Origin of the sequence: Caballeronia zhejiangensis, assembly GCF_022879815.1 — a bacterium.
Classification (GTDB): domain Bacteria; phylum Pseudomonadota; class Gammaproteobacteria; order Burkholderiales; family Burkholderiaceae; genus Caballeronia; species Caballeronia zhejiangensis.
Genome location: NZ_CP084283.1, coordinates 2,656,426 through 2,712,496, shown reverse-complemented (window position 1 = coordinate 2,712,496; position 56,071 = coordinate 2,656,426). Strand labels below are relative to the sequence as shown.

Sequence of the window (56,071 nt, the reverse complement as noted above, 5' to 3'; positions counted from 1 at the left end):
TGGCGCACGTCCGGCGCGCGTCGCAACGGGATGGCGTAGTGCTCGTCGAGCGGCAGCACGAGCATTGCGAGGGTGCGGGCGCGCTGCGATTGCGCGAGTCGATGGAGATTGAACGCATCGATCGGCGATGTTTCCGTCGCGGGCTTCTTCGCCTTGCGCGGTTTGTTGTCGATACGGCGGGCCATCGCCTGCAGCAACTGGCGAGCGTTCTGGAAATCGCCGCGCCAGAGAATCGCGGTGCCTTCGCAGGCGAGCCGGTACGCGTGATCGGCCGTCATCTGATCGTGTCCGATGACGACGCGCTTCGCGGGCGGATTGCCGCTCTCCGATCGCCAGCGGGCTGAGCGGTTTTCGCCGTCTTCATCCCAGACGAGTTGCTGCGGTGCTGAATTTTTCGATTGCATATTTATATTGATGCCCGCTGCGTAAGTCATCGCGCCGGCGAAAAAAGAACTGGCAGCATTGTGAGGCCATTTCACGGGCGTCGCTGCTGCTTGTGCGCGTCGCCGGCGATGTGCGGCGCGAGCTTGATGACACTTCAGGCACAATCGAGCCTTTTCCGAACGCCATCGCCGAATGAAACTCCGAGTTCTCGCCGCGATTTGCGCGGCCGCGTGCGCCGTCCAACTTAATTTCGCGCCAATGGCGTTCGCCGCCGACGCTGCGGAAACGCCCGCCAACGAGCGATGGGTCAGCGCGTGGGGCACTGCGCTGCAGTCGATTCCGCAACTCGCGAACCTGCCGCCGCTCTATCGCGCGCCGGACGTCGCAGGGCGCACCGTCCGTCAGCTGATTTATCCGCAACTCGACGGCAAGCGGATGCGTCTGCGGATCAGCAATCTTTACGGGACCGAACCGCTCGTCGTCGAGTCCATGAGCGTCGCACGGGCGGTCGGCGGTAGCAGTGCAGCGATCCAGGCCGGCAGCGCACGGTCCGTGTCTTTCGGCGGACACAAGAGCGTGACGGTCGCGCCGGGCGCGCAAGCAACAAGCGACGCGGTCGATTTCGACGTCGCCGCGTTTCAGCCGGTCGCCGTCAGCATGTTCATGGGGAAGGATCAAAAGCTCGTCGCGTGGCACCGCGTGTCGAGCCAGGTGAACTACATTTCGACGCCGGGCGACCGCACCGGAGATGGATCGGCAGCCGTGTACCGCACGCGCTTCACGCAATATGCGTGGCTCAGCAACGTCGCGGTGGAAAGCGCGTCGGCGCACGCGATCGTAGCGATCGGCGATTCGATCACCGACGGCATGCGTTCCTCGCTCAATGCGAACCGGCGCTGGCCGGATGCGCTCGCGAAAGAAGTCGCCCGGAAAAGTGGCGGGCAAACCGCGGTCTTGAATGCGGGCATCAGCGGGAATCGTCTGCTCAGCAACTCGCCCTGTTACGGTGAGGCCGTCGTGAGCCGCTTCGAGCGCGACGCGCTGCGTCAACCGGGCGTGCGGGCGGTGATCGTGCTGATCGGCATCAACGACATCAACTTCATGGCGATGCCCGCGCACGCCGGGCTCGATTGCGACGCGCCGCACACGGAAGTCAACGCCGATGCGCTGGTGCGCGGATATCAGCGACTGATTGCGCAGGCGCATCAGCGCGGCGTGAAGATCTACGGTGCGACGCTCACGCCCGCTTCGCTGCCGCCGGAAAGGGAGTCGATCCGAACGGCGGTCAACGAATCGATTCGCGCGAGCCGGGCGTTCGACGGTGTCATCGACTTCGATCAGGCGTTGCGCGATCCGGCGCGCCCGAGCGTGCTCCAGCGCCGGTATGACAGTGGCGATCATATCCATCCGAGCGACGCGGGATACGCGGCGATGGCCGCGGCAGTGCCGATGGAGTTTGTCATCCGAGCGGCGAAGGCGGCACACTGAACAGACGCGAAAAAAATTGCGTTCGTCACCTTGTCATTCGTGTGTGCTTGACCTAATATTCAGCCCCTCGTCGCAAGACGAGAGCCGCCGAGCGAAACGGGCGGTCTCAGAAGTCACCGGATTTGGAAGCGAAAGCGAAAAATAGTGTTGACAAAGAGAAAAAGATTCTTCATAATCTCGTTTCTCTGCTGCTGATGCAGCGACGCAAGACGGAAGTTGAAGTAAGGCTTGTCTTGCGATGTGCTCTTTAAAAACTAACAGCCGATAAGTGTGGGCGCTTGATGGCGAGTGCGGCTGGTTCTTCGGAATCGGTAATAGCAAAAGTATCAAGAGTCTCACACGAAGTATCAGAGGAAGGTTTGTTCATCTTTGGATGGAATAAATCATCGTCAGTACGTTGAGTGAGCGACCTATTCGGAAGAATAGAAAACAGTAACAGGTATTGAACTGAAGAGTTTGATCCTGGCTCAGATTGAACGCTGGCGGCATGCCTTACACATGCAAGTCGAACGGCAGCACGGGGGCAACCCTGGTGGCGAGTGGCGAACGGGTGAGTAATACATCGGAACGTGTCCTGTAGTGGGGGATAGCCCGGCGAAAGCCGGATTAATACCGCATACGACCTAAGGGAGAAAGCGGGGGATCTTCGGACCTCGCGCTATAGGGGCGGCCGATGGCAGATTAGCTAGTTGGTGGGGTAAAGGCCTACCAAGGCGACGATCTGTAGCTGGTCTGAGAGGACGACCAGCCACACTGGGACTGAGACACGGCCCAGACTCCTACGGGAGGCAGCAGTGGGGAATTTTGGACAATGGGGGCAACCCTGATCCAGCAATGCCGCGTGTGTGAAGAAGGCCTTCGGGTTGTAAAGCACTTTTGTCCGGAAAGAAAACTTCGTCCCTAATATGGATGGAGGATGACGGTACCGGAAGAATAAGCACCGGCTAACTACGTGCCAGCAGCCGCGGTAATACGTAGGGTGCGAGCGTTAATCGGAATTACTGGGCGTAAAGCGTGCGCAGGCGGTCTGTTAAGACCGATGTGAAATCCCCGGGCTTAACCTGGGAACTGCATTGGTGACTGGCAGGCTTTGAGTGTGGCAGAGGGAGGTAGAATTCCACGTGTAGCAGTGAAATGCGTAGAGATGTGGAGGAATACCGATGGCGAAGGCAGCCTCCTGGGCCAACACTGACGCTCATGCACGAAAGCGTGGGGAGCAAACAGGATTAGATACCCTGGTAGTCCACGCCCTAAACGATGTCAACTAGTTGTTGGGGATTCATTTCCTTAGTAACGTAGCTAACGCGTGAAGTTGACCGCCTGGGGAGTACGGTCGCAAGATTAAAACTCAAAGGAATTGACGGGGACCCGCACAAGCGGTGGATGATGTGGATTAATTCGATGCAACGCGAAAAACCTTACCTACCCTTGACATGGTCGGAACCCTGCTGAAAGGTGGGGGTGCTCGAAAGAGAACCGGCGCACAGGTGCTGCATGGCTGTCGTCAGCTCGTGTCGTGAGATGTTGGGTTAAGTCCCGCAACGAGCGCAACCCTTGTCCTTAGTTGCTACGCAAGAGCACTCTAAGGAGACTGCCGGTGACAAACCGGAGGAAGGTGGGGATGACGTCAAGTCCTCATGGCCCTTATGGGTAGGGCTTCACACGTCATACAATGGTCGGAACAGAGGGTTGCCAAGCCGCGAGGTGGAGCCAATCCCAGAAAACCGATCGTAGTCCGGATCGCAGTCTGCAACTCGACTGCGTGAAGCTGGAATCGCTAGTAATCGCGGATCAGCATGCCGCGGTGAATACGTTCCCGGGTCTTGTACACACCGCCCGTCACACCATGGGAGTGGGTTTCACCAGAAGTAGGTAGCCTAACCGCAAGGAGGGCGCTTACCACGGTGGGATTCATGACTGGGGTGAAGTCGTAACAAGGTAGCCGTATCGGAAGGTGCGGCTGGATCACCTCCTTTCTCGAGCTTCGCACACGAAGTTAAGCGCTCACGCTTATCGGCTGTTGTTTGAAGACAGGCTTTGGGTCTGTAGCTCAGTCGGTTAGAGCACCGTCTTGATAAGGCGGGGGTCGTTGGTTCGAATCCAACCAGACCCACCACGGTCAAGATGAGTCAGGCAGTCAGTGAGGCTGCAGACGCAAGACGCGGGGGATTAGCTCAGCTGGGAGAGCACCTGCTTTGCAAGCAGGGGGTCGTCGGTTCGATCCCGTCATCCTCCACCAAGTCCTCAATGCGCAGTGTTTCGTGAAGCACTTTGCATTGGCGATTGAAAGCCAGTTGATGTCGCAGGCGAGTGAAGTGAGCTTGTCGGCTAAACGTTCTTTAACAATCTGGAAGAAGTAGTAAAGAGACTATCTAAAAGCACTTAGAGATGGGTGTGAGTCGGGTAGTCAGGGTGTGATTGTATCAAGTATGAAAAGTGATCTTGATGATGACTTGGAATACGGCACAACGCGAATACTCAGCCTATGGCGAGAGTGGCTCGAGAGAGACACACTTGTTATAGGGTCAAGCGAACAAGTGCATGTGGTGGATGCCTTGGCGATCACAGGCGATGAAGGACGCGGTAGCCTGCGAAAAGTTGTGGGGAGCTGGCAAACGAGCTTTGATCCACAAATGTCCGAATGGGGAAACCCACTCCTAATGGAGTACCCACAACTGAATACATAGGTTGTGTGGAGCGAACGCGGTGAACTGAAACATCTAAGTAACCGCAGGAAAAGAAATCAACCGAGATTCCCAAAGTAGTGGCGAGCGAAATGGGATCAGCCTGTACTCTTTATCTTTGTTGTTAGTCGAACGCTCTGGAAAGTGCGGCCATAGCAGGTGATAGCCCTGTAGACGAAAACAGCGAGGAAGAACTAGGGGTACGACAAGTAGGGCGGGACACGTGAAATCCTGTCTGAAGATGGGGGGACCATCCTCCAAGGCTAAATACTCGTGATCGACCGATAGTGAACCAGTACCGTGAGGGAAAGGCGAAAAGAACCCCGGGAGGGGAGTGAAATAGATCCTGAAACCGCATGCATACAAACAGTCGGAGCCTGGAAACGGGTGACGGCGTACCTTTTGTATAATGGGTCAGCGACTTACGTTCAGTAGCGAGCTTAACTGATTAAGGCAGGCGTAGCGAAAGCGAGTCCGAACAGGGCGATCAGTTGCTGGGCGTAGACCCGAAACCAAGTGATCTATCCATGGCCAGGTTGAAGGTGCGGTAACACGTACTGGAGGACCGAACCCACTAACGTTGAAAAGTTAGGGGATGAGCTGTGGATAGGGGTGAAAGGCTAAACAAACTTGGAAATAGCTGGTTCTCTCCGAAAACTATTTAGGTAGTGCCTCGTGTATCACCTTCGGGGGTAGAGCACTGTCATGGTTGTGGGGTCCATTGCGGATTACTACGCCATAGCAAACTCCGAATACCGAAGAGTGCAATCACGGGAGACAGACATCGGGTGCTAACGTCCGGTGTCAAGAGGGAAACAACCCAGACCGCCAGCTAAGGTCCCAAAGATTGGCTAAGTGGGAAACGAAGTGGGAAGGCTAAAACAGTCAGGAGGTTGGCTTAGAAGCAGCCACCCTTTAAAGAAAGCGTAATAGCTCACTGATCGAGTCGTCCTGCGCGGAAGATGTAACGGGGCTCAAGCCAGTCACCGAAGCTGCGGATGCGTACGCAAGTACGTGTGGTAGGAGAGCGTTCCGTAAGCCTGCGAAGGTGCGTTGAAAAGCGTGCTGGAGGTATCGGAAGTGCGAATGCTGACATGAGTAGCGATAAAGGGGGTGAAAAGCCCCCTCGCCGTAAGCCCAAGGTTTCCTACGCAACGTTCATCGGCGTAGGGTGAGTCGGCCCCTAAGGCGAGGCAGAAATGCGTAGCTGATGGGAAGCAGGTCAATATTCCTGCACCATTGTTAGATGCGATGGGGGGACGGATCGCGGAAGGTTGTCCGGGTGTTGGACGTCCCGGTCGCTGCGTTGGAGAAGGCACTTAGGCAAATCCGGGTGCGTAATTCAAGGGCGTGGCGCGAGCTTCTTCGGAAGCGAAGCAATTGGAAGTGGTTCCAAGAAAAGCCTCTAAGCTTCAGTCTAACGATGACCGTACCGCAAACCGACACAGGTGGGCGAGATGAGTATTCTAAGGCGCTTGAGAGAACTCGGGAGAAGGAACTCGGCAAATTGGTACCGTAACTTCGGGATAAGGTACGCCCTTGTAGCTTGACTGGCCTGCGCCAGGAGGGTGAAAGGGTTGCAATAAACTGGTGGCTGCGACTGTTTAATAAAAACACAGCACTCTGCAAACACGAAAGTGGACGTATAGGGTGTGACGCCTGCCCGGTGCCGGAAGATTAAATGATGGGGTGCAAGCTCTTGATTGAAGTCCCGGTAAACGGCGGCCGTAACTATAACGGTCCTAAGGTAGCGAAATTCCTTGTCGGGTAAGTTCCGACCTGCACGAATGGCGTAACGATGGCCACACTGTCTCCTCCCGAGACTCAGCGAAGTTGAAGTGTTTGTGATGATGCAATCTCCCCGCGGCTAGACGGAAAGACCCCATGAACCTTTACTGTAGCTTTGCATTGGACTTTGAACCGATCTGTGTAGGATAGGTGGGAGGCTATGAAACCGGAACGCCAGTTTCGGTGGAGCCGTCCTTGAAATACCACCCTGGTTTGTTTGAGGTTCTAACCTTGGCCCGTGATCCGGGTCGGGGACAGTGCATGGTAGGCAGTTTGACTGGGGCGGTCTCCTCCCAAAGCGTAACGGAGGAGTACGAAGGTACGCTAGGTACGGTCGGAAATCGTGCTGATAGTGCAATGGCATAAGCGTGCTTAACTGCGAGACCGACAAGTCGAGCAGGTGCGAAAGCAGGTCATAGTGATCCGGTGGTTCTGTATGGAAGGGCCATCGCTCAACGGATAAAAGGTACTCTGGGGATAACAGGCTGATACCGCCCAAGAGTTCATATCGACGGCGGTGTTTGGCACCTCGATGTCGGCTCATCTCATCCTGGGGCTGTAGCCGGTCCCAAGGGTATGGCTGTTCGCCATTTAAAGAGGTACGTGAGCTGGGTTTAAAACGTCGTGAGACAGTTTGGTCCCTATCTGCCGTGGGCGTTGGATATTTGAAGGGGGCTGCTCCTAGTACGAGAGGACCGGAGTGGACGAACCTCTGGTGTACCGGTTGTGACGCCAGTCGCATCGCCGGGTAGCTATGTTCGGAAGAGATAACCGCTGAAAGCATCTAAGCGGGAAACTCGCCTTAAGATGAGATATCCCCGGGGCTTCGAGCCCCTTGAAGGGTCGTTCCAGACCAGGACGTTGATAGGTCAGGTGTGTAAGTGCAGTAATGCATTGAGCTAACTGATACTAATTGCCCGTAAGGCTTGATCCTATAACCAGTGTGTTTCACGTACTGACTTGGCGCCACAGCGCTTGGTCAATACCACCCCTGGTTGAGTAGCGTTGTGCGACACTCACTCCCCAAACACTTCTACTTCTTCCCAGATTGGTTGTCGCGCCCACCCAGGCGAGACAACAACAAGTCATGCCTGATGACCATAGCGAGTCGGTCCCACCCCTTCCCATCCCGAACAGGACCGTGAAACGACTCCACGCCGATGATAGTGCGGATACCCGTGTGAAAGTAGGTAATCGTCAGGCTCCTCATGCTGAAAGCAAGCGAAAGCCCCAACTCCAACGAGTTGGGGCTTTTTGCGTTTTTCGTCTCACCTATAAGTGAGAGCCTCGAAATTTTCGGGTCGTAAGAAACGCTTGACAACGGCGTGTTGTTACCCCATAATCGATAGTTCTCTGCGGAGGGGTGCCCGAGTGGCTAAAGGGGGCAGACTGTAAATCTGTTGGCTTACGCCTACGTTGGTTCGAATCCAACCTCCTCCACCAGAATTCAAGCGGTAAGGGAATCCAACCCTCGCGGGTGTAGCTCAATGGTAGAGCAGAAGCCTTCCAAGCTTACGACGAGGGTTCGATTCCCTTCACCCGCTCCAGTGTCGATTTTGTAGTGCCCATGTGGCTCAGTGGTAGAGCACTCCCTTGGTAAGGGAGAGGTCGGCAGTTCGATCCTGCCCATGGGCACCAGCTGTATCAGTCTAGTAAGTTGCGCGCGGCGCAAGGTGCGAAAATCCTGTTAGGAGTCGAAAATGGCCAAAGGTAAATTCGAGCGGACCAAGCCGCACGTGAACGTGGGCACGATCGGTCACGTTGACCACGGCAAGACCACGCTGACGGCAGCGATCACGACGGTTCTCACGCAGAAGTTCGGCGGCGAAGCGAAGGCGTACGACCAGATCGACGCAGCGCCGGAAGAAAAGGCGCGCGGTATTACCATCAACACCGCGCACGTCGAGTACGAAACGGCTAACCGCCACTACGCACACGTCGACTGCCCGGGCCACGCCGACTACGTGAAGAACATGATCACGGGCGCCGCGCAGATGGACGGCGCAATCCTGGTGTGTTCGGCTGCTGATGGCCCGATGCCGCAAACGCGTGAGCACATCCTGCTGGCCCGTCAGGTTGGCGTGCCGTACATCATCGTGTTCCTGAACAAGTGCGACATGGTGGACGACGCCGAGCTGCTCGAGCTCGTCGAAATGGAAGTGCGCGAACTGCTGTCGAAGTACGACTTCCCGGGCGACGACACCCCGATCATCAAGGGTTCGGCCAAGCTGGCGCTGGAAGGCGACAAGGGCGAGCTGGGCGAAGTGGCGATCATGAACCTGGCCGACGCGCTGGATTCGTACATCCCGACGCCGGAGCGTGCAGTTGACGGCGCGTTCCTGATGCCGGTGGAAGACGTGTTCTCGATCTCGGGTCGCGGCACGGTGGTGACGGGTCGCGTCGAGCGCGGCATCGTCAAGGTCGGCGAGGAAATCGAAATCGTCGGTATCAAGCCGACGGTGAAGACGACCTGCACGGGCGTGGAAATGTTCCGCAAGCTGCTCGACCAAGGTCAGGCAGGCGACAACGTCGGTATCCTGCTGCGCGGCACGAAGCGTGAAGACGTGGAGCGCGGCCAGGTTCTGGCCAAGCCGGGTTCGATCACGCCGCACACGCACTTCACGGCTGAAGTGTACGTGCTGAGCAAGGACGAAGGCGGCCGTCACACGCCGTTCTTCAACAACTACCGTCCGCAGTTCTACTTCCGTACGACGGACGTGACGGGCTCGATCGAGCTGCCGAAGGACAAGGAAATGGTGATGCCGGGCGACAACGTGTCGATCACGGTCAAGCTGATCGCTCCGATCGCCATGGAAGAAGGTCTGCGCTTCGCAATCCGCGAAGGCGGCCGTACCGTCGGCGCCGGTGTCGTGGCGAAGATTATCGAGTAAGAGCCAGAAATCTTCTCGGTAGTTAGTGGTTTCGGGGTCGGCAATGTCCGTCGACCCCAAATGGTTTAGGGGTATAGCTCAACTGGCAGAGCGTCGGTCTCCAAAACCGAAGGTTGGGGGTTCGATTCCCTCTGCCCCTGCCAAAATTCTCGCGCCAAGTGGCGCTGTTTAAGGTGTTATGGCGAATCCTTCCGTCGAAACTGTAAATACTTCCGGCGACAAGTTGATGTTGGTGGCGGGCGTATTGTTGGTCTTGGCCGGATTCGTTGGATTCTTCTGGCTCTCGGGCCAAGAATGGTACGTCCGCGGCGCAGCGCTTGCTGTTGGTGTCATCGCGGGTGTCGCAGTCGGTCTGCTCTCTGCGCCGGGCAAGGGTTTCATCGCTTTTGCCAAAGACTCGTACAAGGAAGTCCGCAAGGTTGTCTGGCCGACTCGCAAAGAGGCCACGCAAACGACCCTGGTGGTCTTCGCGTTTGTTCTGATCATGGCCATCTTCCTTTGGCTTAGCGATAAGTCGATCGAATGGGTGATTTTCTCGGCGATTCTGGGTTGGAAATGATATGAGCGATACTCCGACATCCCCGAGTGGAAAGCGTTGGTATGTGGTGCACGCCTACTCCGGCATGGAGAAGAGCGTGCAACGTGCGCTTCAGGAGCGCATCGAGCGCGCAGGCATGCAAAATCAATTCGGTCAGATTCTTGTCCCGACCGAAGAAGTTGTTGAAGTAAAGGGCGGCCACAAATCGGTCACCGAGCGTCGTTTCTTCCCGGGTTACGTCCTGGTCGAAATGGAAATGACGGACGAAACGTGGCATCTGGTCAAGAACACGGCCAAAGTAACCGGTTTCGTTGGTGGTGCGCGCAATCGCCCGAGTCCCATCTCGCCACGTGAAGTCGAAAAGATCATGTCGCAGATGCAGGAAGGCGTCGAGAAGCCGCGGCCGAAGACGCTCTTCGAAGTCGGCGAGATGGTCCGCGTGAAGGAAGGTCCGTTCACCGACTTTAATGGCAACGTCGAAGAAGTGAATTACGAAAAGTCCCGAGTGCGTGTTTCTGTCACGATTTTCGGGCGTTCGACGCCGGTCGAACTCGAGTTCGGTCAGGTCGAGAAGCTTTAATCGAATACATCGCGCGTGGCTTTCGGGCCATCGCGCGATTCGCGCTTACGGTCCGCGTCATGACCGTTGAGGAGCGTCAGTAGTCGGCAACGTCGAACGCGCGCTATCACTCACCGAACGCTCACGCGTTCAGCAGAGGTTTTCAACATGGCAAAGAAAATCATCGGCTTTATCAAGCTGCAGATTCCTGCAGGTAAAGCCAACCCGTCGCCGCCGGTCGGTCCGGCACTGGGCCAGCGTGGCCTGAACATCATGGAGTTCTGCAAGGCGTTCAACGCGCAGACTCAGGGCATGGAGCCGGGTCTGCCGGTGCCGGTCGTCATTACGGCATTCGCGGACAAGAGCTTCACCTTCATCATGAAGACGCCGCCGGCTACCGTTCTGATCAAGAAGGCGGCCGCAGTGCAGAAGGGTTCGAGCAAGCCGCACACCGACAAGGTCGGCAACATCACCCGCGCTCAAGCGGAAGAAATCGCGAAGACCAAGATGCCGGATCTTACGGCAGCTGATCTGGATGCAGCCGTGCGTACGATCGCCGGCAGCGCGCGTTCGATGGGCATCACTGTGGAGGGCGTGTAAATGGCTAAGCTTTCTAAGCGCCTTCAGGCATTTGCGAACAAGGTTGATCGTCAGAAGCTGTACGCGATCGACGACGCGCTGGCTCTCGTGAAGGAATGCGCGAGCGCCAAGTTCGACGAGTCGATCGACGTTGCAGTGCAGCTCGGCATCGACGCGAAGAAGTCGGATCAGGTGGTTCGCGGCTCCGTGGTTCTGCCGGCTGGTACCGGCAAGTCGGTTCGCGTCGCAGTGTTCGCGCAAGGCGACAAGGCTGAACAGGCTCGCGCAGCTGGCGCAGACGTGGTCGGCATGGAAGACCTGGCCGAGCAAGTCAAGGCCGGCAATCTGAATTTCGACGTCGTGATCGCTTCGCCGGACACGATGCGTGTCGTCGGTACGCTGGGTCAGATCCTCGGTCCGCGTGGTCTGATGCCGAACCCGAAGGTCGGTACGGTTACGCCGGACGTCGCTCAAGCGGTCAAGAACGCGAAGGCGGGTCAGGTTCAGTTCCGCGTAGACAAGGCCGGTATCATCCACGGCACGATCGGTCGCGCATCGTTCGAGCCGGCATCGCTGCGTCAGAACCTGTCGGCGCTGATCGAAGCGCTGCAAAAGGCGAAGCCGGCGACCAGCAAGGGCGTGTACCTGCGCAAGATCGCGGTGTCGAGCACGATGGGCGTCGGCGTTCGCGTGGATCAAGCCACGCTGGCGCAACAGTAAGAATTTCGAGCGCGGTCAGATGACCGCGCTTCATATGGGCTTTGGGCGGTTGCAAGATTGCAGTTTCGATTGAGCAACCGGTTGTCAAAGACCGTTGGTGGCGGTGCAGCAGGCAGGCATTGCCTTAATTCAAGCCAACGCAGATGGCGAACCCGAAACAGTTTTGCAGTGGTTGAAGTCGGTTATCGAGCGTCGTGAGACGTCTCACCAATCGATCGAAATACTCCTAACAGTCGGACGCCGTTGTTGAACGTGGTGCATGAGGGTAGTTCGCCCGAGTGCATCGAATCTGGAGGTTTAACCGTGCCACTGAACAAAGAAGATAAGCAGGCAGTCGTCGCAGAAGTCGCCGCGCAAGTCGCGAAGGCTCAGACGATGGTGCTCGCTGAGTATCGTGGGATCACGGTTGGCGATCTGACCAAGCTGCGCGCGAAAGCGCGTGAGCAACAGGTGTATCTGCGCGTGTTGAAGAACACGCTGGCGCGTCGCGCCGTCGAAGGTACGCCGTTCGCTCCGCTGGCTGAGCAGATGACCGGTCCTCTGATCTACGGCATCTCGGAAGATGCCATTGCCGCTGCCAAGGTCGTCAACGACTTCGGCAAGAGCAATGACAAGTTGATCATCAAGGCTGGTTCCTACGAAGGCAACGTGATGGACAAGGCAGGCGTGCAAGCGCTGGCCAACATCCCGAGCCGCGAAGAACTGCTCTCCAAGTTGCTGTTCGTCATGCAGGCACCTGTTTCCGGCTTTGCGCGCGCTCTGGCCGCGCTGGCTGAAAAGAAGCAGGGCGAAGCTGTGTAACGACCGCGCTTGGGCGCTAGTCGCTTAAGTTAGGCAAAGCTAGATCGCTAGCTCGATCCGAATTCAATCTAGGAGTATTTCACATGGCAATCGCAAAAGAAGACATCCTCGAAGCCGTTGGCTCGATGTCGGTGCTGGAACTGAACGAGCTGGTCAAGGCGTTCGAAGAGAAGTTTGGCGTGTCGGCTGCTGCTGTCGCAGTTGCTGGCCCCGCAGGTGCCGGTGGCGCCGCTGCTGCTGCTGAAGAGCAGACGGAGTTCACCGTGAACCTGCTCGAAGCAGGCGCGAACAAGGTTTCCGTCATTAAGGCTGTTCGTGAACTGACGGGTCTCGGCCTGAAGGAAGCGAAGGATCTGGTTGACGGCGCACCGAAGCCCATCAAGGAAGCGGTGCCCAAGGCTGCTGCTGAAGAAGCCAAGAAGAAGCTGGAAGACGCTGGCGCGAAGGCTGAAATCAAGTAAGTTTCATTGCGCTATGCGAAGGCTGGCGGTTTTTCACCGCCGGCCTTTTTGTGCTTTGTGGGGACGCAGTTTATATGCTTGTCAGCAAGCATAAATGTCTCCGCAGAAGCCAAAGATAACGCTCGGAACGGCAGAATTTTCCGATTGTTCTCTTTGTCTTCTGAAGCGACTGCAGAAGGCAAGTTTGGTCGGGTAGCGGGAAACACAGGCATCCGCTGCCGTCAGCCAGCGGTTGGTAGCGGCCAACCACCAAGCTTCTAGATTCGCGCGTCCTCCCCGGACAGTTGCGCGGGTCTCAGTCGGTGAACACCGGGCTGTGGCATCGAGGTATCCCGCCTCGGTAACGCCCGCCGTGATTCGGAGATCGTATGCAATATTCCTTCACCGAGAAGAAGCGTATTCGCAAGAGTTTCGCGAAGCGCCCCATCGTTCACCAAGTTCCCTTTTTGCTGGCGACCCAGCTTGAATCATTCCAGACGTTTCTGCAAGCGGACACGTCTTCCTCGCAGCGCAAGTCCGAAGGCTTGCAGGCTGCGTTCAGCTCTGTTTTCCCGATCGTCTCGCACAACGGTTTCGCGCGTCTCGAGTTCGTCAGCTACATGCTGTCGCCGCCCGCGTTCAACATCAAGGAATGCCAGCAGCGCGGTCTGACGTACTGCTCGGCGCTGCGCGCGAAAGTGCGCCTGGTTCTGCTCGACAAGGAATCGCCGAGCAAGCCGGTCGTCAAGGAAGTGAAGGAGCAGGAAGTGTACATGGGCGAAATTCCGCTCATGACGCCGACGGGTTCGTTCGTCATCAACGGTACCGAGCGCGTGATCGTGTCGCAGCTCCACCGTTCGCCTGGTGTCTTCTTCGAGCACGACAAGGGCAAGACGCACAGCTCCGGCAAGCTGCTGTTCTCGGCTCGTATCATTCCCTATCGTGGCTCGTGGCTCGACTTCGAATTCGATCCGAAGGACGTGCTGTACTTCCGCGTCGACCGTCGCCGCAAGATGCCGGTCACGATCCTGCTGAAGGCTATCGGCATGTCGCCGGAGCAGATCCTCGCGAACTTCTTCGTGTTCGACAACTTCGCGCTGATGAGCGAAGGCGCGCAAATGGAATTCGTGCCTGAGCGTCTGCGCGGCGAAGTCGCGCGCTTCGACATCCAGGATCGCGATGGCAACGTCATCGTCACGAAGGACAAGCGGATCAACGCGAAGCACATTCGCGACCTCGAAAACGCCAAGACGAAGTTCATCTCGGTGCCGGAGGAATACCTGCTCGGCCGCGTGCTGGCGAAGAACGTGATCGACCCCGAAACGGGCGAAGTGATCGCGAACGCCAACGAAGAAATCACGGAAACGGTTCTCGAGAAGCTGCGCGAAGCGAAGGTCAAGGACATTCAGACGCTCTACACGAACGATCTGGATCAGGGTCCGTACATTTCGTCGACGCTGCGTATCGACGAAACTGCCGACAAGATGGCCGCGCGCATCGCGATCTACCGCATGATGCGCCCGGGCGAGCCGCCGACCGAAGAAGCGGTCGAGGCGCTGTTCAACCGTCTGTTCTACAGCGAAGACGCGTACGACCTGTCGAAGGTCGGCCGCATGAAGTTCAACCGCCGCGTCGGCCGTGACGAAATCATCGGACCGATGACGCTGCAGGACGACGACATCCTCGCGACCATCAAGATCCTCGTCGAGCTGCGTAACGGCAAGGGCGAAGTGGACGATATCGACCACCTCGGCAATCGTCGCGTGCGTTGCGTCGGCGAGCTCGCGGAGAACCAGTTCCGCGCGGGTCTCGTGCGCGTCGAACGGGCTGTGAAGGAACGCCTCGGCCAGGCCGAAAGCGAAAACCTGATGCCGCACGACCTGATCAACTCGAAGCCGATTTCGTCGGCGATTCGCGAGTTCTTCGGTTCGTCGCAGCTCTCGCAGTTCATGGACCAGACCAACCCGCTGTCGGAAATCACGCACAAGCGTCGCGTTTCGGCACTGGGCCCGGGCGGTCTGACGCGCGAGCGCGCGGGCTTCGAAGTCCGCGACGTGCATCCGACGCACTACGGCCGTGTGTGCCCGATCGAAACGCCGGAAGGTCCGAACATCGGTCTGATCAACTCGCTCGCTCTGTACGCGCACCTGAACGAGTACGGCTTCCTCGAAACGCCGTACCGCAAGGTCGTGGACAGCAAGGTGACGGATCAGATCGACTATCTGTCGGCGATCGAAGAAGGCCGCTACGTGATCGCGCAGGCGAATGCCGCCGTGAGCGAAGACGGCACGCTGACCGACGAACTCGTGTCGTCGCGTGAAGCGGGCGAAACGTTGATGGTCACGCCGGACCGCATCCAGTACATGGACGTGGCGCCGTCGCAGATCGTGTCGGTGGCTGCATCGCTGATCCCGTTCCTCGAGCACGACGACGCGAACCGCGCGTTGATGGGTTCGAACATGCAGCGTCAGGCCGTGCCTTGCCTGCGTCCGGAAAAGCCGGTCGTCGGTACGGGCATCGAGCGCACGGTCGCGGTCGACTCGGGCACGACGGTTCAGGCGCTGCGCGGTGGCGTGGTGGATTACGTCGACGCGGGCCGTATCGTGATTCGCGTGAACGACGATGAAGCCGTGGCCGGCGACGTCGGCGTGGACATCTACAACCTGATCAAGTACACGCGTTCGAACCAGAACACGAACATCAACCAGCGTCCGATCGCGAAGGTCGGCGACAAGGTTGCGCGCGGCGACGTGCTGGCTGACGGTGCATCGACGGATTTGGGCGAGCTCGCGCTCGGCCAGAACATGCTGGTCGCGTTCATGCCGTGGAACGGCTACAACTTCGAAGACTCGATTCTGATCTCGGAGAAGGTCGTTGCGGACGATCGCTATACGTCGATCCACATCGAAGAACTGAATGTCGTTGCTCGCGACACGAAGCTCGGACCGGAAGAAATCACGCGCGATATCTCGAACCTCGCGGAAGTGCAGCTTGGCCGTCTCGATGAGTCGGGCATCGTGTACATCGGCGCGGAAGTCGAGGCGGGCGACGTGCTGGTCGGCAAGGTCACGCCGAAGGGCGAAACCCAACTGACGCCGGAAGAAAAGCTGCTGCGCGCGATCTTCGGCGAGAAGGCATCGGACGTGAAGGATACGTCGCTGCGCGTGCCCTCGGGCATGAGCGGTACGGTCATCGACGTGCAAGTGTTCACGCGCGAAGGCATCACGCGTGACAAGCGCGCGCAACAGATCATCGACGACGAACTGAAGCGTTATCGCCTCGATTTGAACGACCAGCTGCGCATCGTGGAAGGCGACGCGTTCTCGCGTCTCGCCCGCATGCTGAACGGCAAGGTCGCGAATGGCGGTCCGAAGAAGCTCGCGAAGGGCACGAAGATCGACCTCGCGTACCTCGAAGATCTCGATCACTACCACTGGTTCGACATCCGCCTCGCGGACGAAGAAGCCGCGGCACAGCTGGAAGCGATCAAGGACTCGATCGAGCAGAAGCGTCACCAGTTCGATCTCGCGTTCGAAGAGAAGCGCAAGAAGCTCACGCAAGGCGACGAACTGCCGCCGGGCGTGCTGAAGATGGTCAAGGTGTATCTCGCCGTGAAGCGTCGCCTGCAGCCTGGCGACAAGATGGCGGGTCGTCACGGTAACAAGGGTGTCGTGTCGAAGATCGTGCCGATCGAAGACATGCCGTACATGGCCGATGGCCGTCCGGCCGACGTCGTGCTGAACCCGCTCGGCGTGCCGTCGCGGATGAACGTGGGTCAGATTCTCGAAGTGCACCTCGGCTGGGCCGCGAAGGGTCTCGGCTGGCGCATCGGCGAGATGATGCAGCGTCAGGCGAAGATCGAAGAAATGCGTCAGTTCCTCACGCAGATCTATAACGAGTCGGGCCGTCAGGAAGAGCTGGACAAGTTCTCCGACGACGAGATCCTCGAACTCGCGAAGAACTTGCGCGAAGGTGTGCCGTTCGCGACGCCGGTGTTCGACGGCGCGACGGAACACGAAATGACGCGTGCGCTCGATCTGGCGTTCCCGGACGACATCGCCACGAATCTCGGCATGACGCCGTCGAAGAACCAGGTCACCCTGTACGACGGCCGCACCGGCGAAGCATTCGAGCGCACGGTCACGGTCGGCTACATGCACTACCTGAAGCTGCACCACTTGGTCGACGACAAGATGCACGCACGTTCGACCGGTCCGTACTCGCTCGTCACGCAGCAGCCGCTGGGTGGTAAGGCGCAGTTCGGTGGTCAGCGCTTCGGTGAGATGGAAGTGTGGGCACTCGAGGCGTATGGCGCGTCGTATGTGCTGCAAGAAATGCTGACGGTCAAGTCGGACGACGTGACGGGCCGGACGAAGGTTTATGAGAACCTCGTCAAGGGCGATCACGTCATCGACGCGGGCATGCCGGAATCCTTCAACGTGTTGGTGAAGGAAATCCGCTCGCTCGGTATTGATATCGATCTGGACCGCAACTAATCGGACTACGGAGAGAAAGCAATGAAAGCTCTGCTCGATCTATTCAAGCAAGTCCAACAAGAAGAAGTTTTTGATGCGATCAAGATCGGCCTCGCGTCGCCCGACAAGATTCGTTCTTGGTCGTTCGGCGAAGTGAAGAAGCCGGAGACCATCAATTACCGCACGTTCAAGCCGGAGCGGGATGGTCTGTTCTGCGCGAAGATTTTTGGTCCGATCAAGGACTACGAATGCCTGTGCGGCAAGTACAAGCGCCTGAAGCATCGCGGCGTGATCTGCGAGAAGTGCGGCGTCGAAGTGACGCTGGCCAAGGTGCGCCGCGAACGGATGGGCCACATCGAACTGGCCTCGCCAGTCGCGCACATCTGGTTCCTGAAGTCGCTGCCGTCGCGTCTGGGCATGGTGCTCGACATGACGCTGCGCGACATCGAGCGCGTGCTGTACTTCGAAGCATACGTGGTGATCGATCCGGGCATGACGCCGCTGAAAGCGCGGCAGATCATGACCGAAGAGGATTACTACAACAAGGTCGAAGAGTACGGTGACGAGTTCCGTGCCGAAATGGGCGCGGAAGGCGTGCGCGAACTGCTGCGCGCGATCAACATCGACGAACAGGTCGAGACGCTGCGCACGGAACTGAAGAACACCGGTTCCGAAGCGAAGATCAAGAAGTACGCGAAGCGCCTGAAAGTGCTCGAGGCTTTCCAGCGTTCGGGCATCAAGCCTGACTGGATGGTGCTCGACGTGCTGCCGGTGCTGCCGCCGGAACTGCGCCCGCTCGTGCCGCTGGACGGCGGCCGTTTCGCGACGTCGGACCTGAACGACCTGTATCGCCGCGTCATCAACCGTAACAACCGGTTGAAGCGTCTGCTCGAACTGAAGGCGCCTGAAATCATCGTCCGCAACGAAAAGCGGATGCTGCAGGAAGCCGTCGATTCGCTGCTCGACAACGGCCGTCGCGGCAAGGCGATGACCGGCGCGAACAAGCGTCCGCTGAAGTCGCTCGCTGACATGATCAAGGGTAAGGGCGGTCGTTTCCGTCAGAACCTGCTCGGTAAGCGTGTGGACTATTCGGGCCGTTCGGTGATCGTGGTCGGCCCGACGCTCAAGCTGCATCAGTGCGGTCTGCCGAAGCTGATGGCGCTCGAACTGTTCAAGCCGTTCATCTTCAACAAGCTGGAAGTGATGGGCGTCGCGACGACCATCAAGGCCGCGAAGAAGGAAGTTGAGAACCAGACGCCGGTCGTGTGGGACATTCTCGAAGAAGTCATTCGCGAGCATCCGGTGATGCTGAACCGCGCGCCTACTCTTCACCGTCTCGGCATTCAGGCTTTCGAGCCGGTGCTGATCGAAGGTAAGGCGATCCAGCTGCATCCGCTCGTTTGCGCGGCGTTCAACGCCGACTTCGACGGCGACCAGATGGCCGTGCACGTTCCGCTGTCGCTCGAAGCGCAGATGGAAGCGCGCACGCTGATGCTGGCGTCGAACAACGTCCTGTTCCCGGCCAACGGCGATCCGTCGATCGTGCCGTCGCAGGATATCGTGCTGGGCCTGTACTACGCGTCGCGCGAAGCGATCAACGGCAAGGGCGAAGGCATGACGTTCACGGGCGTGTCGGAAGTGATCCGCGCGTACGAGAACAAGGAAGTCGAACTGGCATCGCGCGTCAACGTGCGTATCACCGAAATGGTGGCGAACGAAGACCAGAGTGAAGGTGCGCCGAAGTTCGTGCCGAAGATCTCGCTGTACGCGACGACCGTCGGCCGTTCGATCCTGTCGGAGATTCTGCCGCCGGGCCTGCCGTTCACGGTGCTGAACAAGCCGCTGAAGAAGAAGCAGATTTCGCAGCTGATCAACACGGCGTTCCGCAAGTGCGGTCTGCGCGAAACGGTGATCTTCGCCGACCAGCTGATGCAAATGGGCTTCCGTCTCGCAACGCGCGCCGGTATCTCGATTTGCGTCGATGACATGCTCGTGCCGCCGCAGAAGGAAACCATCGTCGGCGACGCCGCGAAGAAGGTGAAGGAATACGACCGTCAGTACATGTCGGGTCTCGTCACCGCGCAGGAGCGCTACAACAACGTGGTCGACATCTGGTCGGCAACGTCGGAAGCGGTCGGCAAGGCGATGATGGAGCAGCTCGCAACGGAGCCGGTGGTCGATCGCGACGGCAACGAAACGAAGCAGGAGTCGTTCAACTCCATCTACATGATGGCCGACTCGGGCGCGCGTGGTTCCGCGGTGCAGATTCGTCAGCTCGCCGGTATGCGCGGCCTGATGGCGAAGCCGGACGGCTCGATCATCGAGACGCCGATTACCGCGAACTTCCGCGAAGGCCTGAACGTGTTGCAGTACTTCATCTCGACGCACGGCGCTCGTAAGGGTCTGGCGGACACGGCGTTGAAGACCGCGAACTCGGGTTACCTGACGCGTCGTCTCGTCGACGTGACGCAGGATCTGGTCGTCGTCGAAGACGATTGCGGCACGTCGAACGGCGTGGCGATGAAGGCGTTGGTGGAAGGCGGTGAAGTCGTCGAAGCGCTGCGTGACCGTATTCTCGGTCGCGTCGCGGTGGCGGACGTCGTCAATCCGGAAACGCAGGAAACGATCTACGCTTCGGGCGATCTGCTCGACGAAGATGCGGTGGAGGAAATCGAGCGCCTCGGCATCGACGAAGTGCGCGTGCGCACGCCGCTCACCTGCGAGACGCGTTATGGCCTGTGCGCCGCGTGCTACGGCCGCGACCTGGGCCGCGGTTCGCGCGTGAACGTCGGTGAGGCAGTCGGTGTGATCGCTGCTCAGTCGATCGGCGAGCCGGGCACGCAGCTGACGATGCGTACGTTCCACATCGGTGGTGCGGCATCGCGTGCGGCGGTGGCTTCGACGGTGGAAGCGAAGAGCAACGGTACGCTGCGCTTCACGGCCACGATGCGTTACGTCACCAACGCGAAGGGCGAGCAGGTCGTCATTTCGCGTTCCGGCGAGGCGATCATCGCGGACGACTTCGGTCGCGAGCGTGAGCGTCACAAGATTCCGTACGGCGCAACGCTGCTGCAACTCGACGGCGCTGCGATCAAGGCCGGTACGCAACTGGCTCAATGGGATCCGCTGACGCGTCCGATCATCACCGAGTGGGGCGGTACGGTGAAGTTCGAGAACGTCGAGGAAGGCGTGACGGTCGCAAAGCAGATCGACGACGTGACCGGTCTTTCGACCCTGGTCGTGATCGACGCGAAGCGCCGTGGCTCGCAGGCTGGCAAGAGCGTGCGTCCGCAGGTGAAGCTGCTCGACGCGAACGGCGAGGAAGTGAAGATCCCGAACACCGAGCATTCGGTGCAGATCGGCTTCCAAGTCGGCGCACTGATCACCGTGAAGGATGGTCAGCAGGTGCAGGTCGGTGAAGTGCTGGCGCGTATCCCGGTTGAAGCGCAGAAGACGCGTGACATTACCGGTGGTCTGCCGCGCGTGGCCGAACTGTTCGAGGCGCGCTCGCCGAAGGACGCCGGCATTCTGGCGGAAGTCACTGGCACGACGTCGTTCGGCAAGGACACGAAGGGCAAGCAGCGTCTCGTCATCACGGACCTCGAGGGCAATCAGCACGAGTTCCTGATCGCGAAGGAAAAGCAGGTGCTGGTGCACGACGGTCAGGTCGTCAACAAGGGCGAAATGATCGTCGACGGTCCTGCCGATCCGCACGACATCCTGCGTCTGCAGGGTATCGAGGCGTTGTCGCGCTACATCGTGGACGAAGTGCAGGACGTGTACCGTCTGCAGGGCGTGAAGATCAACGACAAGCACATCGAAGTGATCGTGCGTCAGATGCTGCGCCGCGTGCAGATCGTCGACAACGGCGATACGCGTTTCATTCCTGGCGAACAAGTCGAGCGTTCGGACATGCTCGACGAGAACGACAAGATGATCGCGGAAGACAAGCGTCCGGCGACGTACGACAACGTGCTGCTCGGTATCACGAAGGCATCGCTGTCGACCGATTCGTTCATCTCGGCGGCGTCGTTCCAGGAAACGACCCGCGTGCTGACCGAAGCGGCGATCATGGGCAAGCGCGACGATCTGCGTGGCCTGAAGGAAAACGTGATCGTCGGCCGTCTGATTCCGGCCGGTACGGGTCTCGCGTTCCACAAGGCGCGCAAGGCGAAGGAATCGTCGGATCGCGAGCGTTTCGACCAGATCGCGGCCGAAGAGGCTTTCGACTTCGGCACGCCGGAAACGCCGGCGGCGGAGCAGCAGCCGCACACCAACGAGTAAGCGTCTCTCGCTAGTAGCATCGATGAACCGCTCAGCTTCGGCTGGGCGGTTTTTTTTCGTCTGCACGTTTCGCTGCCGGCATCGTCCGAATGGCTAACGCCGGTTTCACGCGCTAATGCGTTGGTAGAATTCGTTATCTCCCACGTCGCAGTGCGCGCTTTTCCACATGTCCCGGTCGCTCGAAATACTCAACGAAATCTTCGGCTATCCCGCATTTCGCGGACAACAGGCGGAGATCGTCGAGCATGTCGCGAACGGCGGCGATTCCCTCGTGCTGATGCCCACCGGCGGCGGCAAGTCGCTGTGCTATCAGATACCGTCGCTGGTACGGCGCGAGGCGGGTTTCGGGGCGGGCATCGTCGTGTCGCCTCTCATCGCGTTGATGCAGGATCAGGTCGCCGCGCTGACCGAGGTGGGCGTGCGCGCCGCGTATCTCAATTCCACGTTGTCCGGCGCCGAAGCAGCCGCGACCGAGCGCGCCCTGCGCAACGGCGAGATCGACTTGCTGTATGTCGCGCCTGAACGCCTGATGACACCGCGTTTTCTCGATCTCCTCGACAGCGCGCCGGTCGGTCTTTTCGCGATCGACGAGGCACATTGCGTTTCGCAATGGGGGCACGATTTCCGCCCTGAATACATTCAGCTTTCCGTGCTGCACGAGCGGTTTCCCGATGTGCCGCGCATCGCGCTCACCGCGACCGCCGATGCGATCACGCGCGACGAAATCGTGCATCGCCTCGCGCTCGACGACGCGCGCATCTTCGTTTCGAGCTTCGATCGGCCGAACATTCGTTATCGGATCGTCGAAAAGGACAATGCGCGCTCGCAGCTGCTCGATTTCATCCGCGCGGAGCATACGAACAAGGACGGCACCACCGATGCGGGCGTCGTCTATTGCCTGTCGCGCCGCAAAGTCGAGGAAACCGCAGACTGGCTGAAGGGCCAGGGCATCCGCGCGTTGCCGTATCACGCGGGCATGGAGTTCGAGACGCGCCAGAAGCATCAGGAGATGTTCCAGCGCGAGGAAGGCATCGTCATGTGCGCGACCATCGCGTTCGGCATGGGCATCGACAAGCCGGACGTGCGCTTCGTCGCGCATCTGGATTTGCCGAAGAGCGTCGAGGGCTACTACCAGGAAACCGGACGCGCGGGCCGCGACGGCTTGCCGGCGAACGCGTGGATGGCTTACGGATTGGGCGACGTCGTGCAGCAGCGGAAGATGATCGACGAATCCGACGCCGACGACGCCCACAAGCGGGTGCAGACCGGCAAGCTCGATGCACTGCTTGGACTTTGCGAGGCGGCCACGTGCCGCCGCGTGCGTTTGCTCGCGTACTTCGGCGAGACGAGCACGCCGTGCGGCAATTGCGATACGTGCATCGAGCCGCCCGCGTCCTTCGATGCCACTCGCGAGGCGCAGATGGCGCTGTCGTGCGTGTATCGCGCACAGCGGGCGAGCGGATTCCATTTCGGTGCCGGGCACCTGATCGACATTCTGCGCGGCACGCGCAGCGAAAAGGTCCTGCAACGCGGCCACGAGAAAATTTCGACGTTTGGCGTCGGCGCGGCGCTGTCCGAGCCCGAGTGGCGCGCAGTGTTCCGGCAATTGGTGGCGTTCGGCTATCTCGCAGTCGATCACGACGGCTTCGGCGCGCTCGTTCTGACGGATGCCAGCAAGCCAGTACTCAAGGGCGAAGAGCGCGTCACGCTGCGCAAATACGTGAAGCCGACGCGCGCGCGGCAGTCGTCGAGCCGCACGGGCGAACGCGCGGATCCGACCGCAGGCATGTCACCGCGCGAGAAGTCGCGCTGGGAGCGCTTGCGGACCTGGCGCGCGGAAACCGCAAAGAGCGACGGCGTGCCCGCCTACGTCATCTTCCACGACGCGACGCTCGCCGAAATCGCGCGCAGCGACCCCGATACGATCGACGACTTGCGCCATATTCCCGGCATCGGCGTGCGCAAACTGGAGCGTTTCGGCGACGAACTGCTCGACGTCGTCGGTTCGGATTGAGATTCGTCGCTCGAAAATCCATCGAAATCGTCGCAACGTATTGACCCGATTGCGATTTTCAGAATATCATGCTTGGTTCTCGTCATTGGTCCGTCTTCGGATCTGGCCTAGTGCCGGATGCGAAGCGCGGGAATCGTCGGCGAGATCGCTAAACACGCAATTCATTTCGCTTTGCCCGATCGAATTGCGTGGATTTTGTTCATTTTTAGGATTAGACAATGCCAACCATCAATCAACTGGTTCGCAAAGGCCGCGCGTCGGAAACGACGAAGAGCAAGTCGCCGGCCCTGCAGGACTGCCCGCAGCGTCGCGGCGTGTGCACCCGCGTGTACACGACGACGCCGAAGAAGCCGAACTCGGCACTCCGTAAGGTCGCCAAGGTTCGCCTGACCAACGGCTTCGAAGTCATTTCGTACATCGGCGGTGAAGGCCACAACCTGCAAGAGCACTCGGTCGTGCTGATCCGCGGCGGCCGTGTGAAGGACTTGCCGGGCGTGCGTTACCACATGGTTCGCGGCTCGCTGGATACCCAGGGCGTCAAGGACCGTAAGCAAGCTCGCTCGAAGTACGGTGCGAAGCGCGCTAAGGCTGGCAAGTAAGTCGCCGGTCGGAAGTAACGAATCAAGGTCGCCGCAAGGCGGTAAAGGCGGTGGTGCCGGAAGTGCCGGTGCTATCGAGTAAGTGGTCACCCGGCCAAGCTGGTTTAGTCGAATAGATGGATCGGGTTAGTTGGTGGCCGCGGAGCGGGGAATCGCTCCAACTGAAAAAGTAAAGGAAGAATCATGCCGCGTCGTCGCGAAGTCCCCAAGCGGGAAGTGTTGCCGGATCCGAAGTTCGGCAACGTAGATGTAGCCAAGTTCATGAACGTGCTGATGCTCTCCGGCAAGAAGTCGGTTGCCGAGCGTATCGTGTACGGCGCTTTTGAACAGATCCAGACCAAGGGTGGCAAGGACCCGCTGGAAGTGTTCACGGTTGCGCTCAACAACGTGAAGCCGGTGGTCGAAGTGAAGAGCCGTCGCGTTGGTGGTGCGAACTATCAGGTTCCGGTCGAAGTGCGTCCCTCGCGTCGTATGGCATTGGCGATGCGTTGGTTGCGTGAAGCCGCGAAGAAGCGCAGCGAAAAGTCGATGGCCCTGCGTCTCGCAGGTGAACTGCAGGAGGCGGCTGAAGGCCGTGGTGGCGCAATGAAGAAGCGCGACGAAGTTCACCGCATGGCAGAAGCCAACAAGGCATTCTCGCACTTCCGTTTCTAAGCTCCCGCTCACCGGGCAAACGGAAAATCAGGGCGGGTGCGCTAGTTTTGGCGCCTCGCCCGTTTGTGTTAGGACGCGGCCGGTATTTCGCCGGCGCGTCGACCGAAAAAGGATCCAAAGTGGCTCGCAAGACACCTATCGAGCGCTACCGCAATATCGGTATTAGCGCTCACATCGACGCCGGCAAGACGACGACGACCGAGCGCATCCTGTTCTACACGGGCGTGAACCACAAGATCGGTGAAGTTCACGACGGCGCAGCAACGATGGACTGGATGGAGCAGGAGCAGGAGCGCGGCATCACCATCACGTCGGCTGCTACCACGGCCTTCTGGAAGGGCATGGGCGGCAACTACCCCGAGCACCGCATCAACATCATCGACACGCCGGGACACGTCGACTTCACGATCGAAGTGGAACGCTCGATGCGCGTTCTCGACGGCGCGTGCATGGTCTACTGCGCAGTGGGCGGCGTTCAGCCGCAGTCGGAAACCGTGTGGCGCCAGGCGAACAAGTACAAGGTTCCCCGTCTCGCGTTCGTCAACAAGATGGACCGTACCGGCGCGAACTTCTTCAAGGTCTATGACCAACTGAAGAACCGCCTGAAGGCGAACCCGGTTCCCGTCGTCGTGCCGATCGGCGCCGAAGAAAACTTCAAGGGCGTCGTCGACCTCCTGAAGATGAAAGCGATCATTTGGGACGAAGCATCGCAAGGCACGAAGTTCGACTACGTCGACATCCCGGCCGAACTCGTTGACACGTGCAACGAGTGGCGCGAGAAGATGATCGAGTCGGCTGCGGAAGCCAGCGAAGAGCTGATGGAAAAGTACCTCGGCGGCGAAGAGCTGAGCGAAGCGGAGATCGTCAAGGCGATCCGCGACCGGACCATCGCGTGCGAAATCCAGCCGATGCTGTGCGGCACCGCGTTCAAGAACAAGGGCGTGCAGCGCATGCTCGACGCCGTGATCGACTTCCTGCCGTCGCCGGTCGACATTCCCCCGGTTACGGGCGAACTCGAAAGCGGTGAAAAGGCCGAGCGTCGCGCAGCCGACGACGAGAAGTTCTCGTCGCTGGCGTTCAAGATCATGACGGACCCGTTCGTCGGTCAGCTGATCTTCTTCCGCGTGTACTCGGGCGTCGTGAATTCGGGTGACACCGTGCTGAACGCGACCAAGGACAAGAAGGAACGTCTGGGCCGTATTCTGCAGATGCACGCGAACCAGCGCGAAGAAATCAAGGAAGTTCGCGCGGGCGACATCGCCGCGGCCGTCGGCCTGAAGGAAGCGACCACGGGCGACACGCTGTGCGATCCGCAGCACCCGATCGTTCTGGAACGCATGATTTTCCCGGAACCGGTGATTTCGCAGGCAGTCGAGCCGAAGACGAAGGCTGACCAGGAAAAGATGGGCCTGGCGCTGAACCGTCTCGCGCAGGAAGACCCGTCGTTCCGCGTCCAGACGGACGAAGAATCGGGCCAGACCATCATTTCGGGCATGGGCGAGCTCCACCTCGAAATTCTGGTCGACCGCATGAAGCGCGAATTCAACGTGGAAGCGACCGTCGGCAAGCCGCAGGTTGCATACCGCGAAACGATCCGCACGACGGCGGCAGACGTCGACGGCAAGTTCGTCAAGCAGTCGGGTGGTCGCGGCCAGTACGGTCACGCGGTCATCACGCTCGAGCCGAACGAGCAGGGCAAGGGCTACGAGTTCCTGGACGAGATCAAGGGCGGTGTGATTCCGCGCGAATACATCCCGGCAGTGGACAAGGGCATCCAGGAAACGCTGAAGTCGGGCGTGCTGGCTGGCTTCCCGGTTGTGGACGTGAAGGTTCACCTGACGTTCGGTTCGTACCACGACGTCGACTCGAACGAAAACGCGTTCCGCATGGCCGGTTCGATGGCCTTCAAGGAAGCAATGCGCAAGGCAAGCCCGGTCATCCTCGAACCGATGATGGCTGTGGAAGTCGAAACGCCTGAAGACTACATGGGCAACGTGATGGGCGATTTGTCGGGCCGTCGCGGTATCGTCCAGGGCATGGAAGACATGGTTGGCGGCGGCAAGATCGTCCGCGCCGAAGTGCCGCTGTCGGAAATGTTCGGCTACTCGACCTCGCTGCGTTCGCTGACGCAAGGCCGTGCAACGTACACGATGGAATTCAAGCACTATGCTGAAGCTCCGCGTAACGTCGCCGACGCGATCATCAACGCCAAGGGTAAGTAATTCCCGCAAGTAATTCGGCGCAAGCCACAAGCTTTAAACCGATAACCAAACTTTTGAACGAAGGTAATCATGGCAAAAGGTAAATTCGAGCGGACCAAGCCGCACGTGAACGTGGGCACGATCGGTCACGTTGACCACGGCAAGACCACGCTGACGGCAGCGATCACGACGGTTCTCACGCAGAAGTTCGGCGGCGAAGCGAAGGCGTACGACCAGATCGACGCAGCGCCGGAAGAAAAGGCGCGCGGTATTACCATCAACACCGCGCACGTCGAGTACGAAACGGCTAACCGCCACTACGCACACGTCGACTGCCCGGGCCACGCCGACTACGTGAAGAACATGATCACGGGCGCCGCGCAGATGGACGGCGCAATCCTGGTGTGTTCGGCTGCTGATGGCCCGATGCCGCAAACGCGTGAGCACATCCTGCTGGCCCGTCAGGTTGGCGTGCCGTACATCATCGTGTTCCTGAACAAGTGCGACATGGTGGACGACGCCGAGCTGCTCGAGCTCGTCGAAATGGAAGTGCGCGAACTGCTGTCGAAGTACGACTTCCCGGGCGACGACACCCCGATCATCAAGGGTTCGGCCAAGCTGGCGCTGGAAGGCGACAAGGGCGAGCTGGGCGAAGTGGCGATCATGAACCTGGCCGACGCGCTGGATTCGTACATCCCGACGCCGGAGCGTGCAGTTGACGGCGCGTTCCTGATGCCGGTGGAAGACGTGTTCTCGATCTCGGGTCGCGGCACGGTGGTGACGGGTCGCGTCGAGCGCGGCATCGTCAAGGTCGGCGAGGAAATCGAAATCGTCGGTATCAAGCCGACGGTGAAGACGACCTGCACGGGCGTGGAAATGTTCCGCAAGCTGCTCGACCAAGGTCAGGCAGGCGACAACGTCGGTATCCTGCTGCGCGGCACGAAGCGTGAAGACGTGGAGCGCGGCCAGGTTCTGGCCAAGCCGGGTTCGATCACGCCGCACACGCACTTCACGGCTGAAGTGTACGTGCTGAGCAAGGACGAAGGCGGCCGTCACACGCCGTTCTTCAACAACTACCGTCCGCAGTTCTACTTCCGTACGACGGACGTGACGGGCTCGATCGAGCTGCCGAAGGACAAGGAAATGGTGATGCCGGGCGACAACGTGTCGATCACGGTCAAGCTGATCGCTCCGATCGCCATGGAAGAAGGTCTGCGCTTCGCAATCCGCGAAGGCGGCCGTACCGTCGGCGCCGGTGTCGTGGCGAAGATTATCGAGTAAGATATCGGGCTTGCTCGATTGAACTCGAAGTAAAGCAGTAGCAGTATCGACCGGGACCGGGCGTTCGCTCTCCGCGAGAGCTCGGTCCCACGCTCTTTTGCCAATGTGCGGTGCAATACCGCCTCGCTCTTTTCAAGGAATCGTCATGCAGAACCAGAAAATCCGCATTCGTCTGAAGGCTTTCGACTATCGCCTGATCGATCAATCGGCAGCCGAGATCGTCGACACGGCGAAGCGGACTGGCGCGATCGTTCGTGGCCCGGTGCCGCTGCCGACGCGTATTCAGCGTTTTGACATCCTGCGTTCGCCGCATGTCAACAAGACGTCGCGCGACCAGCTCGAAATCCGTACCCACCAGCGCCTGATGGACATCGTCGATCCGACGGACAAGACCGTCGACGCGCTGATGAAGCTCGACCTGCCGGCAGGCGTCGACGTCGAAATCAAGCTGCAGTAAGTCCAAAAGCTCCGCTGGCGTGCCAGACGGAGCTAAGTCTTTGATTGCTTGCAGGATTCGAAAAGCCTTGTTATACTCCAAGGCTTTTCGCGCCTATGCGCATGCAAAGGCGCAAGAAAGTGGTGCAAGAATAGCCGACCCAGTTTCTCGTAACGAAGCCGGCATTTGTAAATCAGCCCCGACCAATCGCAGTTGGGAATGGAGAAAACGATGAGCCTTGGACTCGTAGGTCGCAAGGTTGGCATGACCCGTATCTTCACGCCTGAGGGGGATTCGATCCCCGTCACCGTGCTGGACGTGTCGGACAACCGCGTGACGCAGATCAAGACCGTTGAAACGGATGGTTATACCGCCGTTCAGGTTGCATTCGGTACTCGTCGCGCATCGCGCGTGACGAAGCCGTTGGCGGGCCACCTCGCCAAAGCCGGCGTTCAAGCCGGTGAAATCCTCAAGGAATTCCATATCGATGCGGCCAAGGCAGGTGAACTGTCGAATGGTGCCGTCGTCGGTACGGATATTTTCGAAGTCGGCCAGAAAGTTGACGTGCAAGGCACGTCGATCGGTAAGGGCTACGCCGGTACGATCAAGCGCTACAACTTCGCTTCGGGCCGCGCATCGCACGGTAACTCGCGTTCGCACAACGTTCCGGGTTCGATCGGTATGGCGCAGGATCCGGGCCGCGTGTTCCCGGGCAAGCGCATGACCGGTCACCTCGGTGACGAGACCGTCACGGTCCAGAATCTCGAAATCGCCCGCATCGACGCTGAGCGCAATCTGCTGCTCGTCCGCGGTGCTGTTCCGGGTGCGAAGGGTGGCAAGGTCTTCGTGACCCCGGCCGTCAAGACGCGTGCTGTGAAAGGAGCGAAATAATGGAACTTAAGCTCCTGAATGCCAATGGTCAGGAAGGCGCTGGCGTGAACGCATCGGACGTCGTGTTCGGTCGCGATTACAACGAAGCCCTGATTCACCAGGTCGTCGTCGCTTATCAGGCGAACGCACGTAGCGGCAACCGCGCGCAGAAGGACCGCGAGCAGGTCAAGCACACCACCAAGAAGCCGTGGCGTCAGAAAGGTACGGGCCGCGCTCGTGCCGGTATGTCGTCGAGCCCGTTGTGGCGCGGCGGTGGTCGCATCTTCCCGAATTCGCCGGAAGAAAACTTCTCGCACAAGGTCAACAAGAAGATGCATCGCGCGGGTCTCCGCTCGATTTTCTCGCAGTTGGCTCGCGAAGGCCGTATCGCCGTGGTCGAAGACTTCGTGCTCGAAGCCCCGAAGACCAAGCTGCTGGCCGAAAAATTCAAGGCAATGGGTCTCGACTCCGTGTTGGTCATCACCGATACGGTCGACGAAAACCTGTACCTCGCGTCGCGCAACCTGGCCCACGTGGCGGTTGTCGAGCCGCGTTACGCCGACCCGCTCTCGCTGATCTACTTCAAGAAGGTTCTGATCACGAAGGCTGCGGTCGCTCAGATCGAGGAGTTGCTGTCATGAGCGAGATTCGCAAAAACGATCATCGTTTGATGCAAGTTCTGCTCGCGCCGGTGATCTCCGAAAAGGCGACGCTGGTTGCCGACAAGAACGAACAAGTCGTGTTCGAAGTCGCGCCGGACGCCACGAAGCAGGAAGTCAAGGCTGCTGTCGAGCTGCTGTTCAAGGTCGAAGTCAATTCCGTCAACGTGCTCGTCACGAAGGGCAAGGCAAAGCGCTTTGGCCGCTTCAACGGCAAGCGCAAGGACGTGAAGAAGGCGTACGTCTGCCTGAAGCCCGGCCAGGAAATCAACTTTGAAGCGGAGGCCAAGTAATCATGGCAATCGTGAAAGTTAAGCCGACCTCGCCGGGTCGCCGCGCGATGGTCAAGATCGTCAACAAGGATCTGCACAAGGGCAAGCCGCACGCAGCGCTGCTCGACACGCAATCCAAGTCGGCGGGCCGTAACAACAACGGCCGTATCACCACGCGTCACCAAGGTGGTGGTCACAAGCAGCACTACCGTATCGTCGATTTCCGTCGCAACAAGGATGGCATTCCGGCGAAGGTCGAACGTCTCGAGTACGACCCGAACCGTAGCGCGAACATCGCGCTGGTTCTGTACGCAGACGGCGAGCGTCGCTACATCATCGCGCCGAAGGGCGTGGCGGTCGGCGCGCAACTGATGTCCGGTTCGGAAGCGCCGATCCGCGCAGGAAACGCTCTGCCGATCCGCAATATCCCGGTCGGTACCACGATCCACTGCATCGAAATGCTGCCGGGCAAGGGCGCGCAGATCGCGCGTTCGGCTGGTACGTCGGCAATGCTGCTGGCGCGCGAAGGCGTCTACGCTCAAGTGCGTCTGCGTTCGGGCGAAATCCGCCGCGTGCACGTCGAGTGCCGCGCAACGATCGGTGAAGTCGGCAACGAAGAGCACAGCCTCCGTCAAATCGGTAAGGCCGGTGCGAACCGCTGGCGCGGTATCCGTCCGACGGTGCGTGGTGTTGCAATGAACCCGGTCGATCACCCGCACGGCGGTGGTGAAGGTAAGACGGCTGCAGGTCGCGATCCGGTGAGCCCGTGGGGCACGCCGACGAAGGGTTATCGCACCCGCAGCAACAAGCGCACGACGACGATGATCGTCCAGCGCCGTCACAAGCGTTAAGGAGTAGGCAATGACACGTTCTGCTAAAAAAGGTCCGTTCTGCGACGCTCATTTGCTGAAGAAGGTTGAGGCGGCTGCATCGACGCGTGACAAGAAGCCGATCAAGACCTGGTCGCGTCGTTCGACGATTCTGCCGGACTTCATCGGTCTGACGATCGCTGTTCACAACGGTCGCCAACACGTTCCGGTGTACGTCACGGAAAACATGGTCGGCCACAAGCTTGGCGAGTTCGCACTGACCCGTACGTTCAAGGGTCACGCGGCCGACAAGAAGGCCAAGAAATAAGGGGCAATCAAGATGGAAGTGAAAGCAATTCATCGCGGTGCCCGCATCTCGGCGCAGAAAACGCGCCTTGTGGCTGACCAGATTCGTGGTTTGCCGGTCGACAAGGCGCTGAACGTCCTGACGTTCTCGCCGAAGAAGGCGGCGGGTATCGTCAAGAAGGTCGTGCTGTCTGCGATCGCGAATGCGGAACACAACGAAGGCGCCGACATCGACGAGCTCAAGATCACGAGCATCTACGTCGACAAGGCTGCTTCGCTGAAGCGTTTCACCGCACGCGCAAAGGGTCGTGGTAACCGCATCGAGAAGCAATCCTGTCACATCACTGTGACGGTCGGGAATTAAGGAGCCAACGATGGGACAGAAAATTCATCCGACTGGCTTCCGTTTGGCCGTCAGCCGCAATTGGGCTTCGCGCTGGTATGCGAACAACAACAATTTCGCGGCGATGTTGCAGGAAGACATCGGTGTTCGTGAATACCTGAAGAAGAAGCTGAAGAACGCTTCGGTTGGTCGCGTCGTCATCGAGCGTCCGGCGAAGAACGCGCGCATCACGATTTACAGCTCGCGTCCGGGCGTTGTCATCGGCAAGAAGGGCGAGGACATCGAATCGCTGAAGGCGGAACTGCAGAAGCGCATGGGCGTTCCGGTTCACGTCAACATCGAAGAGATTCGCAAGCCGGAAACGGACGCGCAACTGATCGCCGATTCCATCACGCAGCAGCTCGAGCGCCGGATCATGTTCCGCCGTGCGATGAAGCGCGCGATGCAAAACGCGATGCGTCTTGGTGCACAAGGCATCAAGATCATGAGCGCGGGTCGTCTGAACGGTATCGAAATCGCTCGTACCGAGTGGTATCGCGAAGGTCGCGTGCCCCTCCATACGCTGCGTGCGGATATCGACTACGCGACGTCCGAAGCGAAGACCACGTACGGCATCATCGGCGTGAAGGTGTGGGTCTACAAGGGCGATACCCTGGGCCGCAACGAAGCGCCGGTCGTGGAAGAAGTGGCGGAAGAAAAGCGTCCGCGCCGCAACGCACGTCCGGGTGGCGATCGCCGTCCGCGCCGTGACGGTGAAGGCGCTCCGGGCGGCGCGCGTCGTGGCGCACCCCGTCGCGCTGGCGGTGACGCGAAGACTGGAGAATAACGATGCTGCAACCGAAACGCAGAAAGTATCGCAAAGAGCAGAAGGGTCGTAACACCGGTAAGGCGACGCGCGGCAACGCGGTGTCGTTCGGTGAATACGGTCTGAAGGCTATCGGTCGCGGCCGTTTGACCGCGCGTCAAATCGAAGCGGCGCGTCGTGCAATGACGCGTCACATCAAGCGTGGCGGCCGGATCTGGATCCGTATCTTCCCGGACAAGCCGATTTCGCAAAAGCCGGCCGAAGTGCGTATGGGTAACGGTAAGGGTAACCCTGAGTACTACGTCGCTGAAATTCAACCGGGCAAGATGCTGTACGAAATGGACGGTGTCTCCGAAGAACTGGCGCGCGAAGCGTTCCGTCTGGCGGCAGCCAAGCTGCCGCTCAAGACGAACTTCGTGGTCCGTCAGCTCGGCGCCTAAGGAGTAAATGATGAAGGCAACTGAACTTCGCCAAAAAGACCAGGCCGCGCTCAACAAGGAGCTGTCGGATCTGCTCAAGGCGCAATTTGGCTTGCGTATGCAGCTCGCGACCCAGCAGCTCACGAACACGAGCCAGCTGAAGAAGGTCCGTCGCGACATCGCACGCGTGCGTACCGTCATGACCGAGAAGGCGAACCAGAAATGAACGATAGCGTAAAAACCTCGCTCAAGCGGACGCTGGTCGGCAAGGTCGTCAGCAACAAGATGGACAAGACGGTCACCGTGCTGGTCGAGCACCGCGTGAAGCATCCGATCTACGGCAAGTACGTCGTGCGTTCGAAGAAGTACCACGCGCATGACGACGCGAACACGTACAACGAAGGCGATCTCGTCGAAATCCAGGAAACTCGTCCGATTTCGAAGACGAAGGCTTGGGTTGTGTCGAAGCTGGTTGAAGCGGCTCGCGTGATCTAAAGCTGAAGTTGTAGTGCCGCGATGCTGTAAGTAGTTGTATCGCAGTAAGTTTCGCTTGCAAGACCGGGATTATTTGTTATAATCTCGGTCTTCCCTCTTTGTGGGAGCCCCGTCGCGGGCGAAATTGGTGGGGGAAGCCGGTTCGGGCGCTAGCCTGAGTCGACAGATTCACCGGATTGCGATGGCGGGTTTCGTCTGCCGTTGCTGCCTGTTCTAACCCAAGCAGCCATTTGGCTGACGGGACCAAGACTGACCGGCTGTGCCATGGTGGTGCAATCGGATTAAGTTGGGAAAGATAAACCATGATCCAGACCGAAACTCGGCTTGAAGTGGCCGACAACACGGGTGCGCGTGAAGTCATGTGCATCAAGGTGCTCGGCGGCTCGAAGCGTCGTTACGCAAGCATTGGCGACATCATCAAGGTGACCGTCAAGGAAGCGACGCCGCGCGGACGCGTGAAAAAGGGCGAAATCTACAACGCCGTGGTCGTTCGTACGGCCAAGGGCGTGCGTCGCCAGGATGGCTCGCTCATCAAGTTCGACGGCAATGCCGCCGTTCTGCTGAACACGAAGCTCGAGCCGATCGGCACGCGTATTTTCGGGCCGGTTACGCGTGAACTGCGTAGCGAACGATTCATGAAGATCGTTTCGCTCGCTCCGGAAGTGCTGTAAGGAGTCGCGATGAACAAGATTCGCAAGGGTGACGAAGTCATCGTCACCACCGGCAAGGACAAGGGCAAGCGCGGCACCGTGCTGGCCGTTGCGGACGACCGTGTCACCGTCGAGGGCATCAACCTCGTCAAGAAGCACGTGAAGCCGAACCCGATGAAGGGTACGACGGGCGGTGTGGAAGCCAAAACGATGCCGCTGCATATTTCGAACGTCGCATTGGTCGACGCGAATGGCAAGGCATCGCGTGTGGGCATCAAGGTCGAAGACGGCAAGAAGGTTCGCTTCTTGAAGTCGACCGGCGCCACGCTTAACGCCTGACGCGGAGTTAAAAAATGGCTCGTCTGCAAGAGATTTACAAAGAAAAGGTTGTGCCGGAACTGGTTGAAAAGTTCGGCTACAAGTCGATTATGGAAGTGCCGCGCCTCACCAAGATCACCCTGAATATGGGGCTTGGCGAAGCCGTCGCTGACAAGAAGGTGCTTGAGCACGCCGTTGGTGACCTCACGAAGATCGCGGGCCAAAAGCCCGTCATCACCAAGTCGCGCAAGGCAATCGCTGGTTTCAAGATCCGCGAAGGCTACCCGATTGGCACGATGGTTACCCTGCGTGGCAATGCCATGTACGAATTCCTGGACCGTTTCGTGACGGTTGCGCTGCCTCGCGTGCGCGACTTCCGCGGTGTGTCGGGCAAGGCGTTCGACGGCCGTGGTAACTACAACATCGGTGTGAAAGAGCAAATCATTTTCCCCGAAATCGACTACGACAAGATCGACGCGCTGCGTGGGCTGAACATCAGCATCACGACCACCGCGAAGACCGACGAAGAAGCAAAGGCATTGCTCGCCGGCTTCAAGTTCCCGTTCAGAAACTGAGGTTACCGTGGCTAAACTGGCACTGATCGAACGTGAAAAGAAGCGCGCGCGCCTGGCAGCCAAGTACGCTCCGAAGCGTGCTGAGCTGAAGGCTGTGATCGACGACGCAAGCAAGTCGGACGAAGAGCGTTACCTCGCGCGTCTGGCACTGCAACAACTGCCGCGTAACTCGAACCCCACTCGCAAGCGTAACCGCTGCGCGATCACGGGTCGTCCGCGTGGCACGTTCCGCAAGTTCGGACTCGCACGCGGCAAGATTCGTGAAATCGCTTTCCGCGGCGAAATCCCTGGCCTGACCAAGGCGAGCTGGTAATAGGAGAAACATAAATGAGCATGAGTGATCCTATCGCCGATATGCTGACTCGCATCCGCAATGCGCAGATGGTCGAGAAGGTTTCGGTGACTATGCCCTCGTCGAAAGTCAAGGTTGCGATTGCGCAGGTTTTGAAGGACGAAGGTTATATCGACGACTTCGCAGTCAAGTCGGAAGGTGCGAAGACGGAATTGAACATCGCGTTGAAGTACTACGCTGGCCGTCCGGTTATCGAGCGCCTCGAGCGCGTATCGAAGCCCGGTCTGCGCGTGTACCGCGGTCGCAATGACATCCCGACCGTGATGAACGGCCTGGGCGTTGCAATCGTGTCGACGCCGAAGGGTGTGATGACCGACCGCAAGGCGCGCCAGAACGGCGTCGGTGGCGAAGTCATCTGCTACGTCGCTTAACGCCTAAGGAGAAGAAACATGTCTCGAGTAGGTAAAAGCCCGATCGCGCTGCAAGGCGCGGAAGTGGCCATCAAGAGCGACGTCATCACCGTGAAGGGTCCGCTCGGCACGATCTCGCAACCGGTCAACAAGCTGGTTGCCGTGACGAACGAAGACGGCACGTTGAAGCTGGCTCCGACGGATGAAAGCCGCGAAGCGAACGCGATGTCCGGCACGATGCGCGCCCTCCTGGCGAACATGGTGCAAGGCGTCACCAAGGGTTTCGAGCGCAAGCTGACGCTGGTTGGCGTCGGTTATCGTGCGCAAGCGCAAGGCGACAAGCTGAACCTGTCGCTGGGTTTCTCGCACCCCGTGGTGCACCAGATGCCGGAAGGCGTCAAGGCTGAAACCCCGTCGCAGACCGAAATCGTGATCAAGGGGATCGACAAGCAGAAAGTCGGACAGACCGCAGCAGAAGTGCGCGGCTATCGTCCGCCCGAGCCGTACAAGGGCAAGGGCGTGCGCTATTCCGACGAGGTCGTGATCCTCAAAGAAACGAAGAAGAAGTAAGGGTGCGCAATCATGGATAAGACTCAATCTCGCCTGCGCCGCGCTCGTCAGACGCGTATCAAGATCGCTGAGCTGCAGGTTCCGCGTCTGGCCGTGCATCGCACGAATACGCATATCTACGCGCAAGTGTTCTCGGCATGCGGCACGAAGGTCGTGGCAAGCGCCTCGACGCTGGAAGCTGAAGTGCGCGCTGAACTGGCCGACAAGTCGGGCAAGGGCGGCAACGTCAACGCCGCGACCTTGATCGGCAAGCGTATCGCCGAAAAGGCCAAGGCTGCCGGCATCGAATCCGTCGCCTTTGACCGCTCGGGTTTCCGCTACCACGGCCGCGTGAAGGCGCTGGCTGATGCGGCGCGTGAAGCCGGGCTCAAGTTCTAAGGGAAGAATTCGTCATGGCAAAGATGCAAGCGAAAGTTCAGGCTGACGAACGCGACGACGGCCTGCGCGAAAAGATGATTTCGGTCAACCGCGTGACCAAGGTCGTGAAGGGTGGCCGTATTCTCGGCTTCGCCGCACTGACCGTGGTTGGCGACGGTGACGGCCGAATCGGCATGGGCAAGGGCAAGGCCAAGGAAGTTCCGGTTGCCGTTCAAAAGGCAATGGAGCAGGCCCGCCGCAACATGTTCAAGGTGCCCCTGAAGAACGGCACGCTGCAACACGAAGTGCACGGCAAGCACGGCGCATCGGCGGTTCTCCTCGCTCCGGCGAAGGACGGTACCGGCGTGATCGCTGGCGGCCCGATGCGCGCAGTGTTCGACGTGATGGGCGTTCAAAACGTTGTGGCCAAGAGCCACGGTTCGACGAACCCGTACAACCTCGTTCGTGCGACGCTGGACGGCCTGCGCAAGCAGTCGACCCCGGCAGACATCGCTGCGAAGCGTGGTAAGTCCGTCGAAGACATTCTGGGCTAAGGTGGTCACCATGTCTGAAAAAACTGTCAAGGTTCAGCTCGTCAAGAGCCTGATCGGGACCCGCGAATCGCACCGCGCAACGGTGCGTGGCCTCGGCCTGCGTCGCCTGAACTCGGTTTCCGAGCTGCAGGACACGCCGGCAGTGCGCGGGATGATCAACAAGGTCTCGTACCTCGTTAAGGTCATCGCCTAAGCGCGACCTACGGATCCAAGGAGTTGAACATGGAATTGAATAACCTGAAGCCGGCGGAAGGCGCGAAGCACGCTAAGCGTCGCGTCGGTCGCGGTATCGGTTCGGGCCTCGGCAAGACCGCTGGCCGCGGCCACAAGGGTCAGAAATCGCGTTCGGGCGGCTTTCACAAGGTCGGCTTCGAAGGCGGTCAGATGCCTCTGCAGCGTCGTCTGCCGAAGCGCGGCTTCACCTCGCTGACGAAGGAATTCGTCGGTGAAGTGCGCCTGGCTGATCTCGAGAAGCTGCCGGTCGACGAAATCGATCTGTTGGCGTTGAAGCAAGCGGGTCTGGTCGGCGAGCTCATCAAGAGCGCGAAGATCATCAAGACCGGCGAGATCACGCGCAAGGTCACGGTGAAGGGCCTGACGGCAACGAAGGGCGCCCGTGAGGCAATCGAAGCCGCTGGCGGCTCTTTCGCCGAGTAACGCGCTTTCGCCGTTACTAGCACTAGCATCGGAGAAGGTACTTGGCTAACAGCCCGAGTCTCGCAAAAACCGGTCGAAGCGCGGCGAAATTCGGCGATCTGCGCCGGCGTGCAGTGTTCCTGCTGCTTGCGCTGATCGTCTACCGCATTGGGGCGCATATTCCGGTGCCCGGCATCGATCCGGATCAACTGGCGAAGCTGTTCCAGAGCCAGTCGGGCGGCATCCTTGGCATGTTCAACATGTTCTCGGGTGGCGCACTGTCGCGGTTCACGATCTTTGCGCTGGGCATCATGCCCTACATTTCGGCGTCGATCATCATGCAGTTGCTGTCGATCGTGTCGCCGCAGATGGAGGCGCTGAAGAAGGAAGGGCAGGCGGGACAACGTAAGATCACGCAGTACACGCGTATCTTCACGGTGGTTCTGGCGACCTTCCAGGCGTTCGGTATCGCGGTCGCGCTGGAAAACCAGCCGGCTCTGGTGCTGGACCCCGGCATGGTGTTCCGGCTGACGACGGTCGTCACGCTCGTGACGGGCACGATGTTCCTGATGTGGCTCGGTGAGCAGATCACGGAGCGTGGTCTCGGCAACGGCATCTCGATCATCATCTTCGGTGGTATCGCAGCGGGTTTCCCGAACGCGATCGGTGGTCTGTTCGAACTGGTTCGCACCGGTTCGATGAGCATCATCTCGGCGATCATCATCGTGGTCTTGATCGCGGCGGTCACGTATCTGGTCGTGTTCATCGAACGCGGTCAGCGCAAGATCCTCGTGAACTATGCGAAGCGCCAGGTCGGTAACAAGATTTACGGCGGACAGTCGTCTCATCTGCCGCTGAAGTTGAACATGTCGGGTGTGATTCCGCCGATCTTCGCGTCGTCGATCATCCTCTTCCCGGCAACCATCCTGAACTGGTTCAGTTCGGGTACGCGCACCAACTGGTTCGCGAACACGCTGCACAACGTGGCCGAGGCGCTGAAGCCCGGTCAACCGGTGTACGTGCTGCTGTATGCGTTGGCGATCGTCTTCTTCTGCTTCTTCTACACCGCATTGGTGTTCAACAGCCGGGAGACCGCCGACAACTTGAAGAAGAGCGGTGCTTTCGTTCCGGGTATCCGTCCGGGCGATCAGACTGCACGATATATCGACCGCATCCTCACGCGTCTTACGCTGGCTGGTGCGATCTACATCGTATTCGTGTGCCTGCTGCCTGAGTTTCTGGTGTTGCGCTGGAACGTGCCGTTTTATTTTGGTGGAACGTCGCTGCTGATCATTGTCGTCGTCACGATGGACTTCATGGCTCAGGTGCAGTCGTACGTTATGTCGCAACAATATGAATCGCTGCTCAAGAAGGCAAACTTCAAGGGTGGCAACGTCCCGATGCGTTAATAAGGACTATGGCCAAAGACGATGTTATCCAGATGCAGGGTGAGGTCATCGAAAACCTTCCCAACGCTACTTTCCGGGTGAAATTGGAAAATGGCCATGTCGTCCTGGGACATATTTCCGGAAAGATGCGGATGCACTACATCCGCATCCTGCCGGGCGACAAGGTTACGGTTGAATTGACGCCTTACGATCTGTCTCGTGCACGGATCGTGTTCCGGGCGAAGTGATTTGAAAAAAGGGTAATATCATGAAAGTGATGGCATCGGTTAAGCGCATTTGCCGCAATTGCAAGATCATCAAGCGCAAGGGCGTTGTGCGCGTGATTTGCAGCTCTGATCCGCGCCACAAACAGCGTCAAGGCTGAACGCCGCGCTTTTGCTTGCGCTTTTTGTTTGAGGAAAAACAATGGCTCGTATCGCAGGGGTTAACATCCCGAATCACCAGCATACCGAGATCGGCCTGACGGCAATCTTCGGCATCGGCCGCACGCGTTCGCGTGGCATCTGCACCGCTGCTGGCGTGGAATTTTCGAAGAAGGTCAAAGACCTTACCGACGCAGACCTCGAAAAGCTGCGTGACGAAGTGGGCAAGTTCATCGTCGAAGGCGACCTGCGCCGTGAAGTGACGATGAACATCAAGCGCCTGATGGACTTGGGTTGCTACCGCGGCATGCGCCACCGCAAGGGCCTGCCCCTGCGTGGCCAGCGTACGCGCACGAATGCCCGTACGCGCAAGGGTCCGCGTCGTGCAGCGCAATCGCTGAAGAAGTAAGCGGAACTGACAGTTACAGGAAAACGTAATGGCTAAGGCTTCGAACAACTCCGCGGCGCAACGCGTTCGCAAGAAGGTCAAGAAGAACGTCGCCGAGGGCGTGGTTCACGTTCACGCGTCGTTCAACAACACCATTATCACGATCACCGACCGTCAAGGTAACGCGCTGGCATGGGCGACCTCGGGTGGTCAGGGCTTCAAGGGCTCGCGTAAGTCGACGCCCTTCGCAGCTCAGGTCGCAGCCGAATCGGCTGGTCGCGTGGCAATGGAATACGGCGTGAAGAACCTCGAAGTGCGGATCAAGGGCCCCGGTCCTGGCCGCGAATCGGCGGTGCGCGCGTTGCATGGTCTTGGCATCAAGATCACCGCGATCTCCGACGTGACGCCGGTCCCGCACAACGGCTGCCGTCCGCCGAAGCGCCGTCGTATCTAATACGTCGACGCAACCGCATGTTGCCTGTCGATGCGCGAGTATCGGCGGGTTTCGTGCGTTAGTAAGTTTTGACTAAGCCCACCGTTCGGCCCAAAGGGTTCGGACTAGCGCAGACTGAAGTTCAACGGAAGTTTGCGTGATCAATATTTAAGGATGCAACGTGGCACGCTATACCGGTCCCAAAGCAAAGCTGTCCCGCCGTGAAGGCACTGATCTGTTCCTGAAGAGCGCACGCCGCTCCCTCGCCGACAAGTGCAAGCTCGACAGCAAGCCCGGCCAGCACGGCCGCACCTCGGGCGCGCGTACGTCCGACTACGGTACCCAGTTGCGCGAAAAGCAGAAAGTGAAGCGTATCTACGGTGTGCTGGAGCGTCAGTTCCGCCGCTACTTCGCTGAAGCCGACCGCCGCAAGGGCCCGACGGGCGAAAACCTGCTGCAATTGCTCGAGTCGCGTCTCGACAACGTCGTGTATCGCATGGGCTTCGGCTCGACGCGCGCTGAAGCACGTCAGCTCGTGAGCCACAAGGCGATCATGGTGAACGGCCAAGTCGCGAACATCCCGTCGCTGCAAGTGAAGTCGGGCGACGTCGTGTCCGTGCGCGAGCAGTCGCGCAAGCAGGCTCGTATCGTCGAAGCTCTCTCGCTGGCGCAGCAAGGCGGCATGCCGAGCTGGGTGTCGGTCGACGAGAAGAAGTTCGAAGGCACGTTCAAGTCGATGCCCGAGCGTAGCGACATCGCCGGCGACATCAACGAAAGCCTGATCGTCGAATTGTATTCGCGTTAATCGCGGCGGTAATGGATGGACAGCCGGGGAGCCTGATTGCTCGTGGCAAGAGGTGGCCTCGGCTGTTTATTTTCAGGTTGTCACCGGTCAGCCTTATCGGTGTAACGAGCCGAGGGTATTGAAAAGGAAAACCTATGCAAACCAGTTTGTTGAAGCCCAAGATCATTGCAGTTGAATCGCTTGGTGAGAACCATGCGAAAGTGGTTATGGAGCCGTTCGAACGCGGCTATGGCCACACCTTGGGTAACGCGCTTCGGCGCGTGCTGCTGTCGTCGATGATCGGCTACGCGCCGACCGAAGTGACGATCGCAGGCGTCGTGCACGAATACTCGACGCTCGATGGTGTGCAAGAGGATGTGGTCAACCTGCTGTTGAACCTGAAGGGTGTCGTCTTCAAGCTGCACAACCGGGACGAAGTCACGGTGACGCTGCGCAAGGAAGGCGAAGGCGTTGTCACGGCCGGCGATATCGAACTCGCGCACGACTGCGAGGTCATCAATCCGGAACACGTGATCGCTCACCTGTCGAAGGGCGGCAAGCTCGACGTTCAGATCAAGATCGAAAAGGGCCGCGGCTACGTGCCGGGCAACGTGCGTCGCTATGGCGAAGAGTCGGCCAAGATCATCGGCCGCATCGTGCTGGACGCGTCGTTCTCGCCGGTTCGCCGCGTGAGCTACGCCGTCGAAAGCGCACGTGTCGAACAGCGCACCGACCTCGACAAGCTCGTGATGAACATCGAGACCAACGGCGTGATTTCGCCGGAAGAAGCGATCCGCCAGTCGGCTCGCATTCTGGTCGATCAGTTGTCGGTGTTCGCCGCACTGGAAGGCACGGAAGCGGCAGCAGAAGCACCGTCGCGCGCACCGCAGATCGACCCGATCTTGCTGCGTCCGGTGGACGATCTTGAACTCACGGTTCGCTCGGCGAACTGCCTGAAGGCCGAGAACATCTACTACATCGGCGACCTGATCCAGCGCACGGAAAACGAGCTGCTGAAGACGCCGAACCTCGGCCGCAAGTCGCTGAACGAAATCAAGGAAGTGCTGGCGTCGCGCGGTCTGACGCTTGGTATGAAGCTCGAAAACTGGCCGCCGGCCGGGTTGGACAAGTAATACCAAACGCAGTCGCGTAACTTGGCAAAGACGCGGATTTTGCTTTAAAATCCGCGTCTTGCTTTTACCTGACCGGCCCGTGCACGCAAATTAGGGTGCAATAGAAGAGCTGGATCAAAACTCGTTAAAGGAACTGAAATGCGTCATAAGCATGGTCTGCGGAAACTGAACCGCACGAGCAGCCATCGTCTGGCAATGCTCCGCAATATGTCGAACTCGCTGATCGAGCACGAAGTCATCAAGACGACGCTGCCGAAGGCCAAGGAACTGCGCAAGGTCGTCGAGCCCCTCATCACGCTGGGCAAGAAGCCGTCGCTCGCGAACCGTCGTCTGGCGTTCAACCGCCTGCGCGATCGTGATTCCGTCGCGAAGCTGTTCGACGTCCTCGGCCCGCGCTACGCGAACCGCCCGGGCGGCTACCTGAGCATCCTGAAGTTCGGTTTCCGCGTCGGCGATAACGCCCCGATGGCGCTGGTCCAACTGATGGATCGCCCGGAAGTCGAAGAGACGGAAGAAGTGCAAGAAGCGGAATAAATCCCGTTTTCGGTTGTTACCAGAAAGGCCAGGCTTAGAGCTTGGCCTTTTTGCTTTCTGGCTGCGACATTTCAGCGCGCCGAGGCGTAAAAGTGAGTGTCAGCCGCCGATGCTACGATACGCAATTAACCTCTCGGAGCACGCCGAGTGAACGTCCCCGTCGTTTTGATGCTGTCCACGCTGCCCGACGCCGCCGCAGCCGATGCGCTCGCGCAAGCGGCGCTGGACGCGCGGCTCGCGGCGTGCGTGACGAATCTCGGCGCCGTGTCGTCGCAATATCACTGGAAGGGCGTGCTGGAGTCGTCGCAGGAAGTGCAGTTGTTGTTCAAGACGAGCGTCGCGCGCAGCGCAGAATTGCAGCGCTTCGTCGAGGCTCGACATCCATATGAAACGCCCGAAATCCTCGTCTGGCAGGTCGATGCATCGCCGGGATACGGCCAGTGGGTCAACGCAGAAACGCAGCGTCCTCTTCATGTTTGAGTTTTCTCGCCTTGTCACGCGGCGACTTTTCGGCGCGTTTCTCTTCCTGGCGGCGTTCGCGCTGCTGTCGGGCGCCGCGCGCGCAGCCGACGATTTCCTCGAGCCCGACGTCGCGTTCAAATTCAGCGCATCCGAAAAGCCGGGCGAAGTGGACGTGCGCTACAAGATCGCCGACGGCTACTACATGTACCGTGAGCGTTTCGCGTTCGCGGTGAAGAGCGGCGACGCGACCATCGGCGCGGCGCAACTTCCGGCGGGCAAAGTTCATTTCGATCAGACGTTCAACAAGGACGTCGAGACGTATCGCGGCGAACTGATCATCCGTATTCCGGTGACGAAAGCGAACGGGCCGTTCGAGCTCGCGGTGACGTCGCAGGGTTGCGCGGATGGCGGCATCTGCTATCCGCCGATGGAGAAGGCCTATCGTGTGCGCGGCGACGCGCTCCAGCCCGCGGGCGCGGCACCGACCGCGACGACGAGCGCAAACACCGGCGACACTTGGTTCGAGCGCGCGACCAGCGCCGACTACGCGCAATCGATGCTCGAGGGCGGCGGATTCTTCACAGTCGTCGGACTCTATTTCCTTGCCGGCATGGTACTGAGCCTCCTGCCATGCTCGTATCCGATGATCCCGATTCTGTCCGCGATCATCGTCGGCGAAGGCGCGCGTGTGACGCGTTCGCGCGGATTCGCATTGTCGGTTTCGTACGTGATCGGCATGGCGCTCGTCTATACCGCGCTCGGCGTCGCTGCCGCGTTGATCGGACAAAGCCTCGGCGCGTGGCTGCAGAACCCGTGGGTGCTCGGCGCGTTCGGCCTGCTGCTCGCGGCGTTCGCCATCGCGTTGATCTCGGGCGTCGATATCGCGCTGCCCGCGCGCTGGCAAGCGGGCGTCAACGAAGCATCGCAGAAGCGCAGCGGCGGCAAGTTCGCGGCAGTCGCGGCGATGGGCGCGCTGTCCGCGCTCGTGGTCGGCGCGTGCATGACTGCGCCACTTTTCGCGGTGCTCGCGTTCATCGCGCACACCGGCAACGCTGCGCTCGGCGGCGCCGCGCTCTTCGCAATGGGCATCGGACTGGGCGTGCCGCTGCTCGTCATCGGGCTCGGCGCGGGTTCGGTTCTGCCGCGCGCCGGTGCGTGGATGGACGGCGTGAAGGTCTTCTTCGGCGTCGTGCTGCTCGCGGCCGCGCTGTGGATCGTCTGGCCGGTCATCGGCGGCGTTGCGCAGATGCTGCTCGCGGCGCTATGGCTGCTGATCGCGGCGGCATCGCTCGGATTGTTCTCGTCGGGCGCGGCGGCGCCTGTCGGTGTGTGGAAGCGGCTCGGGCGCGGGCTCGGAGCGGCATTCGCGATCTGGGCGGCGACGCTGCTCGTCGGATTGGCGGCGGGTTCGACAGATCCGCTGCGCCCGCTCGCCGTGCTGGCTTCCCGCAGCGAGCCGTCGGCGAATGCGCGATCGCAGGGCCTGATCTTCGCGCCGGTGCGTTCATCGGCGGAACTGGACTCGGCGGTCAAAGCGGCGGCGCGTCCCGCGATGCTCGATTTCTACGCGGACTGGTGCGTGTCGTGCAAGGAAATGGAGAAGCTGACTTTCTCCGACGCCCGTGTGCAAGCGCGCCTCGCGCAACTGAATCTTCTGCGCGCGGACGTGACCGCCAACAACACGAACGATCAAATTCTCCTCAAGCGCTTCAAGCTTTTCGGGCCGCCGGGAATCATCTTCTTCGATGCGCAGGGCAACGAAGTCGCGCGCGTGGTCGGGTATGAATCGGCGGATACGTTTCTGAAGAGTCTCGATAAACTGAACGGATAAAAAAAGGGCGATGCACTCGCATCGCCCTTTTGGCGCTTACACGGAAGCGCGAATGATCCGCGCCGCATCCAGCGCGAAGTACGTCAGCACGCCGTCCGCGCCCGCGCGCTTGAACGCGAGCAGCGCTTCCATCATGACCTTGTCGTGATCGATCCAGCCGTTCTGCGCGGCCGCCTTGATCATCGCGTACTCGCCGCTCACCTGATACGCGTACGTCGGGAAGCGGAACTCGTCCTTCACGCGCCGCACGATGTCGAGGTACGGCATGCCCGGCTTGACCATCACCATGTCCGCGCCTTCCTCGATGTCCATGCGCACTTCGCGCATCGCTTCGTCGGAGTTGGCCGGGTCCATCTGATACGTCATCTTGTTGCTCTTGCCGAGATTCGCTGCGGAACCGACGGCGTCACGGAACGGGCCGTAGAATGCCGACGCGTACTTCGCCGCATACGCCATGATGCGCGTGTGGATGTGGCTTTCGCTTTCGAGCATCTCGCGGATCGCGCCGATGCGCCCGTCCATCATGTCCGACGGCGCGACGATATCCACGCCCGCTTCAGCTTGGGTGCGCGCCTGCTCGACGAGAATTTCGCTCGTTTCGTCGTTCTTCACGTAGCCTTCTTCGTCGAGCACGCCGTCCTGGCCGTGGCTCGTGTACGGATCGAGCGCGACGTCGGTCAGCACGCCGAGCATCGGGAAGTTCTTCTTCAGCTCGCGCACGGCGCGCGGAATGAGACCGTCCGGATTCGTGGCTTCGCGGCCATCGGGCGTCTTGATCGACGGTTCGATCGCCGGGAACAGCGACAGCACCGGCACGCCAAGTTCGACGCATTGCTCGGCGACTTTCATCAGCAAATCGACGGACGTGCGCTCGACGCCGGGCATCGACGGCACGGCCTGCCGCACATTCGTACCTTCGACGATGAACACGGGATAGATGAGGTCGTTCGTCGTGAGGATGTTTTCGCGCATCAGACGGCGCGAGAAGTCATCGCGGCGCATCCGGCGCGGGCGATGGTGAGGATAGAAGCTCATATTTCGACTCGAATTTGGGTGGTCTTCAGGGGAGGTCGAAAACGTGTTCCGAGACGCCTAAACCCTTGCCGAACAAGCACTTGGCTGCGTCTGAAACCGCTTTGAGACAATGGTATATCATACCGATCGAGCGAGGCGCTTGCCGCCGGACTCCCCGCTTCTCCTCCCTGAGCGGGTGCCTGTCGTTATTCGATTAGGCTATTAACCCGCCGTTATGCGGCGGGTTTTTTTATGCCGGCGCGCACGCGCCGCGCTCACTCGGCTGCGTCTTCTGACGCGTTTTCGCCGGCTTCTTCCGGTATCAGCCAGCTTTCGATCTGTTCGTGAGCCTCGTCGATGCCCGTCCGTTTGAGCGCCGAAAAGAGCTGCGCCGTAAGTTCGCCGCGATAGCCCGCGTCTTTATATTCGGCGAAGGATTTCTTGGTCGCACGCAGGGCGTTCGTCATCTCCTGTCGCGTCAATTTGTCGCATTTGGTGAGCAGCGCGTGAATCGGTTTTCCGGTCGGCGCGAACCAGTCGATCATGATGCGATCGAGGTCGGTGAGCGGCCGGCGCGAATCCATCATCAGGATCATGCCGCACAGTTGCGCGCGGCTTTGCAGGTACGTCGAAAGCAGCCGCTGCCAATGTTCCTTCGCGGCGCCCGGCACTTCGGCGTAACCGTATCCGGGAAGGTCGACGAGATAGCCGACCGGCGCGGCTTCCGGACCGACGGAGAAGTAATTGATATGCTGCGTGCGCCCCGGCGTTTTACTCGCGAAAGCAAGCCGCTTCTGATTGCAGAGGATATTGATCGCCGTCGATTTACCCGCGTTCGAGCGCCCCGCAAATGCGATTTCGGGTTGCGGCGTCGGCGGCAGATCGCGCAGATGGTTGACGGTCGTGAAGAAGCGGGATTGATGAAGCAGGAATGACATGGGCGGGTCCAATCGAAAGCGCTGCGAAAACCGAAGCCTTGAGAACCCGGCAAATACTGGGCATGCCCCGACTGGCGTCTTTGCGTATAGCGGGTTATTGTACAATACGACGGATTTTTAAAGATCAGCGGGCACGCAAGACCCAAGCCGCAGGCGGCACCCACAAGGAGCGAGACAGTTTTCAGAGGCGTACTTTTGGGCCTCTTCGTTCAGCGAGTTCGGGTATCTTGCGGCGATGATCGGTCGCCGTCGTTTTTTGCAGAACCTCACATTCTCACAAGACGAAAAACAGGGTACGCGAATGAACCGACTGTACAGGTCTCTGGTGGTGATTCGGGCAGCGGCGGCTTTCGGTGCAGGTTTGAGTGGTCTGGCGGTATCGACGTCAGTGAGTGCGGCGGAGCCCGCGCAACCGGCCAAGCCGGATGTGACGCGAGGCCAGGCTATCGCGACTCAGGTGTGCGCGGCGTGTCACGCGGCAGACGGCAACAGCGCCGGCGCGGCATTTCCGCGGCTCGCGGGGCAGCACGCCGAGTACATCGTCAAGCAGTTGAAGGATTACAAGACGCAGCCGGGTGCAAAGGCACCGGCGCGCAACAATCCGATCATGGCGGGCATCGCGGGCGCGCTATCGGATCAGGACATGGTGAACGTCGCGGCGTACTTCGCGTCGCAGAAGGCAAAGCCCAATTACGCGCGCGACAAGAACGACGTCGCGTTGGGCCAGAAGATCTACCGCGGCGGCATCGCGGACAAGGGCGTGCCGGCGTGTGCGGCGTGCCACGGCGCGACGGGCATGGGCATTCCGGTGCAGTATCCGCGGCTGTCGTGGCAGTGGGGCGATTACACAGTGGCGCAGTTGAACGCCTTCGCATCGGGACAACGCAACAACAGCGAGCCGATGCACCAGATTTCCTCGCGCCTGAACGAAGCGGAGATGAAGGCGGTCGCCGACTACATCGCCGGTTTGCATTGAACGCATAGCAGTCAGCGTCCAGCGGTTCTCCATGCAGAGACGGAGAATCGCCCATACTACGAAGCCGGTCCCGGACTATCCGAGAAGACCGGCGCGAAAACAAGAAAAGGGTGGGACGTCGGTCGACAAAGACCGCCAGCGTCTCCACCCTTTTTTGCTGTCCAGCCGGAGTTTGAATGAGCGTCACCACATCGGGTTTGCAGTCGAAGTCGAGCCGTCGGGCCATCAGGCATTTCGTCGAACTCGTCAGTTCGATGCGCTTCGCCATCGCATTGCTGGTCATTCTGGCGATCGCGAGCATCATCGGCACGGTGCTTACGCAGGACGATCCGTATCCCAACTACGTCAATCAGTTCGGCCCGTTCTGGGCGGACATCTTCCGTGGCTTGAGCATCTACACCGTGTACAGCGCATGGTGGTTCATGCTGATCCTGATTTTCCTCGTGATCTCGGTGTCGCTGTGCGTGATCCGAAACAGCCCGAAGATGATCGCGGACATCAAGAGCTGGAAGGATCGCGTGCACGAAGGCGGGCTGCGCGCGTTCCATCACAAGGGCGAGTTCACGGTCACGGCCGATCGCGCGCAGACCGCCGCGACGCTCGAACGCCTGTCCGCGAAGATGGGCTACCGCTTCAAGACGCGCGAGACCGACAACGGCGCGACGCTCATCACCGCCAAGCGCGGCGCGATGACCAAGGTCGGCTATATCTCGGCGCATCTGGCGATCGTCGTGATCTGTATCGGCGGTCTGCTGGACAGCAATCTGCCCATCAAGCTGCAGATGTGGATGTTCAACAAGACGCCGATCAACAGCAACGCCGTCATCAACGACATTCCGCGCGAGCATCGTCTTTCAACGTCGAATCCGACTTTCCGCGGCTACGCATGGGTGCCCGAAGGGCAGTTCGTCGGCACGGCGATACTGAATCAGCAAGACGGCTCGATCATTCAGGACCTGCCGTTCTCGATTCAGCTCAATAAGTTCATCGTCGATTACTACTCGACCGGCATGCCGAAGCTCTTCGCGAGCGATATCGTCGTCATCGATCACAGGACAGGCAAGCGCATTCCGGCGCGCATCGAAGTGAACAAGCCGTTCACGTATGACGGCATTTCGATCTATCAATCGAGCTTTCAGGACGGCGGCTCGAAACTCGAAATGACCGCCTGGCCGATGACCGGCGGCAGCGCGAAGACCGCGCCGTTCAGCGGGACGATCGGCGGCACGGCGCCCATCGGCGCGCAGTTCGCGGGCGCGCAGGGCGAGACGGTCGAGTTCACGGATTTCCGCGCGATCAACGTCGAGAACATGACCGACGGCAGCGGCGCGCCCGACGCGCGCGGCGTCGGCAAGAAGGAAACGCTGCGCGATGCATTCGACGAGCGCCTCGGCTCAGGCGCCAAAACGTCGAGACCGACGGATCTGCGCAATATCGGCCCGTCGGTGCAATACAAGGTGCGCGGCACGGACGGCCAGGCGCGCGAATACAGCAACTACATGGTGCCCGTGGACGTGAGCGGCCAGCGTATGTTCCTCGCGGGCATGCGCCTGAGCCCGAACGATCCGTTCCGCTATCTGCGCATTCCCGCCGACGATCAGGGCACCGTCAAACAGTGGATGGACCTGCGCGCCGCGCTCGCGACGCCGGCGACGCGCGCCGAAGCCGCGCATCGTTTCGCGTTGCGTTCGGTGCCGCAGGAAAACGGTGAACTGCAGAAACATCTGGAGGAAAGCGCCGTCCGCGTGCTGAATCTTTTCGCAGGCGCCGATGAAACCGGCAAGGCGACGACGAATCCGCAGATGATTGGCGGTTTCCAGAGCATCGCGATGTTTATCGACAAATCGGTGCCGAAGGGCGAGCAGGAGAAAGCCGCCGGCCTGCTGATGAGGATGCTCGAAGGCGCGATGTGGGACGTATGGCAGATTTCCCGAGAGCAAAACGGCCAGCCCGCGGCTAAAGTGGACGATAAGAACGCCGCGTTCGTGCAATCGTCCATCAACGCGCTTTCCGACAGCTTTCTGTACGGTTCGCCGGTCTTTCTGCAACTGGACAACTTCAGGCAAGTGCAAGCTTCGGTATTCCAGTTGACGCGCGCGCCGGGTAAAAATCTGGTGTATCTTGGCAGCCTTCTGCTGGTCGTCGGCATTTTCGCGATGTTTTACGTGCGCGAACGCCGGCTCTGGTTCTGGCTCAAAGATACGGGCCAGGGCGGCGCGAGCGTGCTGATGGCGATGTCCACCGCCCGCCGCACGTTCGATTTCGAGAAAGAGTTCGTGCGTACGCGCGCGCAGATCGCAGCGGCGCTCGGCGTGAAGCCGGAAGTACCGGCCGATCCGTCCCCGGCGCAAAACGCGCACCGGCATTCGCAAACCGAGACCCCGAACTCGGAAGTTTCAACACGGTAAGATCATGGACCTCACACAGACTTCCTCCCACGCCTCCGCCAAGACGGAACGTCCGGCATCGGGGCTTCCCGATGTCGCCGAGTTCGACGATCGTCCGTTCCTGCGCAGGCTCACGCTGATCGACTGGCTCTTCGCCCTCGCGATGGTCGCGGGCGCGGGTTTCGCGCTGAACCGCTATCACGCGTACATGGACGTGTACGACACGGCCGTGCTGGTCGGCGCCGTGCCGACGTTCGTCGTGCTCGGCTGGCGCTGGAAACCGGTACGCCTGCTGATCGCGTTGATCGCGGTGTTGTCGCTTTTCTCGATCCAGCTCTATCAGCACGACCTCGCTCGCGCCGACACGAACTTCTTCCTCAAGTACTTCCTGTCGAGCCAGTCCGCGATCTTGTGGATGAGCGCGCTCTTCATCCTCGCGACGCTCTTCTACTGGATCGGCCTTGCGACGCGCTCGCAGACGGGCGGCGCGATCGGCTCGCGCATGACGTGGGTCGCGGTGCTGATGGGCTTCACCGGCCTGATGGTGCGCTGGTACGAGTCCTACATGATCGGCTCGGACGTCGGCCATATTCCGATTTCGAATCTGTACGAAGTCTTCGTGTTGTTCTGCCTCATCACGTCGCTGTTTTATCTCTACTACGAGCAGCATTACTCGACGCGCGCGATGGGCGCGTTCGTGCTGCTCGTCATCAGCGCGGCGGTCGGTTTCCTGATGTGGTATTCGATCGCGCGCGATGCACAGCAGATTCAGCCGCTCGTCCCCGCGCTGCAAAGCTGGTGGATGAAGATCCACGTTCCGGCGAACTTCATCGGCTATGGCAGCTTCGCGCTCTCGGCGATGGTCTCCGTCGCGTATCTCGCGAAGCAGCGCGGTTTCATGGCGGACCGCCTTCCGTCGCTCGAAGTGCTCGACGACGTGATGTACAAGTCGATTGCCGTCGGCTTCGCGTTCTTCACCATCGCGACGATCCTCGGCGCGCTGTGGGCGGCGGAAGCGTGGGGCGGCTACTGGAGCTGGGATCCGAAGGAAACCTGGGCGCTGATCGTCTGGCTGAACTACGCCGCGTGGCTGCACATGCGCCTGATGAAAGGCCTGCGCGGCGCCGCCGCCGCATGGTGGGCGCTGACGGGCCTGATCGTCACGACCTTCGCGTTCCTCGGCGTCAACATGTTCCTTTCGGGCTTGCATAGTTACGGCAAGCTCTGATCGGCAGCGTCGAATCGAAAAAGACCGCCATGCGTGACGAGCGCTGGCGGTTTTTTTTCGTTTTGCGGTGGAATACTGGCATCCAATCTGCTGTTTTCTCCGTACAAGAATGAACGGAAGGAGTCACGCTTCATGTGGATCAAACAAGGCCGTAATCTGTACGGCGATGACATTGCGAGTCACGAAATCACGCCGCGCGACGTGTTCGAGAATCGCCGGCGCACGCTTCGTTCGCTCGGCGCGCTCGCCGCGACAGGACTCGCCGGCGCGAGCGGCCTCGCCCACGCGACGCTGACATCGCCCGACGCCAAAGGCCAGAAGCTGGCCGCGACGACCAACCCGAAGTTCGTCGCGCTCGACAAGCCGACGCCGTTCAAGGACATCACGAGCTACAACAACTTCTACGAGTTCGGCACCGACAAGGACGATCCCGCCGCCCACGCCGGCACGCTGCGTCCGCGGCCGTGGAAAGTGTCCGTCGAGGGCGCGATCAAGAATCCGAAGGTCTACGACATCGACGACATTCTCAAGCTCGCGCCGCTCGAGGAACGCGTGTACCGGCTGCGCTGCGTCGAAGGCTGGTCGATGGTGATTCCGTGGATCGGCGTGTCGTTGTCGGAGCTCATCAAGCGCGCCGGGCCGACGGGCAACGCGAAGTACGTGCAGTTCATCACGCTGGCCGATCCGTCGCAGATGCCGGGACTTTCGACGCCGATCCTCGAATGGCCGTATTCCGAAGGTCTGCGCATGGACGAGGCGATGAATCCGCTCACGCTGCTGACCGTCGGCTTGTACGGCGAAGTGCTGCCGAACCAGAACGGCGCGCCGGTGCGTGTCGTCGTGCCGTGGAAGTACGGTTTCAAGAGCGCGAAATCGCTGGTGAAAATCCGCTTTGTCGAGAAACAGCCGCCAACGAGCTGGAATCTCTACGCGCCGAGCGAATACGGCTTCTTTTCGAACGTGAATCCGAATGTCGATCATCCGCGCTGGAGTCAGGCGACGGAGCGGCGCATCGGCGAGGACGGTTTCTTTCAGCCGAAACGCAAGACGCTCATGTTCAACGGCTACGGCGATCAGGTCGCGTCGATGTATGCCGGCATGGATCTGAAGAAGAACTTCTGAACGATGTCGTCCGCTTCCCAGATCAAAAGCGCGCGCGTCGCGACGGGACCGCGATGGATCGTTCCGGTCAAGATCGTCGTGTTCGTCGCGATGCTGTTTCCGCTCGCACGTCTCGTGCTGCTCGGCGCGACGGGCGGCCTGGGCGCGAATCCGATCGAATTCATCACGCGCTCGACCGGCCTCTGGACGCTCGTGTATCTGTGCATCACGCTCGCGATCACGCCCGTGCGCCGCCTGACGGGCGTGACGGCGCTCGCGCGCTTTCGCCGGATGATCGGTCTCTTCGCGTTCTTCTTCGCCGTACTGCACTTCACGACGTACATCTGGTTCGACAAATGGTTCGATGTCGCCGCGATGCTGAAGGACATCGGCAAGCGGCCGTTCATCACGGTCGGTTTCGCGGCGTTCGTGCTGCTGATTCCGCTCGCGGTCACATCGCCGAAAGCGATGGTGCGCAAGCTCGGCCGTCGCTGGCAGACCTTGCATCGCGCGATCTATCTGATCGCCGCGCTCGCGATCCTGCATTTCTGGTGGATGAAGGCGGGCAAACACGATCTCGAACTGCCGAAGATCTACGGCTCGATCGTGATCGTGCTGCTCGGCTGGCGCGTGATCGCCTGGCTCAAAGCGCGACGCGCATAAAAAAAGCGATGCTTGTCAGGGCATCGCTTTTTCGTTCGAAGCGCGGCGCTTCAGTCCGGCAGAATCGATTCGCCGGCGAACAGCTGCTTCACTTCCTCACGCTCGCGCACGAGCCGCGCGCGTTCCCCATCGACCATGATTTCGGCGGCGCGCGGACGCGTGTTGTAGTTTGAGCTCATCACGAAGCCGTACGCGCCCGCCGAGCAGATCGCGAGCAGATCGCCGGGCGCGATGGACAGCTCGCGATCGCGTCCGAGCCAGTCGCCGCTTTCGCATACCGGACCGACGACATCGTATGTATGCGCTTTCTCGTCGCGCTTCACGACCGGCACGATGCGATGAAACGCCTCGTACATCGCGGGACGCGCGAGGTCGTTCATCGCGGCATCGACGATGGCGAAGTTCTTTTCCTCGCCCGGCTTCAGGAACTCGACGCGCGTCAGCAGCACGCCCGCGTTGCCGACGAGCGAGCGCCCCGGCTCGAAATACACTTCGCGCTGACCGTGGCCGCGCTTCTCGATGTGATCGAGCAGCGTCTTCACGAACACGCCGATATCGGGCGGCGTTTCGTCGTCGTAGGTGATGCCGAGACCGCCGCCGACATCGACGTGACGAATGCTCATGCCGTCCGCTTCGATCTGCTCGACGAGTTCGAGCAGCTTGTCGAGCGCGTCGAGATACGGGCTGATTTCGGTGATCTGCGAGCCGATATGGCAATCGATGCCGACGACATCGAGATTCGGCATGGCATGCGCTTGCGCGTACGTCGCGCGCGCATCGCTGAACGCGACGCCGAACTTGTTCGACTTGAGGCCGGTGGAGATGTACGGATGCGTTTTTGCATCGACGTCGGGATTCACGCGCAGCGAAACCGGCGCTTTCTTGCCGAGCGACTTCGCGACTTCGTTGAGCGCGTGCAACTCGGGAATCGACTCGACGTTGAAGCACTTGACGCCCGCTTCGAGCGCCTCGCGCATTTCGGCCACCGTCTTGCCGACGCCCGAAAACACCGTGTTCTCCGCCTTGCCGCCGGCCGCGAGCACGCGCGCGAGCTCGCCCGACGACACGATGTCGAAGCCCGCGCCCATGCGCGCGAACACGTTGAGCACCGCGAGATTGCTGTTCGCCTTCACCGCGACGTGCACCGTTGCCTTGCGGCCGGCGCAGGCATCGGCGTAAGCGTGATAGGCGCGCGTGAGGGCATCGCGCGAATAGACGTAGAGCGGCGTGCCGAACTGGTCCGCGAGCGACGCGGCTGAGACGCCTTCGACGTGCAACACGCCGTCGACGTAGTGGAATGCGGAATCACTCATGCGTGGAATCGAAAGTGCGCCACGAAGGCGTTAAGGCTCGAGGATCAGTAAGCGGACGACGCGGCTTTCGGCGCCGATGCACCATTGGGACTGGTTTTGAGATCGGTCTCGGGCGAAAGCGAGAGCGGCTGTCTCGATGCCGTTTCGCTGTCCGGAGCGACGTTCGAAGGCGGCGTATTCTGGAGGTCGTTGGGACGTTGCGGCAGCGGCGGCACTCTTGGCAGATACAGCGGACCGCGTTGCCCACAACCGCCGAGCGAGAGCGTTGCCGCGGCGCCGATGCTCAAAGCCGCTACAATCGCGCTCATCTTGAAAACGACTCGCATGACCGTCCCTATACGTTTAATCGATGGAGTTTAGCATGACAGACCAGGAATACCTGACGCTGGCGGAGGCCGCGCTGACGGCCATCGAGCGCTCGGTGGACAACGCCGAAGCGGACATCGAATTCGAGCGCAGCGGCAATGTGCTCACGCTGGAATTCGAGAATCGCACGAAGGTGATCGTCAACTTGCAGCCGCCGAAGCACGAAATCTGGCTCGCGGCGAAGGCGGGCGGATTCCACTACAAATACGTCGACGGCGCCTGGCGCGACACGCGCGACAACAGCGAATTCTTCGCGACGCTGAGCAAATATTCGAGCGAGCAGGCCGGCGAGCCGATCCGCTTCAAGGCATAAATCGAGGCGTAAAAAAAACGAGCGGCCTTTCGGTCCGCTCGCTTTGCTTTGCAGGGGCCGGGTTACTGCCCCTTGAACAGATTCATGATGTCCTGCTTTTCCTGCTCGCCAACCTCGGGCGCGGGCGCAGTCACGCCTGACACGCCTTCCTGCGGCGGCGCCTGGCTCACACCGATCGTTGCGACGAAGCCGCGGCCCGGCGTCATGTCGTCGTAGTACAGCTCGTTGCCGAGCGACGTGATATCGGGCGGCATCATCGGCTTGTACTCGGGCACGCCCT

58 protein-coding genes, 6 tRNA genes and 3 rRNA genes (2 of these 67 running past the window's edge) are annotated in these 56,071 nt (G+C 59.9%); 61 read left to right on the top strand and 6 right to left on the bottom strand.

Annotated elements, in window-relative coordinates; translation table 11 throughout:
- Positions 1–404: the 5' portion of a methyltransferase gene (locus tag LDZ23_RS13020; RefSeq protein WP_008352726.1), read on the bottom strand. The gene continues 748 nt to the left of window position 1, outside the view; the window shows 404 of its 1,152 coding nt (coding positions 1–404); the start codon lies at positions 402–404; the stop codon falls past the left edge of the window.
- A gap of 172 nt (positions 405–576) precedes the next feature.
- Here LDZ23_RS13020 and LDZ23_RS13015 point away from each other — a divergent pair, with 172 nt between their 5' ends.
- The 55 genes from LDZ23_RS13015 to dsbD all read left to right on the top strand — a co-directional run bounded on the left by LDZ23_RS13015 (position 577) and on the right by dsbD (position 45,492).
- Positions 577–1,872, top strand: a complete 1,296-nt coding sequence (locus tag LDZ23_RS13015) for an SGNH/GDSL hydrolase family protein (RefSeq protein ID WP_033535855.1) — start codon at positions 577–579, stop codon at positions 1,870–1,872.
- 444 nt (positions 1,873–2,316) lie between these two features.
- Positions 2,317–3,848, top strand: a 16S ribosomal RNA gene (locus LDZ23_RS13010).
- Between the two features lie 63 nt (positions 3,849–3,911).
- A tRNA-Ile gene (locus LDZ23_RS13005) sits at positions 3,912–3,988 on the top strand.
- 47 nt (positions 3,989–4,035) lie between these two features.
- Positions 4,036–4,111, top strand: a tRNA-Ala gene (locus LDZ23_RS13000).
- A 284-nt stretch (positions 4,112–4,395) separates the two neighbouring features.
- Positions 4,396–7,278 (top strand): 23S ribosomal RNA (locus tag LDZ23_RS12995).
- Between the two features lie 156 nt (positions 7,279–7,434).
- Positions 7,435–7,547 (top strand): 5S ribosomal RNA (gene rrf / locus LDZ23_RS12990).
- Together the 16S, 23S and 5S rRNA genes with 5 tRNA genes alongside form the textbook arrangement of a ribosomal RNA operon.
- 154 nt (positions 7,548–7,701) lie before the next feature.
- Positions 7,702–7,787: transfer RNA gene (locus LDZ23_RS12985), tRNA-Tyr, on the top strand.
- A 30-nt stretch (positions 7,788–7,817) separates the two neighbouring features.
- Positions 7,818–7,891: transfer RNA gene (locus LDZ23_RS12980), tRNA-Gly, on the top strand.
- 16 nt (positions 7,892–7,907) lie between these two features.
- A tRNA-Thr gene (locus tag LDZ23_RS12975) sits at positions 7,908–7,982 on the top strand.
- Between the two features lie 62 nt (positions 7,983–8,044).
- Positions 8,045–9,235, top strand: coding sequence for an elongation factor Tu (tuf, locus tag LDZ23_RS12970; protein ID WP_008343820.1), 1,191 nt, complete (start codon positions 8,045–8,047; stop codon positions 9,233–9,235).
- A gap of 67 nt (positions 9,236–9,302) precedes the next feature.
- A tRNA-Trp gene (locus tag LDZ23_RS12965) sits at positions 9,303–9,378 on the top strand.
- Positions 9,379–9,413: 35 nt separating this feature from the next.
- Positions 9,414–9,794 carry a preprotein translocase subunit SecE gene (gene secE, locus LDZ23_RS12960; RefSeq protein ID WP_008343790.1) on the top strand — a complete coding sequence of 127 codons (381 nt, stop codon included), beginning with the start codon at positions 9,414–9,416 and terminating at the stop codon, positions 9,792–9,794.
- A 1-nt stretch (position 9,795) separates the two neighbouring features.
- Positions 9,796–10,353, top strand: a complete 558-nt coding sequence (gene nusG / locus LDZ23_RS12955; protein ID WP_008343792.1) for a transcription termination/antitermination protein NusG — start codon at positions 9,796–9,798, stop codon at positions 10,351–10,353.
- A gap of 147 nt (positions 10,354–10,500) precedes the next feature.
- Positions 10,501–10,932, top strand: a complete 432-nt coding sequence (gene rplK, locus LDZ23_RS12950; protein WP_008343796.1) for a 50S ribosomal protein L11 — start codon at positions 10,501–10,503, stop codon at positions 10,930–10,932.
- A complete protein-coding gene (rplA, locus tag LDZ23_RS12945) occupies positions 10,933–11,631 on the top strand; it encodes a 50S ribosomal protein L1 (protein ID WP_008343797.1) in 699 nt (232 codons plus the stop codon). It begins immediately after the preceding gene.
- A gap of 303 nt (positions 11,632–11,934) precedes the next feature.
- Positions 11,935–12,432: a 50S ribosomal protein L10 gene (rplJ, locus tag LDZ23_RS12940; RefSeq protein WP_008343799.1), complete on the top strand. Its 498-nt coding sequence runs from the start codon at positions 11,935–11,937 to the stop codon at positions 12,430–12,432.
- 83 nt (positions 12,433–12,515) lie between these two features.
- Positions 12,516–12,893: a 50S ribosomal protein L7/L12 gene (gene rplL, locus LDZ23_RS12935; RefSeq protein WP_008343803.1), complete on the top strand. Its 378-nt coding sequence runs from the start codon at positions 12,516–12,518 to the stop codon at positions 12,891–12,893.
- Between the two features lie 368 nt (positions 12,894–13,261).
- Positions 13,262–17,368 (top strand): DNA-directed RNA polymerase subunit beta, encoded by a 4,107-nt coding sequence (rpoB, locus tag LDZ23_RS12930; protein WP_008343804.1) that lies wholly within the window; start codon positions 13,262–13,264, stop codon positions 17,366–17,368.
- A 21-nt stretch (positions 17,369–17,389) separates the two neighbouring features.
- Complete coding sequence (rpoC, locus tag LDZ23_RS12925; protein ID WP_008343805.1) at positions 17,390–21,631, top strand: DNA-directed RNA polymerase subunit beta'; 4,242 nt, start codon at positions 17,390–17,392, stop codon at positions 21,629–21,631.
- Positions 21,632–21,797: 166 nt separating this feature from the next.
- The gene (gene recQ, locus LDZ23_RS12920; RefSeq protein ID WP_008343806.1) at positions 21,798–23,645 is read left to right on the top strand and encodes a DNA helicase RecQ; all 1,848 of its coding nucleotides are present in this window, start codon (positions 21,798–21,800) and stop codon (positions 23,643–23,645) included.
- A 218-nt stretch (positions 23,646–23,863) separates the two neighbouring features.
- Positions 23,864–24,244 (top strand): 30S ribosomal protein S12, encoded by a 381-nt coding sequence (rpsL, locus tag LDZ23_RS12915; protein ID WP_006998493.1) that lies wholly within the window; start codon positions 23,864–23,866, stop codon positions 24,242–24,244.
- Positions 24,245–24,427: 183 nt separating this feature from the next.
- Positions 24,428–24,898 carry a 30S ribosomal protein S7 gene (gene rpsG / locus LDZ23_RS12910; protein WP_008343817.1) on the top strand — a complete coding sequence of 157 codons (471 nt, stop codon included), beginning with the start codon at positions 24,428–24,430 and terminating at the stop codon, positions 24,896–24,898.
- A 119-nt stretch (positions 24,899–25,017) separates the two neighbouring features.
- Positions 25,018–27,120, top strand: a complete 2,103-nt coding sequence (gene fusA, locus LDZ23_RS12905) for an elongation factor G (protein WP_008343818.1) — start codon at positions 25,018–25,020, stop codon at positions 27,118–27,120.
- 69 nt (positions 27,121–27,189) lie between these two features.
- The gene (tuf, locus tag LDZ23_RS12900) at positions 27,190–28,380 is read left to right on the top strand and encodes an elongation factor Tu (protein ID WP_008343820.1); all 1,191 of its coding nucleotides are present in this window, start codon (positions 27,190–27,192) and stop codon (positions 28,378–28,380) included.
- A gap of 145 nt (positions 28,381–28,525) precedes the next feature.
- The gene (rpsJ, locus tag LDZ23_RS12895; protein ID WP_006998489.1) at positions 28,526–28,837 is read left to right on the top strand and encodes a 30S ribosomal protein S10; all 312 of its coding nucleotides are present in this window, start codon (positions 28,526–28,528) and stop codon (positions 28,835–28,837) included.
- Between the two features lie 210 nt (positions 28,838–29,047).
- The gene (gene rplC / locus LDZ23_RS12890; RefSeq protein WP_008343843.1) at positions 29,048–29,707 is read left to right on the top strand and encodes a 50S ribosomal protein L3; all 660 of its coding nucleotides are present in this window, start codon (positions 29,048–29,050) and stop codon (positions 29,705–29,707) included.
- A complete protein-coding gene (rplD, locus tag LDZ23_RS12885; RefSeq protein ID WP_008343845.1) occupies positions 29,707–30,327 on the top strand; it encodes a 50S ribosomal protein L4 in 621 nt (206 codons plus the stop codon). Before rplC ends, rplD begins: the two co-directional genes overlap by 1 nt.
- Positions 30,324–30,638, top strand: a complete 315-nt coding sequence (rplW, locus tag LDZ23_RS12880) for a 50S ribosomal protein L23 (protein ID WP_008343846.1) — start codon at positions 30,324–30,326, stop codon at positions 30,636–30,638. Before rplD ends, rplW begins: the two co-directional genes overlap by 4 nt.
- Before the next feature lie 2 nt (positions 30,639–30,640).
- Positions 30,641–31,468 carry a 50S ribosomal protein L2 gene (gene rplB, locus LDZ23_RS12875; protein ID WP_008343849.1) on the top strand — a complete coding sequence of 276 codons (828 nt, stop codon included), beginning with the start codon at positions 30,641–30,643 and terminating at the stop codon, positions 31,466–31,468.
- Between the two features lie 10 nt (positions 31,469–31,478).
- Positions 31,479–31,754, top strand: coding sequence for a 30S ribosomal protein S19 (gene rpsS, locus LDZ23_RS12870; protein ID WP_008343850.1), 276 nt, complete (start codon positions 31,479–31,481; stop codon positions 31,752–31,754).
- Positions 31,755–31,766: 12 nt separating this feature from the next.
- A complete protein-coding gene (gene rplV, locus LDZ23_RS12865) occupies positions 31,767–32,096 on the top strand; it encodes a 50S ribosomal protein L22 (protein ID WP_007730533.1) in 330 nt (109 codons plus the stop codon).
- 10 nt (positions 32,097–32,106) lie between these two features.
- Complete coding sequence (rpsC, locus tag LDZ23_RS12860) at positions 32,107–32,901, top strand: 30S ribosomal protein S3 (RefSeq protein ID WP_008343851.1); 795 nt, start codon at positions 32,107–32,109, stop codon at positions 32,899–32,901.
- 2 nt (positions 32,902–32,903) lie between these two features.
- Positions 32,904–33,320, top strand: a complete 417-nt coding sequence (gene rplP, locus LDZ23_RS12855) for a 50S ribosomal protein L16 (RefSeq protein WP_008343852.1) — start codon at positions 32,904–32,906, stop codon at positions 33,318–33,320.
- A 10-nt stretch (positions 33,321–33,330) separates the two neighbouring features.
- Entirely contained in the window at positions 33,331–33,525 is a 195-nt protein-coding gene (gene rpmC / locus LDZ23_RS12850) for a 50S ribosomal protein L29 (RefSeq protein WP_008343853.1), read from the top strand.
- Entirely contained in the window at positions 33,522–33,794 is a 273-nt protein-coding gene (gene rpsQ, locus LDZ23_RS12845; protein ID WP_008343854.1) for a 30S ribosomal protein S17, read from the top strand. Before rpmC ends, rpsQ begins: the two co-directional genes overlap by 4 nt.
- Positions 33,795–34,096: 302 nt before the next feature.
- Positions 34,097–34,465, top strand: coding sequence for a 50S ribosomal protein L14 (rplN, locus tag LDZ23_RS12840; protein WP_006998478.1), 369 nt, complete (start codon positions 34,097–34,099; stop codon positions 34,463–34,465).
- Positions 34,466–34,474: 9 nt separating this feature from the next.
- The gene (gene rplX / locus LDZ23_RS12835; RefSeq protein ID WP_008343860.1) at positions 34,475–34,783 is read left to right on the top strand and encodes a 50S ribosomal protein L24; all 309 of its coding nucleotides are present in this window, start codon (positions 34,475–34,477) and stop codon (positions 34,781–34,783) included.
- A 14-nt stretch (positions 34,784–34,797) separates the two neighbouring features.
- A complete protein-coding gene (gene rplE / locus LDZ23_RS12830; RefSeq protein WP_008343862.1) occupies positions 34,798–35,337 on the top strand; it encodes a 50S ribosomal protein L5 in 540 nt (179 codons plus the stop codon).
- Positions 35,338–35,344: 7 nt separating this feature from the next.
- Positions 35,345–35,650, top strand: coding sequence for a 30S ribosomal protein S14 (gene rpsN / locus LDZ23_RS12825; protein WP_008343864.1), 306 nt, complete (start codon positions 35,345–35,347; stop codon positions 35,648–35,650).
- A 14-nt stretch (positions 35,651–35,664) separates the two neighbouring features.
- Positions 35,665–36,060 carry a 30S ribosomal protein S8 gene (rpsH, locus tag LDZ23_RS12820; RefSeq protein WP_008343866.1) on the top strand — a complete coding sequence of 132 codons (396 nt, stop codon included), beginning with the start codon at positions 35,665–35,667 and terminating at the stop codon, positions 36,058–36,060.
- Between the two features lie 18 nt (positions 36,061–36,078).
- Entirely contained in the window at positions 36,079–36,609 is a 531-nt protein-coding gene (gene rplF, locus LDZ23_RS12815) for a 50S ribosomal protein L6 (RefSeq protein WP_008343868.1), read from the top strand.
- A gap of 12 nt (positions 36,610–36,621) precedes the next feature.
- Positions 36,622–36,987 carry a 50S ribosomal protein L18 gene (rplR, locus tag LDZ23_RS12810; RefSeq protein WP_008343872.1) on the top strand — a complete coding sequence of 122 codons (366 nt, stop codon included), beginning with the start codon at positions 36,622–36,624 and terminating at the stop codon, positions 36,985–36,987.
- A 14-nt stretch (positions 36,988–37,001) separates the two neighbouring features.
- On the top strand, positions 37,002–37,520 hold the full coding sequence (gene rpsE / locus LDZ23_RS12805; protein ID WP_008343875.1) for a 30S ribosomal protein S5: 519 nt from the start codon (positions 37,002–37,004) through the stop codon (positions 37,518–37,520).
- A 10-nt stretch (positions 37,521–37,530) separates the two neighbouring features.
- On the top strand, positions 37,531–37,713 hold the full coding sequence (rpmD, locus tag LDZ23_RS12800) for a 50S ribosomal protein L30 (RefSeq protein WP_006400644.1): 183 nt from the start codon (positions 37,531–37,533) through the stop codon (positions 37,711–37,713).
- 29 nt (positions 37,714–37,742) lie between these two features.
- Complete coding sequence (gene rplO / locus LDZ23_RS12795; protein ID WP_008343934.1) at positions 37,743–38,177, top strand: 50S ribosomal protein L15; 435 nt, start codon at positions 37,743–37,745, stop codon at positions 38,175–38,177.
- 41 nt (positions 38,178–38,218) lie between these two features.
- Complete coding sequence (gene secY, locus LDZ23_RS12790) at positions 38,219–39,565, top strand: preprotein translocase subunit SecY (RefSeq protein ID WP_008343935.1); 1,347 nt, start codon at positions 38,219–38,221, stop codon at positions 39,563–39,565.
- Positions 39,566–39,573: 8 nt separating this feature from the next.
- Positions 39,574–39,792: a translation initiation factor IF-1 gene (gene infA / locus LDZ23_RS12785; protein ID WP_004521905.1), complete on the top strand. Its 219-nt coding sequence runs from the start codon at positions 39,574–39,576 to the stop codon at positions 39,790–39,792.
- A gap of 20 nt (positions 39,793–39,812) precedes the next feature.
- On the top strand, positions 39,813–39,929 hold the full coding sequence (gene rpmJ / locus LDZ23_RS12780; RefSeq protein WP_004199844.1) for a 50S ribosomal protein L36: 117 nt from the start codon (positions 39,813–39,815) through the stop codon (positions 39,927–39,929).
- A gap of 41 nt (positions 39,930–39,970) precedes the next feature.
- Positions 39,971–40,336 (top strand): 30S ribosomal protein S13, encoded by a 366-nt coding sequence (gene rpsM / locus LDZ23_RS12775; protein ID WP_008344037.1) that lies wholly within the window; start codon positions 39,971–39,973, stop codon positions 40,334–40,336.
- Positions 40,337–40,364: 28 nt separating this feature from the next.
- Complete coding sequence (rpsK, locus tag LDZ23_RS12770; RefSeq protein WP_006052224.1) at positions 40,365–40,769, top strand: 30S ribosomal protein S11; 405 nt, start codon at positions 40,365–40,367, stop codon at positions 40,767–40,769.
- A gap of 160 nt (positions 40,770–40,929) precedes the next feature.
- Entirely contained in the window at positions 40,930–41,553 is a 624-nt protein-coding gene (rpsD, locus tag LDZ23_RS12765; RefSeq protein WP_008344042.1) for a 30S ribosomal protein S4, read from the top strand.
- A 134-nt stretch (positions 41,554–41,687) separates the two neighbouring features.
- On the top strand, positions 41,688–42,665 hold the full coding sequence (locus LDZ23_RS12760; RefSeq protein WP_008344045.1) for a DNA-directed RNA polymerase subunit alpha: 978 nt from the start codon (positions 41,688–41,690) through the stop codon (positions 42,663–42,665).
- 138 nt (positions 42,666–42,803) lie between these two features.
- Positions 42,804–43,199, top strand: coding sequence for a 50S ribosomal protein L17 (gene rplQ, locus LDZ23_RS12755; RefSeq protein WP_008344047.1), 396 nt, complete (start codon positions 42,804–42,806; stop codon positions 43,197–43,199).
- Between the two features lie 147 nt (positions 43,200–43,346).
- Entirely contained in the window at positions 43,347–43,679 is a 333-nt protein-coding gene (gene cutA, locus LDZ23_RS12750) for a divalent-cation tolerance protein CutA (RefSeq protein ID WP_008344049.1), read from the top strand.
- A complete protein-coding gene (dsbD, locus tag LDZ23_RS12745) occupies positions 43,672–45,492 on the top strand; it encodes a protein-disulfide reductase DsbD (protein WP_008344051.1) in 1,821 nt (606 codons plus the stop codon). The genes cutA and dsbD overlap by 8 nt, the downstream gene beginning before the upstream one ends.
- A gap of 36 nt (positions 45,493–45,528) precedes the next feature.
- Here dsbD and hemB read toward each other — a convergent pair whose 3' ends face one another.
- Positions 45,529–46,527 carry a porphobilinogen synthase gene (hemB, locus tag LDZ23_RS12740; RefSeq protein WP_008344053.1) on the bottom strand — a complete coding sequence of 333 codons (999 nt, stop codon included), beginning with the start codon at positions 46,525–46,527 and terminating at the stop codon, positions 45,529–45,531.
- Positions 46,528–46,781: 254 nt separating this feature from the next.
- On the bottom strand, positions 46,782–47,444 hold the full coding sequence (gene yihA, locus LDZ23_RS12735) for a ribosome biogenesis GTP-binding protein YihA/YsxC (RefSeq protein ID WP_008344055.1): 663 nt from the start codon (positions 47,442–47,444) through the stop codon (positions 46,782–46,784).
- 301 nt (positions 47,445–47,745) lie between these two features.
- Here yihA and LDZ23_RS12730 point away from each other — a divergent pair, with 301 nt between their 5' ends.
- The 5 genes from LDZ23_RS12730 (at position 47,746) to msrQ (ending at position 53,799) form a co-directional block, all read left to right on the top strand.
- Positions 47,746–48,420 carry a c-type cytochrome gene (locus LDZ23_RS12730; RefSeq protein WP_033536975.1) on the top strand — a complete coding sequence of 225 codons (675 nt, stop codon included), beginning with the start codon at positions 47,746–47,748 and terminating at the stop codon, positions 48,418–48,420.
- A gap of 176 nt (positions 48,421–48,596) precedes the next feature.
- Positions 48,597–50,828, top strand: coding sequence for a cytochrome c biogenesis protein ResB (locus tag LDZ23_RS12725; RefSeq protein ID WP_008344059.1), 2,232 nt, complete (start codon positions 48,597–48,599; stop codon positions 50,826–50,828).
- Positions 50,829–50,832: 4 nt separating this feature from the next.
- Positions 50,833–52,035: a c-type cytochrome biogenesis protein CcsB gene (gene ccsB / locus LDZ23_RS12720; protein WP_008344060.1), complete on the top strand. Its 1,203-nt coding sequence runs from the start codon at positions 50,833–50,835 to the stop codon at positions 52,033–52,035.
- Between the two features lie 132 nt (positions 52,036–52,167).
- Positions 52,168–53,157: a protein-methionine-sulfoxide reductase catalytic subunit MsrP gene (msrP, locus tag LDZ23_RS12715; protein WP_008344063.1), complete on the top strand. Its 990-nt coding sequence runs from the start codon at positions 52,168–52,170 to the stop codon at positions 53,155–53,157.
- Between the two features lie 3 nt (positions 53,158–53,160).
- Positions 53,161–53,799, top strand: coding sequence for a protein-methionine-sulfoxide reductase heme-binding subunit MsrQ (gene msrQ, locus LDZ23_RS12710; RefSeq protein WP_008344065.1), 639 nt, complete (start codon positions 53,161–53,163; stop codon positions 53,797–53,799).
- Between the two features lie 50 nt (positions 53,800–53,849).
- Here msrQ and lysA read toward each other — a convergent pair whose 3' ends face one another.
- On the bottom strand, positions 53,850–55,112 hold the full coding sequence (gene lysA, locus LDZ23_RS12705; RefSeq protein WP_008344066.1) for a diaminopimelate decarboxylase: 1,263 nt from the start codon (positions 55,110–55,112) through the stop codon (positions 53,850–53,852).
- A gap of 44 nt (positions 55,113–55,156) precedes the next feature.
- Positions 55,157–55,438 carry an LPS translocon maturation chaperone LptM gene (gene lptM / locus LDZ23_RS12700; protein ID WP_008344068.1) on the bottom strand — a complete coding sequence of 94 codons (282 nt, stop codon included), beginning with the start codon at positions 55,436–55,438 and terminating at the stop codon, positions 55,157–55,159.
- A 35-nt stretch (positions 55,439–55,473) separates the two neighbouring features.
- On the opposite strand from lptM, the gene cyaY reads away from it, so the two are divergent.
- Complete coding sequence (cyaY, locus tag LDZ23_RS12695) at positions 55,474–55,791, top strand: iron donor protein CyaY (protein WP_008344070.1); 318 nt, start codon at positions 55,474–55,476, stop codon at positions 55,789–55,791.
- Between the two features lie 62 nt (positions 55,792–55,853).
- On the opposite strand, the gene LDZ23_RS12690 is transcribed toward cyaY, so the two are convergent.
- Positions 55,854–56,071 carry the 3' portion of a penicillin-binding protein 1A gene (locus tag LDZ23_RS12690; RefSeq protein WP_033536970.1) on the bottom strand. It continues 2,191 nt past the right edge of the window, so only the last 218 of its 2,409 coding nucleotides appear in the window; its start codon lies off the right edge, out of view; the stop codon is at positions 55,854–55,856.

Coding starts and splice junctions, on each gene's coding strand:
- rplR (WP_008343872.1), top strand. CDS start 36,622: ATGGATAAGACTCAATCTCGCCTGCGCCGCGCTCGTCAGACGCGTATC.
- yihA (WP_008344055.1), bottom strand. CDS start 47,444: ATGTCATTCCTGCTTCATCAATCCCGCTTCTTCACGACCGTCAACCAT.
- lysA (WP_008344066.1), bottom strand. CDS start 55,112: ATGAGTGATTCCGCATTCCACTACGTCGACGGCGTGTTGCACGTCGAA.
- rplK (WP_008343796.1), top strand. CDS start 10,501: ATGGCAAAGAAAATCATCGGCTTTATCAAGCTGCAGATTCCTGCAGGT.
- rplO (WP_008343934.1), top strand. CDS start 37,743: ATGGAATTGAATAACCTGAAGCCGGCGGAAGGCGCGAAGCACGCTAAG.
- LDZ23_RS12730 (WP_033536975.1), top strand. CDS start 47,746: ATGAACCGACTGTACAGGTCTCTGGTGGTGATTCGGGCAGCGGCGGCT.
- rpsQ (WP_008343854.1), top strand. CDS start 33,522: ATGAACGATAGCGTAAAAACCTCGCTCAAGCGGACGCTGGTCGGCAAG.
- rpsK (WP_006052224.1), top strand. CDS start 40,365: ATGGCTAAGGCTTCGAACAACTCCGCGGCGCAACGCGTTCGCAAGAAG.
- recQ (WP_008343806.1), top strand. CDS start 21,798: ATGTCCCGGTCGCTCGAAATACTCAACGAAATCTTCGGCTATCCCGCA.
- rpmD (WP_006400644.1), top strand. CDS start 37,531: ATGTCTGAAAAAACTGTCAAGGTTCAGCTCGTCAAGAGCCTGATCGGG.
- rplX (WP_008343860.1), top strand. CDS start 34,475: ATGAACAAGATTCGCAAGGGTGACGAAGTCATCGTCACCACCGGCAAG.
- rplN (WP_006998478.1), top strand. CDS start 34,097: ATGATCCAGACCGAAACTCGGCTTGAAGTGGCCGACAACACGGGTGCG.
- rplW (WP_008343846.1), top strand. CDS start 30,324: ATGAGCGAGATTCGCAAAAACGATCATCGTTTGATGCAAGTTCTGCTC.
- rplQ (WP_008344047.1), top strand. CDS start 42,804: ATGCGTCATAAGCATGGTCTGCGGAAACTGAACCGCACGAGCAGCCAT.
- msrP (WP_008344063.1), top strand. CDS start 52,168: ATGTGGATCAAACAAGGCCGTAATCTGTACGGCGATGACATTGCGAGT.
- tuf (WP_008343820.1), top strand. CDS start 8,045: ATGGCCAAAGGTAAATTCGAGCGGACCAAGCCGCACGTGAACGTGGGC.
- rpoB (WP_008343804.1), top strand. CDS start 13,262: ATGCAATATTCCTTCACCGAGAAGAAGCGTATTCGCAAGAGTTTCGCG.
- LDZ23_RS12760 (WP_008344045.1), top strand. CDS start 41,688: ATGCAAACCAGTTTGTTGAAGCCCAAGATCATTGCAGTTGAATCGCTT.
- rplL (WP_008343803.1), top strand. CDS start 12,516: ATGGCAATCGCAAAAGAAGACATCCTCGAAGCCGTTGGCTCGATGTCG.
- infA (WP_004521905.1), top strand. CDS start 39,574: ATGGCCAAAGACGATGTTATCCAGATGCAGGGTGAGGTCATCGAAAAC.
- rpsG (WP_008343817.1), top strand. CDS start 24,428: ATGCCGCGTCGTCGCGAAGTCCCCAAGCGGGAAGTGTTGCCGGATCCG.
- LDZ23_RS12725 (WP_008344059.1), top strand. CDS start 48,597: ATGAGCGTCACCACATCGGGTTTGCAGTCGAAGTCGAGCCGTCGGGCC.
- dsbD (WP_008344051.1), top strand. CDS start 43,672: ATGTTTGAGTTTTCTCGCCTTGTCACGCGGCGACTTTTCGGCGCGTTT.
- rpsS (WP_008343850.1), top strand. CDS start 31,479: ATGACACGTTCTGCTAAAAAAGGTCCGTTCTGCGACGCTCATTTGCTG.
- msrQ (WP_008344065.1), top strand. CDS start 53,161: ATGTCGTCCGCTTCCCAGATCAAAAGCGCGCGCGTCGCGACGGGACCG.
- rplV (WP_007730533.1), top strand. CDS start 31,767: ATGGAAGTGAAAGCAATTCATCGCGGTGCCCGCATCTCGGCGCAGAAA.
- lptM (WP_008344068.1), bottom strand. CDS start 55,438: ATGCGAGTCGTTTTCAAGATGAGCGCGATTGTAGCGGCTTTGAGCATC.
- hemB (WP_008344053.1), bottom strand. CDS start 46,527: ATGAGCTTCTATCCTCACCATCGCCCGCGCCGGATGCGCCGCGATGAC.
- rpoC (WP_008343805.1), top strand. CDS start 17,390: ATGAAAGCTCTGCTCGATCTATTCAAGCAAGTCCAACAAGAAGAAGTT.
- rpsJ (WP_006998489.1), top strand. CDS start 28,526: ATGCAGAACCAGAAAATCCGCATTCGTCTGAAGGCTTTCGACTATCGC.
- rplF (WP_008343868.1), top strand. CDS start 36,079: ATGTCTCGAGTAGGTAAAAGCCCGATCGCGCTGCAAGGCGCGGAAGTG.
- rpsL (WP_006998493.1), top strand. CDS start 23,864: ATGCCAACCATCAATCAACTGGTTCGCAAAGGCCGCGCGTCGGAAACG.
- rplA (WP_008343797.1), top strand. CDS start 10,933: ATGGCTAAGCTTTCTAAGCGCCTTCAGGCATTTGCGAACAAGGTTGAT.
- ccsB (WP_008344060.1), top strand. CDS start 50,833: ATGGACCTCACACAGACTTCCTCCCACGCCTCCGCCAAGACGGAACGT.
- rpsH (WP_008343866.1), top strand. CDS start 35,665: ATGAGCATGAGTGATCCTATCGCCGATATGCTGACTCGCATCCGCAAT.
- nusG (WP_008343792.1), top strand. CDS start 9,796: ATGAGCGATACTCCGACATCCCCGAGTGGAAAGCGTTGGTATGTGGTG.
- rpsM (WP_008344037.1), top strand. CDS start 39,971: ATGGCTCGTATCGCAGGGGTTAACATCCCGAATCACCAGCATACCGAG.
- rplB (WP_008343849.1), top strand. CDS start 30,641: ATGGCAATCGTGAAAGTTAAGCCGACCTCGCCGGGTCGCCGCGCGATG.
- tuf (WP_008343820.1), top strand. CDS start 27,190: ATGGCAAAAGGTAAATTCGAGCGGACCAAGCCGCACGTGAACGTGGGC.
- rplD (WP_008343845.1), top strand. CDS start 29,707: ATGGAACTTAAGCTCCTGAATGCCAATGGTCAGGAAGGCGCTGGCGTG.
- rpmJ (WP_004199844.1), top strand. CDS start 39,813: ATGAAAGTGATGGCATCGGTTAAGCGCATTTGCCGCAATTGCAAGATC.
- rpsC (WP_008343851.1), top strand. CDS start 32,107: ATGGGACAGAAAATTCATCCGACTGGCTTCCGTTTGGCCGTCAGCCGC.
- rpsE (WP_008343875.1), top strand. CDS start 37,002: ATGGCAAAGATGCAAGCGAAAGTTCAGGCTGACGAACGCGACGACGGC.
- rplC (WP_008343843.1), top strand. CDS start 29,048: ATGAGCCTTGGACTCGTAGGTCGCAAGGTTGGCATGACCCGTATCTTC.
- secE (WP_008343790.1), top strand. CDS start 9,414: ATGGCGAATCCTTCCGTCGAAACTGTAAATACTTCCGGCGACAAGTTG.
- LDZ23_RS13015 (WP_033535855.1), top strand. CDS start 577: ATGAAACTCCGAGTTCTCGCCGCGATTTGCGCGGCCGCGTGCGCCGTC.
- rplE (WP_008343862.1), top strand. CDS start 34,798: ATGGCTCGTCTGCAAGAGATTTACAAAGAAAAGGTTGTGCCGGAACTG.
- rpmC (WP_008343853.1), top strand. CDS start 33,331: ATGAAGGCAACTGAACTTCGCCAAAAAGACCAGGCCGCGCTCAACAAG.
- rplP (WP_008343852.1), top strand. CDS start 32,904: ATGCTGCAACCGAAACGCAGAAAGTATCGCAAAGAGCAGAAGGGTCGT.
- cyaY (WP_008344070.1), top strand. CDS start 55,474: ATGACAGACCAGGAATACCTGACGCTGGCGGAGGCCGCGCTGACGGCC.